Origin of the sequence: Pseudonocardia sp. TRM90224 (assembly GCF_021245725.1) — a bacterium.
Classification (GTDB): Bacteria; Actinomycetota; Actinomycetes; order Mycobacteriales; family Pseudonocardiaceae; genus Pseudonocardia.
Map to the genome: position 1 here is coordinate 1 of NZ_JAJGSX010000033.1, position 55,936 is coordinate 55,936.

Annotated in this window: 56 protein-coding genes (1 of these 56 cut by a window edge); 28 read left to right on the plus strand and 28 right to left on the minus strand. The window is 72.5% G+C overall.

Annotated elements, in window-relative coordinates; genetic code table 11:
- The coding region (locus tag LL648_RS32310; protein ID WP_232666587.1) for an HNH endonuclease signature motif containing protein at window positions 1-638 on the plus strand (638 nt) is incomplete at its 5' end.
- On the opposite strand, the gene LL648_RS32315 is transcribed toward LL648_RS32310, so the two are convergent.
- Both LL648_RS32315 and LL648_RS32320 read right to left on the minus strand, forming a co-directional pair.
- Window positions 610-1,497 carry a serine hydrolase gene (locus LL648_RS32315; RefSeq protein WP_232666588.1) on the minus strand — a complete coding sequence of 296 codons (888 nt, stop codon included), beginning with the start codon at window positions 1,495-1,497 and terminating at the stop codon, window positions 610-612. The genes LL648_RS32310 and LL648_RS32315 overlap by 29 nt on opposite strands.
- The gene (locus tag LL648_RS32320) at window positions 1,494-2,360 is read right to left on the minus strand and encodes a LysR family transcriptional regulator (RefSeq protein WP_232666589.1); all 867 of its coding nucleotides are present in this window, start codon (window positions 2,358-2,360) and stop codon (window positions 1,494-1,496) included. Before LL648_RS32320 ends, LL648_RS32315 begins: the two co-directional genes overlap by 4 nt.
- A 94-nt stretch (window positions 2,361-2,454) precedes the next feature.
- Here LL648_RS32320 and LL648_RS32325 point away from each other — a divergent pair, with 94 nt between their 5' ends.
- Complete coding sequence (locus LL648_RS32325; RefSeq protein WP_232666590.1) at window positions 2,455-3,273, plus strand: penicillin-binding transpeptidase domain-containing protein; 819 nt, start codon at window positions 2,455-2,457, stop codon at window positions 3,271-3,273.
- Between the two features lie 2 nt (window positions 3,274-3,275).
- Here the strand turns inward: LL648_RS32325 and LL648_RS32330 are convergent, their stop codons facing one another.
- The 5 genes from LL648_RS32330 to LL648_RS32350 form a co-directional block, all read right to left on the minus strand.
- On the minus strand, window positions 3,276-4,328 hold the full coding sequence (locus LL648_RS32330) for a hypothetical protein (RefSeq protein ID WP_232666591.1): 1,053 nt from the start codon (window positions 4,326-4,328) through the stop codon (window positions 3,276-3,278).
- Complete coding sequence (locus tag LL648_RS32335; protein ID WP_232666592.1) at window positions 4,325-6,520, minus strand: xanthine dehydrogenase family protein molybdopterin-binding subunit; 2,196 nt, start codon at window positions 6,518-6,520, stop codon at window positions 4,325-4,327. Before LL648_RS32335 ends, LL648_RS32330 begins: the two co-directional genes overlap by 4 nt.
- Window positions 6,517-7,521: an FAD binding domain-containing protein gene (locus LL648_RS32340; protein WP_232666593.1), complete on the minus strand. Its 1,005-nt coding sequence runs from the start codon at window positions 7,519-7,521 to the stop codon at window positions 6,517-6,519. The genes LL648_RS32335 and LL648_RS32340 overlap by 4 nt, the downstream gene beginning before the upstream one ends.
- Window positions 7,521-8,048 carry a (2Fe-2S)-binding protein gene (locus LL648_RS32345; RefSeq protein ID WP_232666594.1) on the minus strand — a complete coding sequence of 176 codons (528 nt, stop codon included), beginning with the start codon at window positions 8,046-8,048 and terminating at the stop codon, window positions 7,521-7,523. Before LL648_RS32345 ends, LL648_RS32340 begins: the two co-directional genes overlap by 1 nt.
- A 93-nt stretch (window positions 8,049-8,141) precedes the next feature.
- A complete protein-coding gene (locus LL648_RS32350) occupies window positions 8,142-9,332 on the minus strand; it encodes a cytochrome P450 (protein WP_232666595.1) in 1,191 nt (396 codons plus the stop codon).
- 65 nt (window positions 9,333-9,397) lie between these two features.
- Between LL648_RS32350 and LL648_RS32355 the strand changes: the two genes are divergently transcribed.
- Genes LL648_RS32355 through lexA form a run of 5 tightly spaced genes read left to right on the plus strand, consistent with a single transcriptional unit; the run spans window position 9,398 to window position 12,611 of the window.
- Entirely contained in the window at window positions 9,398-9,988 is a 591-nt protein-coding gene (locus tag LL648_RS32355; protein WP_232666596.1) for an acyl-CoA-like ligand-binding transcription factor, read from the plus strand.
- 36 nt (window positions 9,989-10,024) lie between these two features.
- The gene (locus tag LL648_RS32360; RefSeq protein ID WP_232666597.1) at window positions 10,025-11,008 is read left to right on the plus strand and encodes an AraC family transcriptional regulator; all 984 of its coding nucleotides are present in this window, start codon (window positions 10,025-10,027) and stop codon (window positions 11,006-11,008) included.
- 35 nt (window positions 11,009-11,043) lie between these two features.
- Window positions 11,044-11,439 carry a helix-turn-helix domain-containing protein gene (locus LL648_RS32365; protein ID WP_308190423.1) on the plus strand — a complete coding sequence of 132 codons (396 nt, stop codon included), beginning with the start codon at window positions 11,044-11,046 and terminating at the stop codon, window positions 11,437-11,439.
- A complete protein-coding gene (locus LL648_RS32370) occupies window positions 11,436-11,903 on the plus strand; it encodes a phosphatase domain-containing protein (protein ID WP_232666599.1) in 468 nt (155 codons plus the stop codon). Before LL648_RS32365 ends, LL648_RS32370 begins: the two co-directional genes overlap by 4 nt.
- A gap of 45 nt (window positions 11,904-11,948) precedes the next feature.
- A complete protein-coding gene (gene lexA, locus LL648_RS32375; RefSeq protein ID WP_232666600.1) occupies window positions 11,949-12,611 on the plus strand; it encodes a transcriptional repressor LexA in 663 nt (220 codons plus the stop codon).
- Here the strand turns inward: lexA and LL648_RS32380 are convergent.
- The gene (locus tag LL648_RS32380) at window positions 12,583-13,581 is read right to left on the minus strand and encodes a LysR family transcriptional regulator (RefSeq protein WP_232666601.1); all 999 of its coding nucleotides are present in this window, start codon (window positions 13,579-13,581) and stop codon (window positions 12,583-12,585) included. The genes lexA and LL648_RS32380 overlap by 29 nt on opposite strands.
- Before the next feature lie 151 nt (window positions 13,582-13,732).
- Here LL648_RS32380 and LL648_RS32385 point away from each other — a divergent pair, with 151 nt between their 5' ends.
- Genes LL648_RS32385 through serA form a run of 3 tightly spaced genes read left to right on the plus strand, consistent with a single transcriptional unit; the run spans window position 13,733 to window position 19,265 of the window.
- Window positions 13,733-16,576, plus strand: coding sequence for an AfsR/SARP family transcriptional regulator (locus tag LL648_RS32385; RefSeq protein ID WP_232666602.1), 2,844 nt, complete (start codon window positions 13,733-13,735; stop codon window positions 16,574-16,576).
- A 54-nt stretch (window positions 16,577-16,630) separates the two neighbouring features.
- Window positions 16,631-18,055, plus strand: coding sequence for a DUF2252 domain-containing protein (locus LL648_RS32390; RefSeq protein ID WP_232666603.1), 1,425 nt, complete (start codon window positions 16,631-16,633; stop codon window positions 18,053-18,055).
- A 10-nt stretch (window positions 18,056-18,065) separates the two neighbouring features.
- The gene (gene serA / locus LL648_RS32395) at window positions 18,066-19,265 is read left to right on the plus strand and encodes a phosphoglycerate dehydrogenase (protein ID WP_232666604.1); all 1,200 of its coding nucleotides are present in this window, start codon (window positions 18,066-18,068) and stop codon (window positions 19,263-19,265) included.
- 26 nt (window positions 19,266-19,291) lie between these two features.
- Here the strand turns inward: serA and LL648_RS32400 are convergent, their stop codons facing one another.
- Window positions 19,292-20,452, minus strand: coding sequence for an ROK family transcriptional regulator (locus LL648_RS32400; RefSeq protein ID WP_232666605.1), 1,161 nt, complete (start codon window positions 20,450-20,452; stop codon window positions 19,292-19,294).
- Between the two features lie 168 nt (window positions 20,453-20,620).
- On the opposite strand from LL648_RS32400, the gene LL648_RS32405 reads away from it, so the two are divergent.
- From LL648_RS32405 to LL648_RS32425, 5 genes are read left to right on the plus strand one after another with little or no spacing between them, the layout of a single operon-like run.
- Entirely contained in the window at window positions 20,621-21,943 is a 1,323-nt protein-coding gene (locus tag LL648_RS32405) for an extracellular solute-binding protein (RefSeq protein ID WP_232666606.1), read from the plus strand.
- Between the two features lie 3 nt (window positions 21,944-21,946).
- On the plus strand, window positions 21,947-22,960 hold the full coding sequence (locus LL648_RS32410) for a carbohydrate ABC transporter permease (protein ID WP_232666607.1): 1,014 nt from the start codon (window positions 21,947-21,949) through the stop codon (window positions 22,958-22,960).
- On the plus strand, window positions 22,957-23,799 hold the full coding sequence (locus tag LL648_RS32415; protein WP_232666608.1) for a carbohydrate ABC transporter permease: 843 nt from the start codon (window positions 22,957-22,959) through the stop codon (window positions 23,797-23,799). Before LL648_RS32410 ends, LL648_RS32415 begins: the two co-directional genes overlap by 4 nt.
- A 5-nt stretch (window positions 23,800-23,804) precedes the next feature.
- Window positions 23,805-25,277 (plus strand): glycoside hydrolase family 3 protein, encoded by a 1,473-nt coding sequence (locus tag LL648_RS32420; RefSeq protein ID WP_232666609.1) that lies wholly within the window; start codon window positions 23,805-23,807, stop codon window positions 25,275-25,277.
- A 17-nt stretch (window positions 25,278-25,294) separates the two neighbouring features.
- The gene (locus LL648_RS32425; RefSeq protein WP_232666610.1) at window positions 25,295-25,447 is read left to right on the plus strand and encodes a type II toxin-antitoxin system VapB family antitoxin; all 153 of its coding nucleotides are present in this window, start codon (window positions 25,295-25,297) and stop codon (window positions 25,445-25,447) included.
- A 121-nt stretch (window positions 25,448-25,568) separates the two neighbouring features.
- On the opposite strand, the gene LL648_RS32430 is transcribed toward LL648_RS32425, so the two are convergent.
- Window positions 25,569-26,942, minus strand: coding sequence for a GntP family permease (locus LL648_RS32430; protein WP_232666611.1), 1,374 nt, complete (start codon window positions 26,940-26,942; stop codon window positions 25,569-25,571).
- A gap of 169 nt (window positions 26,943-27,111) precedes the next feature.
- Between LL648_RS32430 and LL648_RS32435 the strand changes: the two genes are divergently transcribed.
- Both LL648_RS32435 and LL648_RS32440 read left to right on the plus strand, forming a co-directional pair.
- Window positions 27,112-27,993, plus strand: a complete 882-nt coding sequence (locus tag LL648_RS32435) for a LysR family transcriptional regulator (RefSeq protein WP_232666612.1) — start codon at window positions 27,112-27,114, stop codon at window positions 27,991-27,993.
- 72 nt (window positions 27,994-28,065) lie between these two features.
- A complete protein-coding gene (locus tag LL648_RS32440) occupies window positions 28,066-29,127 on the plus strand; it encodes a tartrate dehydrogenase (protein ID WP_232666613.1) in 1,062 nt (353 codons plus the stop codon).
- On the opposite strand, the gene LL648_RS32445 is transcribed toward LL648_RS32440, so the two are convergent.
- Both LL648_RS32445 and LL648_RS32450 read right to left on the minus strand, forming a co-directional pair.
- Window positions 29,114-29,743 carry a hypothetical protein gene (locus tag LL648_RS32445; protein ID WP_232666614.1) on the minus strand — a complete coding sequence of 210 codons (630 nt, stop codon included), beginning with the start codon at window positions 29,741-29,743 and terminating at the stop codon, window positions 29,114-29,116. The two genes, LL648_RS32440 and LL648_RS32445, sit on opposite strands and share 14 nt — an antisense overlap.
- Before the next feature lie 589 nt (window positions 29,744-30,332).
- A complete protein-coding gene (locus tag LL648_RS32450) occupies window positions 30,333-30,872 on the minus strand; it encodes a helix-turn-helix domain-containing protein (protein ID WP_232666615.1) in 540 nt (179 codons plus the stop codon).
- A gap of 52 nt (window positions 30,873-30,924) precedes the next feature.
- On the opposite strand from LL648_RS32450, the gene LL648_RS32455 reads away from it, so the two are divergent.
- The 7 genes from LL648_RS32455 to LL648_RS32485 all read left to right on the plus strand — a co-directional run bounded on the left by LL648_RS32455 (window position 30,925) and on the right by LL648_RS32485 (window position 40,031).
- Entirely contained in the window at window positions 30,925-32,085 is a 1,161-nt protein-coding gene (locus LL648_RS32455; protein WP_232666616.1) for a pyridoxal phosphate-dependent aminotransferase, read from the plus strand.
- Between the two features lie 119 nt (window positions 32,086-32,204).
- Entirely contained in the window at window positions 32,205-34,289 is a 2,085-nt protein-coding gene (locus tag LL648_RS32460; protein ID WP_232666617.1) for a PhoX family protein, read from the plus strand.
- A gap of 50 nt (window positions 34,290-34,339) precedes the next feature.
- Window positions 34,340-35,386, plus strand: coding sequence for an MBL fold metallo-hydrolase (locus LL648_RS32465; protein WP_232666618.1), 1,047 nt, complete (start codon window positions 34,340-34,342; stop codon window positions 35,384-35,386).
- Window positions 35,383-36,111 carry a hypothetical protein gene (locus LL648_RS32470; protein ID WP_232666619.1) on the plus strand — a complete coding sequence of 243 codons (729 nt, stop codon included), beginning with the start codon at window positions 35,383-35,385 and terminating at the stop codon, window positions 36,109-36,111. The genes LL648_RS32465 and LL648_RS32470 overlap by 4 nt, the downstream gene beginning before the upstream one ends.
- A 227-nt stretch (window positions 36,112-36,338) precedes the next feature.
- Window positions 36,339-37,754, plus strand: a complete 1,416-nt coding sequence (locus tag LL648_RS32475; RefSeq protein ID WP_232666620.1) for an aromatic ring-hydroxylating dioxygenase subunit alpha — start codon at window positions 36,339-36,341, stop codon at window positions 37,752-37,754.
- 8 nt (window positions 37,755-37,762) lie between these two features.
- Entirely contained in the window at window positions 37,763-39,199 is a 1,437-nt protein-coding gene (locus tag LL648_RS32480; RefSeq protein ID WP_232666621.1) for a glutamine synthetase family protein, read from the plus strand.
- 25 nt (window positions 39,200-39,224) lie between these two features.
- Window positions 39,225-40,031: an IclR family transcriptional regulator domain-containing protein gene (locus LL648_RS32485; protein ID WP_232666622.1), complete on the plus strand. Its 807-nt coding sequence runs from the start codon at window positions 39,225-39,227 to the stop codon at window positions 40,029-40,031.
- Between the two features lie 8 nt (window positions 40,032-40,039).
- On the opposite strand, the gene LL648_RS32490 is transcribed toward LL648_RS32485, so the two are convergent.
- A complete protein-coding gene (locus LL648_RS32490; protein WP_232666623.1) occupies window positions 40,040-41,074 on the minus strand; it encodes a zinc-dependent alcohol dehydrogenase in 1,035 nt (344 codons plus the stop codon).
- Window positions 41,071-41,673, minus strand: a complete 603-nt coding sequence (locus tag LL648_RS32495) for a TetR/AcrR family transcriptional regulator (RefSeq protein ID WP_232666624.1) — start codon at window positions 41,671-41,673, stop codon at window positions 41,071-41,073. Before LL648_RS32495 ends, LL648_RS32490 begins: the two co-directional genes overlap by 4 nt.
- Before the next feature lie 127 nt (window positions 41,674-41,800).
- On the opposite strand from LL648_RS32495, the gene LL648_RS32500 reads away from it, so the two are divergent.
- Complete coding sequence (locus LL648_RS32500; RefSeq protein WP_232666625.1) at window positions 41,801-42,892, plus strand: alpha/beta fold hydrolase; 1,092 nt, start codon at window positions 41,801-41,803, stop codon at window positions 42,890-42,892.
- A gap of 145 nt (window positions 42,893-43,037) precedes the next feature.
- The gene (locus tag LL648_RS32505) at window positions 43,038-43,418 is read left to right on the plus strand and encodes a DsrE family protein (protein ID WP_232666626.1); all 381 of its coding nucleotides are present in this window, start codon (window positions 43,038-43,040) and stop codon (window positions 43,416-43,418) included.
- Window positions 43,419-43,425: 7 nt separating this feature from the next.
- Here LL648_RS32505 and LL648_RS32510 read toward each other — a convergent pair whose 3' ends face one another.
- The 3 genes from LL648_RS32510 to LL648_RS32520 all read right to left on the minus strand — a co-directional run bounded on the left by LL648_RS32510 (window position 43,426) and on the right by LL648_RS32520 (window position 45,542).
- On the minus strand, window positions 43,426-44,451 hold the full coding sequence (locus LL648_RS32510; RefSeq protein WP_232666627.1) for a CU044_5270 family protein: 1,026 nt from the start codon (window positions 44,449-44,451) through the stop codon (window positions 43,426-43,428).
- A complete protein-coding gene (locus LL648_RS32515) occupies window positions 44,448-44,990 on the minus strand; it encodes an RNA polymerase sigma factor (protein ID WP_232666628.1) in 543 nt (180 codons plus the stop codon). Before LL648_RS32515 ends, LL648_RS32510 begins: the two co-directional genes overlap by 4 nt.
- Window positions 44,991-45,149: 159 nt before the next feature.
- A complete protein-coding gene (locus LL648_RS32520) occupies window positions 45,150-45,542 on the minus strand; it encodes a MerR family transcriptional regulator (RefSeq protein WP_232666629.1) in 393 nt (130 codons plus the stop codon).
- 58 nt (window positions 45,543-45,600) lie between these two features.
- Here LL648_RS32520 and LL648_RS32525 point away from each other — a divergent pair, with 58 nt between their 5' ends.
- Window positions 45,601-47,130: an MFS transporter gene (locus tag LL648_RS32525; RefSeq protein ID WP_232666630.1), complete on the plus strand. Its 1,530-nt coding sequence runs from the start codon at window positions 45,601-45,603 to the stop codon at window positions 47,128-47,130.
- Between the two features lie 99 nt (window positions 47,131-47,229).
- On the opposite strand, the gene LL648_RS32530 is transcribed toward LL648_RS32525, so the two are convergent.
- Window positions 47,230-47,763, minus strand: coding sequence for an NUDIX domain-containing protein (locus tag LL648_RS32530; protein WP_255686991.1), 534 nt, complete (start codon window positions 47,761-47,763; stop codon window positions 47,230-47,232).
- 77 nt (window positions 47,764-47,840) lie between these two features.
- Between LL648_RS32530 and LL648_RS32535 the strand changes: the two genes are divergently transcribed.
- The gene (locus LL648_RS32535) at window positions 47,841-48,515 is read left to right on the plus strand and encodes a response regulator transcription factor (protein ID WP_232666631.1); all 675 of its coding nucleotides are present in this window, start codon (window positions 47,841-47,843) and stop codon (window positions 48,513-48,515) included.
- Here LL648_RS32535 and LL648_RS32540 read toward each other — a convergent pair.
- The 10 genes in view from LL648_RS32540 to LL648_RS32585 are tightly spaced (at most 10 nt apart) and all read right to left on the minus strand, a layout consistent with a single transcriptional unit that may run on beyond the window.
- A complete protein-coding gene (locus LL648_RS32540) occupies window positions 48,481-48,879 on the minus strand; it encodes a holo-ACP synthase (RefSeq protein ID WP_232666632.1) in 399 nt (132 codons plus the stop codon). The two genes, LL648_RS32535 and LL648_RS32540, sit on opposite strands and share 35 nt — an antisense overlap.
- A gap of 10 nt (window positions 48,880-48,889) precedes the next feature.
- Entirely contained in the window at window positions 48,890-49,462 is a 573-nt protein-coding gene (locus tag LL648_RS32545; protein ID WP_232666633.1) for a GNAT family N-acetyltransferase, read from the minus strand.
- Complete coding sequence (locus LL648_RS32550; RefSeq protein ID WP_232666634.1) at window positions 49,459-49,914, minus strand: hypothetical protein; 456 nt, start codon at window positions 49,912-49,914, stop codon at window positions 49,459-49,461. The genes LL648_RS32545 and LL648_RS32550 overlap by 4 nt, the downstream gene beginning before the upstream one ends.
- On the minus strand, window positions 49,904-50,347 hold the full coding sequence (locus LL648_RS32555) for a hypothetical protein (protein WP_232666635.1): 444 nt from the start codon (window positions 50,345-50,347) through the stop codon (window positions 49,904-49,906). Before LL648_RS32555 ends, LL648_RS32550 begins: the two co-directional genes overlap by 11 nt.
- Entirely contained in the window at window positions 50,340-50,813 is a 474-nt protein-coding gene (locus LL648_RS32560) for a GNAT family N-acetyltransferase (RefSeq protein ID WP_232666636.1), read from the minus strand. The genes LL648_RS32555 and LL648_RS32560 overlap by 8 nt, the downstream gene beginning before the upstream one ends.
- On the minus strand, window positions 50,810-52,123 hold the full coding sequence (locus tag LL648_RS32565) for a hypothetical protein (protein ID WP_232666637.1): 1,314 nt from the start codon (window positions 52,121-52,123) through the stop codon (window positions 50,810-50,812). Before LL648_RS32565 ends, LL648_RS32560 begins: the two co-directional genes overlap by 4 nt.
- On the minus strand, window positions 52,120-53,253 hold the full coding sequence (locus LL648_RS32570; RefSeq protein WP_232666638.1) for an acyl-CoA dehydrogenase family protein: 1,134 nt from the start codon (window positions 53,251-53,253) through the stop codon (window positions 52,120-52,122). Before LL648_RS32570 ends, LL648_RS32565 begins: the two co-directional genes overlap by 4 nt.
- Before the next feature lie 10 nt (window positions 53,254-53,263).
- Entirely contained in the window at window positions 53,264-53,881 is a 618-nt protein-coding gene (locus LL648_RS32575; protein WP_232666639.1) for a hypothetical protein, read from the minus strand.
- A complete protein-coding gene (locus LL648_RS32580) occupies window positions 53,878-54,702 on the minus strand; it encodes a hypothetical protein (protein WP_232666640.1) in 825 nt (274 codons plus the stop codon). The genes LL648_RS32575 and LL648_RS32580 overlap by 4 nt, the downstream gene beginning before the upstream one ends.
- Window positions 54,703-54,707: 5 nt before the next feature.
- Window positions 54,708-55,936: the 3' portion of a phosphopantetheine-binding protein gene (locus LL648_RS32585; protein ID WP_232666641.1), read on the minus strand. 367 nt of this gene lie beyond the right edge of the window; the window shows 1,229 of its 1,596 coding nt (coding positions 368-1,596); its start codon lies off the right edge, out of view — the gene reads right to left on this strand; the stop codon is at window positions 54,708-54,710.

Sequence of the window (55,936 nt, forward strand, 5' to 3'; positions counted from 1 at the left end):
ACGCTGTCCTGTTCGCCACCATCGCCACCCTCATCGACGCGAAGTCCAAACCGGCCGGGGCGGATGATCAGCGCAGCAGCAAGCAGCGCCAGGCCGAAGCGTTGGCCGATGTCTGCGGATACGTCCTCGACCACGGTGATGTGCCGCAGTCCGGTGGGCACCGGCCGCACCTCAACGTGCACATCCCGCCTACCGAGCTGGAAACCCGAGTGCGGACCGCGATTCTCGACTTCGGCGGTGCTATCGCCACTAAGGACTTGCGGCAGCTTGCCTGCAACGCCGCCGTCATCCCGATCGTCATGAACAGCGAGAGTCAACCGTTGGACATCGGCCGCTCGACGCGGGTGATTCCTGACGGAATGCGACGAGCCGTCGCTGCCCGTGACCGAGGATGCGCACGGTGTGGGCGCCCGGCGAGCTGGTGCGACATCCACCACATCATCGAATGGCAGAACGGCGGACCAACCGAAATCAACAACCTCGTCATGCTATGCCGAATGCACCACCGCGAAATACATGCCACCGAATGGGTCGTCCGAATAGTGGAGGGGATGCCGGAGTTCGTCCCGCCCCGTTACGTCGATCCGGATCAAGTCCCGCGACGAAGACTCACAGCCGTCCGGAGCGCAGCGGCGTGACGGCCAGCCGGGCGGCGGTGCCGATCACGGCGTCGGCGCGGGGGAGCACCGGGTCGGCGCGGGCGGCGCGCGTGAACACCGCGACGGCGACGGGTCGCTCGCCCGCGAACGACACGACGCCGACCTCGTTGCGGATCGCGCCGATGGTGCCGGTCTTGCCCGCGACGGTCGCCTCCCGGTACGGGAAGCCGGCGCGCAGCCTGTGCGGCCAGACCTGCGCGCCCAGCAGCTCGCGGGCGAACGCGCACCCCGCCGGCGACGCGACGGTGTCCTGCCAGACGCCGGCGAGCAGCGCCGTCATGTCCCGCGCGGTGGTGGCGCTGGTCAGCGCGGGGTCGTACGCGGCGACGTCGGGCACGGCGTCGTCGCGGGCCAGCGCCGCGAACGCAGCGCGGACGTCGGGGGCGCCGACCTGGCCGCGCAGGTCGCGCAGGATGTCCTCGGTGCCGCCGACGACCCGGGTGCCGGTGAGGCCCAGCTCGGCGAGCAGGGCGTTCACCCGCTCCAGCCCCACGCGGCGCAGCAGGACGTCCGCCGCGGCGTTGTCGGAGACGGTGATCGTGAGCGCGGCGAGGTCGCGCCAGGAGAGCGTGACCGGATCGCGCAGCACCGAGAGGCCAGTCGGGCCGGGGGTGCGGCCCGCGACGGGCAACTCGACCGGCTCGGTCGGGTCGATCCCGCCCTCGTCGACGAGCCGGACGAACGCGACCAGCAGCGGCAGCTTGTAGACCGAGGCCATGACGACGGGCTCGTCGGCGTCGACGTCGACCTCACGGGACCCGCCGATCGCGACAGCATGCAACCAGCCGCGGACACCCGCCTCGGCGAACGCCGCACGCACTTCCTCGGCCGGGCTCACGACGCAGCCCCCGCCGGCAACTCCAACGCTGCGTACAGGGCGGCGACGAGCCGAGGGTCCGCCGGATCGCGCCACGCCACCCGCAACCGCAACGGCGGCGCGCCGGTGATGTCGAGCCGGACGACCCGCGGAGCGGCGAGCGTGGGATCGGCGGTGAAAGCCGCCGCACGACCAGCGGCGACGAGCGTCAACGCCGCGCGGTCGTCGGCAGCCTGGACCACCCGCACGGGCAGGCCGGCCGCCTCGCACGTGTCGACCACCAGATCGTGCGCGGCCGGGGCGTGCTCCCGCGGCGGCAGCGCCACGTCGAGCCCCATGAGCATGCGCAGGGTCGGCCGGGCGACCGCCGCGGCGGGGTGCGCCGCCGGGACGAGCACGGCCGTCGCCACCGTCGCGACCGGGCCCGCACCCAGCGCGGCGAGCACCGCGGGATGCCGCACCACGGCGACGTCGAGCCGGCCGTCGGCGAGCGCGTCGACGAGCCGTGTGGTCGGCGCCGTGGTGACCTCGACCGGGCCGCCCACATCGCCGGCCGCAACCGCCAAAGCTGCCGTCGTCGCCGCGCTGACCAGCGGCTCGACTCCCAGACGCAGGCCGGTGCCGGCATGCCCGCGCGCGGCGTCGCGCAATGCGGCGGCGTCGGCGAGCAGGCCGCGGGCGCGCGGGAGCAGGTCGGCGCCCGCCGGCGTGAGCCGCACGCCGCGCGAGTTGCGCAGCAGCAGCACGACGTCCAGCTCGTGTTCCAGCCTCTTGATGCCCTGGCTCAACGGCGGCTGCGCGATCCCGAGCCGTCCCGCCGCCCGGCCGAAGTGGCCCTCCTCGGCGACGGCGACGAAGAAATCCAGATGGCGCAGCAGGTCCACCGGCACCGTCCTCCCAGCAACGTTTCGCTTCAGGATATCGACGATTGCGATCATGATATTCGCGGTATCGATGCTGGTCTGATGTCCTGCCCGCGTGATTCCCACTTCCCGTTTCCGGCTCGCGGTCGCCGCGGCGCTCGTTGCGCTCGCGCTCACCGGCTGCGCCGCTCCCGCACCCGCCCCGTCGGTGCGCGACGACCTGCAGCAGGTCTTCGCCCGCGCCGGCGTCACCGGCACGTTCGTCCTGCGCGAACCCGACGGCGCGCTCACCCTCGTCGACGCCGCCCGCGCGGCCGCGCAGACGATCCCGTCGTCGACGTTCAAGCTTCCGCACACCGTGATCGCGCTGGAGACCGGCGCCGTGACCGGCGTCGACGAGGTCCTGCCCTACGGCGGCCAGGACCAGCCGTTCGACGCGTGGGAACGCGACATGAGCCTGCGTGAGGCGCTGCCGGCGTCGAACATCGCGATCTACCAGGAGGTCGCGCGGCGGGTCGGGGCCGAGCGGGAAAGCGAGTGGCTCGCCCGGCTCGGCTACGGCAACCAGCAGGTCGGGGACGTCCTGGAGCGGTTCTGGCTCGACGGGCCGCTGATGATCTCGCCGATCGAGCAGGCGGCGTGGGTGGCCCGCCTCGCCGCCCGCGAGCTGCCCGCGTCACGCGCGGCGCAGGACGCCACGGCCGAGCTGGCCCGGCTCGAATCGACGCCGGCCGGGACGCTCTACGGCAAGACCGGCTGGCGGTTCGACGCGTCGCCCGGCACGGGCTGGTGGGTCGGCTGGGTCGAGCGTCCCGACGGGCGGATCACCACGTTCGCGCTGTTCATGGACACCAACAACTCCGCGGAGGCCGCCAAGCGGGTGCCGATCGGTCGCGAGCTGCTCGCCGAGCTCGACGTGCTCCCCGCGGACTGACTTCAAGCAACGGGGCTCCGCCGCAACGGCCAGCGCCGCCACACCGCCACGTGCAGGACGACGCCGAGCGCGACGCCGTTCAGCGCGGCGTGCGCGATCCAGTCGACCGGCTCTGCGACGCCGAACACCAGCCCGCCGGCGATGGCGGCGAGCAGGCCGTAGAGCGCTGCGGACAGCACCCCGACGACCAGCACGGTGCCGGCCCGCGACGGCGGCCAGTGGTCGAACAGCATCGCCACCAGCAGCGCGGCGGCGATGATGCAGCCGGTGGCGGCGCTGATCACCGCCGGAGACCACCCCGCCGCCCGCAGCGCCAGCGTCATGAGCGTCGCCGGGACGAGCACGGCCGCGTTGCCCGCGGCCACCCGCACCCAGGTCCGGCGGATCTGGGCGAACGGCCAGCCGCGCAGCGCGACGAACAGCACCGCCTGCCACGCCCCGACGACGATCAACCACGCGCCCAGCTCCGGCGCCGGCACCAGCCCGGCGGCGACGAGCTGGTAGCAGAGCACGGCCGCGACCCAGGAGACCGCGAGCGCCGCGACGCCCGCCGCGATCCGGGGCAGCCTGCGCAGCGAGCCGCCTTCGGAGACCAGCGTGAGCTGCAGCATCGCGACGAACGCCGCGCCGGCGACCGGCATCGTCGCCGGGAACGTCGAATCCGGCACGAGCAGCCCGTCGAGCGATCCGACGACAACCTGCGCGACCACCGTGAACACCACGCCCGCCACCACCGCGACCGCGGTGTCGGTGAGCGCCGACCAACCGGGCCGCAGCGAGCTGCCCGGCCAGTCCTCCCACCAGAAGGCGATCACGCCGACCACCGGCAGCGCGCAGGTCGCGATCGGCCCGAGCAGCCGCAGCGACGCCTCCGCGCCGCCGGCACCGAACGCCACCAGTACGAACACCACCGCGACGACCCCGAGCCCGGCGAGGCCCAGCCACGGCTGGCCGGCGAGCCGGCGCTGCTCGTCGCTGTGCTGCGCCGCGGTGCGCAGGTGCGGCGGAGTGGTCAGTGCCGGCCGGGCAGGTCGGGCAGGGGCCGGCGCGCTCACCCGAGCAGGTCGTCGAGCCGGATGGGCAGGTGTCGGAACCGCTTCCCGGTCGCGTGGAAGATCGCGTTCCCGATGGCGCCCGCGACACCGACCATCGACACCTCGCCGAGGCCCTTGACCCCGATGTCGTTGAGCAGCGGGTCGGGCACATCGATGAAGTCGACGTCGATGTCGCCGATGTCGGCGTTCACCGGGATCGTGTACTCGGCGAGGTCGGCGTTGAGGAACCCGCCGTAGCGCGGGTCGACCTCGCTGGCCTCGCGCAGCGCCGCGCCGATGCCCCAGACCACGCCGCCGCGCAGCTGCGACGCCGCCGTGACGGGGCTCGCGACGCGCCCGCAATCGGCGACGCTCACCACCCGCGGCACCCGGATCCGGCCGATCACCGGCTCGATCCGGACCTCGACGAAGTGCGCGACGAAGCTGAACGCGGTGAACCCGGGGTAGACCGGTCCGCCCGCCGCCGGCAGGCCCCTGCGCAACCGGTCCAGGACGATCTCCGGCGGCTGGCCGGGCGCGGTGTAGGTCGCCTCGACCTCGACGTTCGCCTGCCCGGTCGCCGCGACCGCCGCGGCCACGTCGGCCGGCCCGTCGGCGGCCAGCCCGAGCGCCTTGCGCAGTTCGCCGAGCGCGGCGCCGACGGCGGGCAGCGCGCCCGCGGTGCCCCACGACCCCGCGGTGAGGTGCTGCGGGACGCTGCGCGTGTCGCCGACCACGACGGAGATGTCCGCGGCGGGCACCCCGAGGTCGAGTGCGACGGTGCGGGCGACCGCCGTGCGGATGCCCTGGCCCATCTCGTGCCCACCGACCTCGACGCGCAGCCCGCCGTCGCTGCTGGCGGTGATCCGCGCGACCGCGGGCACGGCGGCGCCCTTGTAGGCGCCGAGCGCAACTCCCCAGCCGATGCGGGTGCCGTCGGCGGCCCGCATCGAGCCGGGCTCATGGGTGCGCCGCTCCCACCCGAACCGCTCCGCGCCCCGGCGCAGGCACTCCGTGACGTGCCGCGACGAGAACGGCTGCCCGGTGATCGGGTCGGCGGTGGAGTCGTTGGCCAGCCGCATCGCGACGGGGTCGAGACCCAGCTGGTGGGCGAGGTCGTCCACCGTCGACTCGAACGCGAACGCCGCCGGGTGCTCGTAGGGGGCGCGCATGTAGCCGGGGGTCTGCACGTCGGTGCGGACGAGCCGCTGGTGGCCGCGGAAGTTGGGAATGCCGTACAGGCGGGCGGTGATCTCGGTGTACGAGCCGGGGTAGAGGTCGTGCCGCGAGGTCTGCTGGTCGACCTCGTGCACTGCGGCGCGCATGGTGCCGTCCCGGTCGGCGCCGATGACGACCCGGTGCCGGCTGGCCGGGCGGAAGCTGGCGTTGTGGAACACCTGCATCCGGGTGGAGACGAGCTTCACCGGCCGGCCCGTGCGGCGCGCGGCGATGGCGGCGAGCGCGGTGCCGGGTTGCAGCGAGTTCTTCTGCCCGAACCCGCCACCGACGTACGGCGAGATCACCTGGATCCGTTCGGCGTCGATGCCGAGCTGGGCGGCCAGCCCGTGGCGGATGGCGCCGGAGTTCTGCGAGCCCTCGTGGACGACGAGGTCGTCCCCCTCCCATTCCGCGACGCAGCCGATCAGCTCCATCGGGTTCTGGTGCTGCACGGGGAGGTCGTAGGTGCCTTCGACGCGCACGTCGCAGTCGGCGAGGGTGCCCTCGGCGTCGCCGGCGACGAGGTCGGCGAACATCGGCGGCAGCGTCGCGGCCTGCTCGACGACCTCGACGCCCTCGGCGTCGAGGTCGAGGCTCACCTGTTCGGTCTCGTACGTGGCGGTGACCAGCGCGGCGGCCTCGGTGGCCGCCACCGGGGTGTCCGCGACGACGATCGCGATGGGTTGGCCGCGGTAGGCGATCCGGTCGTCCATCAGCGGTTGGAGGCTCTGGAAGCCGTACCCGCCGCCCAGCAGGAAACCTGCGGAGGCCAGCTCGCCCTCGCCGGCGCGGGTGAGGACGAGGCGGACGCCCGGCACGGCCTCGGCGGCCGCGGTGTCGGTGCTGGTCACGCGGCCCTTCGCGATGGTGGCGACGGCGAGGGCGGCGTGCAGCAGGCCGGGCGGGACGCGGTCTGTGCCGTAGCGAACGGCGCCGGTGACCTTGTCGCGGGCGTCGACGCGTTCGGTGCGGAGGGTGGGAGGAATGGCGGTCACTGCGTCGCTCGCTCTCCTGCGATCCGCAGCGCGTCGACGACGGTGCGGATGCCCAGCTCGATCTTGTAGCCGTTGGACGTGCCGACAACGGCGTCGGCGAAGACGATCTCGCCCGCCCGACGGCTGGCGTCCGGGCTGAGCGGTTGCCCGACGAGGCTGCGTTCGGCCTCGGCCGCGCGCCACGGGACGGTGGCGACGCCGCCGAGCGCGAGCCGGGCGTCTGTGACGGTCCCGTCGGCGTCGAGCGCGACGGCGGCCGCGGCGGAGGTCAGCGCGAATGCGTAGGACTCGCGGTCGCGGATCTTGTGGTAGGTCGATCCGCGGCCGGTGCCGGTCGTGGGCACCCTGATCCGCAGGATCAGCTCGCCCGGGGCGAGGGTGTGCTCGCGTTCGGGGTGCTCGCCGGGTTCGACGTGCAGCTGGGCGAGCGGGACGGTGCGTTCGCCGGCCGGGCCGAGCACGTCGACGACGGCGTCGAACGCGATGAGCGCGATGGCCCAGTCGCCGGGGTAGGTGGCGATGCAGGCGTCGCTGATGCCGAGAACGGCGTGGCCGCGGTCCAGCCCTTCGCGGGCCGCGCAGCCGCTGCCGGGTTCGCGCTTGTTGCAAGCGAACGGCCGGCCGCCGCGGAAGTAGGCGCAGCGGGTGCGCTGCAGGAGGTTGCCGCCGACGGTCGCCATCGTGCGCAGCTGCTGCGATGCCGCCTTGGCGAGCGATTCGGCCAGCGCGGGGTAGTCGCGCAGGAGCACCGGGTCCTCCGCGACGTCGGCCATGCGGGCGCCGCCGCCGAACACGAGCTCGGCGGGTCCGCTGGTGTCGATCGTGGCCAGGCCGGCGATGCGGTGCACGTCGACGACCGCCGCGGGGGCCTCGACACCGAGCTTCATGAGGTCGTACAGGGTGGTGCCGCCGGCGAGGAACCGGGCGCCCGGCCCGGCAGCGGCGAGCGCGGCGACGGCCTCGGTGACGGTGCCCGGCTCGGTGTAGGTGAACGCGCGCATCAGCCGCTCACCTCCTCGGCAGTGCCCTGCGCGCTGCAGCCGCGGACGGCCGCGATGATGCCCTCGTAGGCGCCGCAGCGGCACAGGTTGCCGCTGAGGTACTCGCGGGCGCGGTCGTCGGTGTCGGCGTGGCCCTCCGCGATGCAGGCGAGCCCGGACATGATCTGGCCGGGCGTGCAGTAGCCGCACTGCAGCGCGTCGTTGTCGATGAACGCCTGCTGCAGCGGGTGCAGCTCGCGGTCGGGCCCGGCGACGCCCTCGATGGTCGTGACGGTGGTGCCGCGGACCTGCACGGCGGGGGTCAGGCAGGACACGACCCGGCGCCCGTCGATGTGGACGGTGCACGCGCCGCACTGGCCGTGGTCGCAGCCCTTCTTGGTGCCGGTCATGCCGAGGCGTTCGCGCAGGACGTCGAGCAGCGACTCGCGCGGGTCGAGGTCGAGCTCGACGAGCCGGTCGTTGACCTGGAACGCCGCGGGAACGGATCCTGCGACGGTGGTGGGAACGGCTTGGTTCGGGACTGCCATGGGAAGCACGCTATGGACGTCTGCGCACGTCCCGCATTCGTCAGGTTGCCATCGACATTCGCAGGATTGCGATCACGGTCCGCGTTCTGGCGATCACTGATCCCAGGTGACCGGCAGCTCCTCGACGCCGAGGACGGCAGACTGGAGCCGGAGCCGCACCTGCGCGGTCGGCACCGCGGGTTGCAGGCCGGGCAGCCGGTCGAGCAGCGCGCGGTAGGCGATCCGCAGCTCCATCCTGGCCAGCGCGTGGCCGAGGCACATGTGCAGGCCGTGGCCGAACGCGAGGTGGCGTTGTGCTCCTGGGCGGTCGAGCCGCAACTCGGCGGGGTCGGGGAACAGCGTGGGGTCGCGGTCGGCGGCCGGCAGCGAGACGGTGACCGTCTCCCCGGCCTCGATCAGCTGCCCGGCCAGCTCGACGTCGGCCAGCGCGGCCCGGAACGGCGCGCCGGCGTGCAGGATCGTCAGGTAGCGCAGCAGCTCCTCGACGGCGTTGTCGACCAGGCCGGGCTTCGCACGCAGGGTAGTGAGCTGCTCGGGGTGCTCGAACAGCGCGAGCATCCCGAGCCCGATCATGTTCGCGGTGGTCTCGTGCCCCGCGACGAGCAGGATCAACGCGATGTTCGTGAGCTCCTCGTCGTCGAGGTCACCGGCAGCGATCAAGCCGCCCAGCAGGTCGTCCTGCTGCCTGCCCCGGCGTCGGCTCTCCACGAGTTGCGCGAGGTAGCCGTACAGCGCGCCCATCGCCGCTGCCGCGTCGGCCGGTGGGGTGTCGAACCGTGCTGCCGCGCTCGTCTGCGTCTGGAAGAACGGGTGGTCCTCGTACGGGACGCCGAGCAGCTCGCAGATCACCAGCGACGGGACCGGGAACGCGAACGCGGAGACCAGGTCGACCGGCGGGCCGGCCGCGACGAGCGCGTCGATGTGGTCGTCGACGATCTCGGTGATCCGCGGGCGCAGCCGTTCGGTCCGCCGGACGGTGAACTCACCCGCGAGCAGGCGGCGGTACCGGGCGTGCTGCGCGCCGTCCATGTTGACGAACCAGCCCGGTCGGGCGCCCAGCGGCGTGTCGCCGACCCGGTTGGCCCGCACCGGCGCGTGACGCAGCTCCTGCCGCGACGAGAACCGGGCGTCGGACAGGACGATCTTCGCCGCTGCGTGGTCGGTGACGAGCCAGCCGAGGTGGCCGTCCGGGTAGGTCATCCGCGCGACGGGTGGGAGTCGCATCAGCTCGGCCGGCGGGTCGAACCGGGTGGTGCGCTCGATGGGGAGTTCCGAAAGAGTCATGATTATGAGAGTAGACTCCGATTTGCTAGTCCGCCATCAGTTTCGCGGTGCGTCAGACTCTGCACATGACCGAGCGGCCGGCACCGGGACTGCGCGAGCGCAAGAAGGCGCGCACCAGGAAGCTGATCCAGAGCGAGGCGCTGCGCCTCTTCCGTGAACAGGGCTTCGCCGCGACGACGATGGAGCAGGTCGCGGCCGCGGCCGAGGTCGCGACGAGCACGGTCTTCCGGTACTTCCCGACCAAGGAGGACCTGGTCCTGATGGACCATCTCCCGGCGTTCGTCGACGCGCTCACCTCGGCGCCGGCGGAGCTCGGGCCGGTGCAGGCGGTCCGGCTGGCGTTGCGGGCGACGGTCGCCGGGCAGGATCCGGCCGAGCGGGCCGAGGGGCTCGAACGCGAGCGGATGATGCTGACGGTGCCCGAGCTGTGGGCGTCGAGCCTCGACAACGTCACCGGGGTGGTCGCCACGATGCGGGGCATCCTCGCTGCGCGGGCGGGGCGAGAACCCGACGATCCCGACGTCCGCAACATCACCGGCGCCGTGCTCGGGGTGCTGCTGGCCGTCTGGTTCGACGCGGTGCGCCGTCCCGAGGTCGACCTGGCCACCGAGGCCGACCGGGCGCTGTCGCAGCTGGAAGGGCTTCGTCTCGAGTAGGCGCGGTACCCACCCTGGCGCGGCGGAGGAGGTTCGATGGTCGGTGCGACGCTGCTGTTCGCCAGCAACGACATGGAGGAGGTGCGGACCTTCCTCGGGCAGCGGGTCGAACCCGACTCGCTGAAGTTCGACGCCAAGGGTGCCGGTGGCTACCGGCTGTCCCTGATCGGCGGCAGCCCGGCGCGGCGGGTCGACGAGGGCCTCTCGCTCTTCCGGATCGACGTCGAGCCGGAGATCCGCACCGAGGTGGTGAGCCTCCCCGACGCCTACACCGTCAGCATCGGGCTGTCCGGTCGGCAGGAGACCGCCCTGGACAACCTGGTCGTCCCGACCGCGCACTGCGTCGCGTCGCCGGGGCAGGAGCTGCGCGCCACGCTCGACGGCGCCTCGAAGTGGATGCTCCGGCTGGGACGGGCGACGGTCGAGCGGGCGATGCAGGCCAGGCTGGGCGACCGCGCGGGCGGTGAGGTGCGGTTCGAGCCGACGTTGCGGGCCGACGACCGCGCGGTTGGCGACTGGATGCGGATGCTCGGCGGGTACGCCGAGTTCTCGCGATCCGACCTGCTCAGTCGCTCGCCGCTGGCTGCCGGTCTCGCCGAGCAGATGCTGGTGCACGGCCTGCTCGACGCTCAGGGGCACTCGTTCTCGGCGGCGCTCGCCGAGGACCGCGGCCCGGCCGACGGGCCCGCGCTGCGTGCGGCGCTCGCCTTCTGCGACGCGCAGGCCCCGAACCCGATCACGGTCGCGGACATCGCCGCCGCGGCCCGCCTCGGCGTCCGGTCGCTGCAGCGGGTGTTCCAGGACGAGCTGGGTTTGACGCCGATGGAGTACCTGCGGCGCGTGCGCATGGAGCGGGCGCGCGCCGAGCTGCTGCGCATCCGTGCGGGCGACACGGCGGGGACGGTCACCGAGGTTGCGCTCGCGTGGGGGTTCGTGCACCTCGGCCGGTTCAGCAGCGCCTATCGGGCTCGGTACGGCGAGGCGCCGTCAGAGACCATTCGCGGCGCAAGAAAGCACTGACACGCCTCTATCTGTATGTTTGATAGGGTCGTTTGGTGACAGATTGGTACTCCGTCGACCAGGTGGCCGACCAGTTGGGCCTGAACGTCCGCACGGTGCGGACGTACGTGCGCGAGGGGCGGCTCGACGCCGTCCGGATCGGCAAGCAGTACCGGATCGCGCGCGCCGACCTCGAGGCGTTGACCGGCCGCCCCGCCGAGCCCGAGCGGCCACCGCACGTCGAGGTGACGAGCATCCTCGACCTCGAGGGCATCGATGCCGCCACCGCCGAGCGGGTCACGGCGCTGGTCACCGGGCTGCCGGCGAAGGGGCCGCGGGTCGAGGTCGTGCACGATCCGGCGCGGGAGCGGCTGAAGGTGCTTGTCATCGGCGATCTCGTGGCGACCGCCGAGCTGCTGCGGTTCGTCGGCTCGATGGTGGGTGTCGCATGAACGAGCCGCTGACCGGCGCTGTCGCGCTTCCCGACGGCACGCTCGTGCGCGGCCGAGGCCGGCGCGAGCCGTTCCCGACCGGTCCGCTCCCGGAGTTCGGGCTCTACCTCGGACACCCGCCCGGCCGTGAGGGCTTGCTGCGCCGCAGCGCATCCTGGACGCCCGACTGGCCGGCCACCTGGCTCGACTGGCCCGACTTCCGCACCCCGCGCGACGACGCCACCGCGGCTGCCGCGATCGTCGACGCCTACCAGCGCGCCCGCCGCGGCGAGCGGGTCGAGGTCGCCTGCACCGGCGGCACCGGCCGCACCGGCACCGTCGTCGCGTGCATGGCGGTGCTGGCCGGGCACCCCGCAGCCGACGCGCTCGCGTGGACCCGCGCCCACTACCGCAAGCGGGCCGTCGAGACGCCGGGACAGAAACGCTGGATCGGCTGGTTCGCGGAACACATCGCCCCGAAATGACTGCTGCTGTGATCAGCAAAGGGCGGCTGGCTCTACCATCCGCGGGTGCACGTCGCCGATGACCTCGACCTCTTCGACCAGCTCGACACCTCCGCGCTGCCCGAGCGCCAGCAGCGGATCCTGCTCGCGATCAGGGACTGGGTGGTCCGGCACGGGTACCCGCCGAGCACGCGCGAGATCGGCGACACCGTCGGGCTGCGGTCGGCGTCGTCGGTCTCGAAGCACCTGGCGAGCCTGGAGGAGAAGGGCTTCCTGCGGCGCGGGACGACCATGTCGCGCCCGATCGACGTGCGGATCTTCCTGCAGGAGCCGCAGGCCAGGGCGGCCTCCGACGACTCCGTGCCCGTCCCGGTGGTCGGCGACATCGCCGCCGGCACGCCGATCCTGGCCGAGGAGTACGCCGACGAGGTGCTGACGCTGCCCCGTGAGCTGGCCGGGCGCGGCACCGTCTTCGCGTTGCGCGTCCGCGGCGATTCCATGATCGACGCCGCGATCTGCGACGGCGACACCGTGGTCGTGCGCCAGCAGAGCGAGGCGCACTCCGGTCAGATCGTCGCCGCGATGATCGACGGCGAGGCGACGGTCAAGGTGTTCCGCCGTCGCGGCGGCCACGTCCTGCTGGAGCCGCGCAACCCCGCCTACGACGTGATCGACGGCGACGAGGCCGTTGTGCTCGGCGTCATCGTCTCGGTGCTGCGCAGCGTCTGAGCCGGCGGACGTCGGAGCCGGCCGGAACGTCCAGTGGCGCAGCCGTGCCCAGCGAGACGGCCAGCTCGACGAACGTCCGGAGCGCGTCGCTCCCGGCTGCGGCGCGCCAGACCGGCACGACGGCGGCGGGCACCATGTCGACCACGGGGACGGCGACCAGGCCCGGACAGGGCACCCGGTCCAGCACCGACAGCACCGTGAGGTGCAGGCCGTGCCCGGCGAGCACGAGCGGGTAGACGTCGCCGATGCCGACGTCCGGTCGGCCGATCATGGTCGCCAGGTCCTCGCCGGTGTAGGTCAGCGGTCGGCGGGTCGAGCTCAGGTGCGGCGCCCACAGCTCGCGCAGCGCGGGGGCGGACCGCAGGCCGGGGTCGAGCAGCGGGTGGTTGCACAGGTCGTCCAGCACGAGTGCGGTGCGCCCGCTCAGTGGATGATCGGCCGGTACGAGCACGGCTCTGCGGTCGGTTGCCAGCGCAGGCCCGACGACCCGGCCCGGCGTGCGGGGGTAGCCGGTGGGGCACCACATCAGCGCGACGTCCGTCGAGTCGTCGAGCACGAGCGAGTCGAACGGTTCGGCCGTCCGCATCCCGACCGAGGCGAAGGTGACGGTGTCGGCGGGCCGGCTCGACGTGTAGGCGCTCGCGAGCCGCGCGACCAGGTCGAGCCCGATGCACGGCGTGTAGCCGACGCGCAGGCGCCGGCCGGCCCGGCGGGCGAGGTCCTTGCTGGTCCGCAGCGTGGTCTCGACCTCGTCCAGGATGCGGACGGCGCCCGTGCGGAAGTGCTGCCCCAGCGCCGTGAGCCGCACCGCCCGGCTGGATCGCTCGAACAGCGCCCCGCCGATCTCCCGCTCCAGCTCCTTGATCAGCTGGCTGACCCGGCCCTGGGTGACCCGCAGTCGCTCGGCGGTCCGCCCGAAGTGCAGCTCGTCGGCAAGTACGAGGAAAACCTCGACCTCCCGAACGTCCACGTCCCACCCTCCGTCGGCAAGCCCGAAATCGGCTTCCGACCAGCCTGTACGATCTTCGTTGCAGGATCTTTGAAGCCGTGCCGCGCGCGGGTGGGGATCCTTGAAGGAACCTGGAACGCGCTGGTCGGTGCCGTGCGGGGGTTGAGACGCGATGACGGTCCGATTCGGTCTGCTCGGCCCGGTCGTGGCGCACCGCGACGGGCGGGAGATCGATCTGGGTTCGCCGCGCCAGCGGTGCGTCCTCGCGGTCCTGCTCGTCGACGCCGGCCGGGTGGTGCCGCTCGACCAGCTCGTCGACCGGGTCTGGGGCGAGCACCAGCCGCTGCGCGCGGTCGGCACGCTGCACACCTACCTCTCGCGCCTGCGCGTCGCGCTGGCCGGGGACGACTGCCGCATCACGCGTCGACACGGCGGCTACGCGCTGGACGTCGCTCCTGACGCCGTCGACGTGAGCAGGTTCCGCGACCTCGTCGCGGCGGCTCGCGGACAAGCCGACGAACGGGCGGCCGCGTTGCTGGGCGAGGCGCTCGCCCTGTGGCGCGGCGAACCCTTCACCAGTCTCGACAGCCCGTGGCTGGCCGGCGCCCGCGACGTGCTCGCCGCCGAGCTCTGCGCAGCGCACCTCGATCACAACGACGCCCGGCTCCGGCTCGGGCACCACACCGAGCTGCTGCCGGAGCTGTCCCGACTGGCCGAGCTGCATCCGCTGGAGGAGCGGCTCGCCGCCCAGCTGATGCTCGCGCAGTACCGCAGCGGGCAGCAGGCCGGCGCGCTCGCGACCTTCACGCGGCTGCGGGGTCGGCTCGCGGACGAGCTGGGCATCGACCCGGGGGCTGCGTTGCAGGAGCTGCACCAGCAGGTGCTGGCGGCCGCTCCCGCGCTCGATCGCGGCTCGTCGGAGCCGTTCACAACCGGCGGGTCCGGCGGGTCGGGTGGGTCGGGTGCCGTGCCGCGCCAGCTCCCGGCGCCACCGCCGTTCTTCGTCGGCCGGACCCGCGAGCTCGCCGAGCTGGGACGCGTCGCCGACCAGCGGGAAACCGGGTCGATCAGCATCGCGGCGATCACCGGGACCGGCGGGATGGGCAAGACCTGGTTGGCGATCCGCTGGGCGCACGACAACCTGCACCGGTTTCCCGACGGGCAGCTCTACGTCAACCTGCGCGGGTTCGACCCGGCCGGCCGTCCGGTGGCGCCCGAGTCGGCGGTGCGCGGGTTCCTCGTCGCGTTGGGCGTCGAGCCCGCGGCGATCCCGGTCGACGTCGACGCGCAGACCGCGCTGTACCGCAGCCTGCTGGCCGGGCGGCGGATGCTGCTCGTGCTCGACAACGCTGCCGAGACCGCGCAGGTCACGCCCCTGCTACCGGGCAGCGCGAGCTGCACGGTGCTGGTCACCAGCCGCCACCGGCTGACCGGGCTGATCATGGCGAGCGGGGCGCAGCCCCTCGTGCTCGACGTGCTGGGCACCGGCGAGGCGCGCGACCTGCTCACGACCCGGCTCGGCGCGCAGCGCGTCGAGGCGCACCAGGAGTCGGTGGCCGCGTTGCTGCGGCAGTGCTCAGGGCTCCCGCTCGCGCTGGGCATCATCGCCGCCCGGGCCGCGGCGAACCCCGACCTCGCGCTATCCGCGCTGGCCGACGAGCTGCGCAGCGCAGCTGTCGGAATGGCCGCCGGAATGGACGCAGCCAGGGACGCGCTCGACGTGTTCGACGCCGGTGAGGCGACGGCCGACCTGCGGGCGGTGTTCTCCTGGTCGTACGACCGGCTCGGCGCCGACGAGGCCCGGATGTTCCGCAGCCTCGGCTCGCACCCCGGCACCGACGTCTCGCCGGCTGCCGCGGCGAGCCTCGCGGGGGTGCCGCTCGACGTGGCCAGGGCGTTGTTGCGCAACCTCGCCGCGGTGCACCTGCTCACCCAGTACGGGCCGCAGCGGTTCGGGTTCCACGACCTCGTCCGCGCCTACGCGACGCACCGCTCGTCGGTGTCGGACACCGCGACCGAACGGACCGCGGCCGTGCACCGCGTGCTCGACCACTACCTGCAGACGTCGTTCCGCGCCGCGCTGCTCTTCTTCCCGCAGCGCACCCGGATCGAACTGCCGCCGTCGGTCGCGGGCGTGATACCGACCAGGCTGGGCGACCTCCAGGACGCGTTGGCGTGGTTCGACGCCGAGCACGCCGCGATCGTCGTGGTGGCGGCTCGGGCCGCCGAGCACGGCTTCGACGTCCATGCATGGCAGCTGGCCTGGACGCTCGCGGACTACCTCGACCGCACCGGCCGCTGGGACGAGCAGGTCGTCGTGCAGCGGACCGCGCTGGACTCCGCTCAGCGACTGGGGGACCTGCGCGGGCAGGTGAACGCCCACCGCGGCATGGCGAGGGCCAGCGCGCGGACGCTCGCCTACGACCAGGCGTATGCGCATCTCGCTGCGACGTTGGATCTGTTGAAGCAGCTGGGGGACCTCGCAGGGCAATCGCACACGCACCTCAACTTCACCGAGAGCATGCTCCGCGACGGCCGGGCGGCGGAGGCGCTCGACCACGCCGAGCAGGCGCTCGAGCTGGGCGAGCGCGCCGGCAACCGGATGGAACAGGCGACCGCGCGCAGCGCGATCGGCTGGTGCCACGCGGTGCTCGGCGACTACGAACCGGCGCTGGTCGAGTGCGGCCGGGCCGTGGAGATGCACGGCGAGCTGGGTTCGCGGCTCAACGAGGCCGACACCTGGGACAGCATCGGCTACGTGCGCCAGCACCTCGGCGACCACGGCGAGGCCGTCAGCTGCTACGAGCGTGCGCTCGTCGTCTACCGGGAGTTCGACGACCGCACCAAGCAAGGGGAGACGCTCACCCACCTCGGCGACGCGCACCACGCCGCCGGCAACACCGCCGAGGCGCGCTGCGCGTGGGAGGCGGCGCTGGCGATGCTGGAGCGGTTCGACACGCGGCAGGCCGAAGGACTGCGCACCCGGCTGCGGGCGGGCTCGGGACCCGGCCGCTGACACCCGGCCGCTGACCCGGGGCTGCTGACACGGGGCGCGCGTACGATCCCGCGCATGAGCGGCCCGACCCGGTCATCGTCCGGTCACGTCGTGCTCGCCGACGCCGACGGTGCCGCGTACTCCTCGTTGCGGCGGCGCCCGGTGCCTCGCGCGGAGCGCTACGCGCTGGGGCGTGGGCTGCGGCACAAGGTGCCGCGCAAGTCGCTGGGGGAGTGGCAGGCGCCTGTGGGGCGACCCGACCCGGTGCAGCAGATCATGGAGTCGCACGAGGGCAGGGTGGGGCGGCTCGTGCCCATCCGGGTCGGCCGGATGGTCGCCTCGCCGTACGGGTTCCTGCGCGGCACCGCCGTGGTGATGGCCGAGGATGTCGCCCACCTGCCGGCCACCGGCATCACGCCCGTCGTCTGCGGCGACGCGCACCTGGGCAACTTCGGCTTCTACGCCTCACCCGAGCGCGACCTGGTGATCGACCTGAACGACTTCGACGAGGCGCACCCCGGCGGCTGGGAATGGGACTTGCGACGGCTGGTCGCCAGCATCTGGGTGGCCGGGCGGCACAACGGCGCCGACGAGGAGCAGTGCGCCGCCGCGGTCATGTCGTGCGTCGCGGCCTACCGCGAGGAGGTGCGGCTGCTCGCCGACCAGCCGCTGATGTTCCGCTCCTACCAGCGCATCGACGTCGACCGGTTGCAGGAGGAGAGCAGCAAGCCGCTGCAGCACGAGGTGGCACGGGCGGCGCGGCGGGCCCGCCACCGCACCAGCGACCGCGCGCTGCCGCGGTTCACCGAGCAGGTCGAGGAGCGCCGGCGGATCGTCGAGGAGCCGCCGCTCATCACGCGGCTGCCCGACCACGAGGCCGAGCTCGTCGCGGCCGCGCTCGACGACTACCTGCAGACGCTCTCGTCGCACTGGCGCCGGGTGCTGGGCGGCTACACGCTCGTCGACGTCGCGCACAAGGTGGTCGGCGTGGGCAGCGTCGGCCTGCGCGCGTACGTCGCGCTGCTGGAGGGCTCGACGCCGGACGACGTGGTGTTCCTGCAGCTCAAGCAGGCGCGCCGGTCGGTGCTGGCCCGCTACGTGCACGGCGAGTCGGCGTGGCACGACCACCAGGGCCAGCGGGTGGTGGAGTACCAGCAGGCGCTGCAGACCGTCAGCGACCCGCTGCTGGGCTGGACCACGGTGGACGATCGCCAGTACTACGTGCGCCAGTTCCGGAACATGAAGGGCACCATCGCGCTCGACGGCATCGACGCCGCCGCGCTCGTCGACTACGCGGGGGTCGTGGGGCACCTGCTGGCCAAGGGGCACGCCCGGACCAGCGGCGCGTCGATGATCGCCGGGTACCTCGGCTCGTCGCCGAAGGTGGAGGAGGCGTTGAGCCGTTTCGCCCGCGCCTACGCCGACCAGACGGAGGCCGACCACGCCGCCCTTCAGCGTGCAGTCGACCGCGGGTTGCTGCCCGTCGAACGTGGAGTGTGAGGATGGAGCCGTGAAGGCACTACTGCTGGAGAACATCCACCCGGTCGCCGCCGACGCGCTGCGCAGCGCCGGCTTCGAGGTCGACGTGCGTTCGAAGTCGTTGACCGAGCAGGAGCTCGTCGAGCAGCTGCCCGGCGTCACGCTGCTCGGGATCCGGTCGAACACGACGATCACCCCGAGAGTGCTCGACGCCGGCAAGGACCTGCTCGCCGTGGGGTGCTTCTGCATCGGGACGAACCAGGTCGAGCTCGTCGAGGCGGCGAACCGCGGGATCGCGGTCTTCAACGCGCCCTTCTCCAACACCCGCAGCGTCGTCGAGCTGGTGCTGGGCGAGATCATCGCGCTGGCCCGGCGGCTCACCGAGAAGACGCAGCGGATGCACGAAGGCATCTGGGACAAGTCGGCGAAGGGCAGCCACGAGGTCCGCCGCCGCACGCTGGGCATCGTCGGCTACGGCAACATCGGCACCCAGCTGTCCAACGTCGCGGAGGCCGTCGGGTTGCGGGTGATCTTCTTCGACACGGCTGATCGGCTGGCGCACGGCAACGCCAGACGGGTCGGATCGCTGAACGACCTGCTGGCCCAGTCGGACGTGGTGAGCCTGCACGTCGACGGCCGGCCGGGCAACGCCGGCCTCTTCGGCCCCGAGCAGTTCGCCGCGATGAAGCCGCGCTCGATCTTCATCAACGCCTCGCGGGGGATGGTCGTCGACGAGGCCGCTCTGAGGGAGCACATCCTCTCGGGGCACCTCGCCGGCGCCGCGATCGACGTGTTCCCCGCCGAGCCGAAGGCGCAGGGCGACGAGTTCAACTCCCCGCTGCGCGGCCTCGACAACGTGATCCTCACCCCGCACGTCGGCGGCTCGACCCAGGAGGCGCAGGAGGAGATCGGGCACTTCGTCTCCACCAAGTTCCTCAGCTTCGTCTCGGGCGGCAGCACCGCCCTGTCGGTGAACCTGCCCGAGGTCGCGCCGCAGCAGCCGCCCGGCCGGTTCCGGATGGGCTACCTGCACACGAACGCGCCCGGGGTGCTGGCCGGCATCAACCTCCTGCTCGCCGAGGCGAAGGCCAACGTGGTCGGCCAGGCGCTCTCGACGAGGGGCGAGCAGGGATACGTCCTGATCGACACCGACGTCGTGCTGCCCGAGGCCACCCTCGCCGCCCTGCGCCAGTCGCCGCACACCATTTGGCTGCGGTCCTGGCAGCTCTGAGCCCGGCAGGCTCTCGTCGACCGGGCTCAGACGGTGTCGGAGAAGACCTCGTCGCGGGCCCGGTCGAGCGCGGCGACGAGCGCGCCGCGCAGGACGGGGTTGCCGGCCATGCTGGTCGCCACCACGTGTGGGGCGTTCGGGCACATGCCGGCCGCGGCGGTCTCGACCATGCCCGCGAGGTGCGCGCCGCCCGCACCGCCGACGTCGCCGCTGAGGACGACGAGTCCGGGGTCGATCACGACCGAGACGGCGGCCACGCCGAGGGCGAGCCGGTGCGCGACCTCGTGCAGGTAGGTGTCGTGCCCGCCCGCGACGGCGGCGCGGATCTGGTCGGCGACGGTGTCGCCGGGCACGTCGTGCTCCGCGGCCAGCTTCGCCATCGCCTCCGGGCCGACCAGCCGCTGGTAGGAGCCGGACTGCGGGTGCCCGACGTCGGTCGGGAGCGGCTCGCCGGGCACCGGTAGCCAGCCGATCTCGCCGGCGCCGCCCAGGGCGCCGCGGTGCAGCCGGCCGCCGAGCATGACGCCGAGACCCTGCCCGACGCTCGTCCAGAGCACCACGAAGTCGTCGTGCCCGACGGCCGCGCCGTAGCGGTGCTCCGCCAGTGCGACGAGGTTGACGTCGTTCTCGATGGTGACCGAGCCGCCCAGCCGCTCCCGCAGGCTGGCCAGCACGCCGACGTGCCACGCCGCAAGGTCGTAGGAGAAGCGCATGTCGCCGGTGCGAGGGTCGACCATGCCGCGGGTGCCGATCACGAGCGTCCGCAGCCGGGACATCTCGATCTGTGCCGCGGCGCATGCCGCGTGCACGGCGTCGTGCACGGCGCCGATCGGGTCGTCGCCGTCGAGCGGGCCCGCGACGTCCTCGACGACGACCGTGCCGGTGATGTCGGCGATGCCGACGGTGACCCGCTCCGGCAGCACTTCGAGCCCTGCGACGTAGGCGGAGGACGGCACGACGTCGTACAGCGCGGCGTTCGGCCCGCGGCTGCCGCCGCGCTCACCGATCACCTCGACCAGCCCACGCTCTTCGAGGCGCGTGAACAGCTGGGCGGCGGTCACCCGCGAGAGCCCGGTGCGATCGCCCAGCTCAGCACGGGTCATCGGCCCGTCGGCGAGCAGGAGTTCGAGCGCCGCGCGGTCGTTGAGCCTGCGCAGCAGCCGCGGGGTGCCGGGGGGTCGGCTCACGGATCCTGCCTCCTCTCGTCACGAAAGCCTAACGGCCCATTTCTTTAAAGAAAGTTTGTTGTTAGTTTAGCGCCGCCGAGCCGCCCGGTGTGTACCCCTGGCCGGCACAGCTGAGCACGAACCGCTGAGCACGCACCGACCCCGCGTCGTTCCGGGAGGGGAGCACGAATGAGGATCTGGAAGCTGGCGGCCGCGGCCGCGGCGCTGACACTGAGCTTGGCTGCGTGTGGTTCGGGCGGAGGTGCGGCTCCGCCACCGCCGGCGGGCGGCGGTACCGGCCCCACGTCGTTCGCGGGCCAGACGATCACGGTGTGGCGCCTCGGCGACCCGGCCGCGGTCAACGAGAAGTACATGACCGACCTGAACGCGAAGTTCAAGGAACAGACCGGCGCCGACGTCAAGGTCGAATGGATCGCCTGGCCGGACGCGCAGGCCAAGTGGACGGCCGCGATCACCGCGGGCTCCGGCCCGGACGTCACCGAGATCGGCAACGACCAGGTCGCCGCGTGGGTCGGCCAGGGCGCGCTCGCCGACATCACCGACATGGTCGGGTCGGCCCCCGAGCTCAAGCAGATCCCCGAGAACCTCTGGGGCTACGAGACGATCGAGAACAAGGTCTACGCGGTGCCGTGGGGTGGCGGCACGCGTGCGGTGCTCTACCGCAAGGACTGGTTCCAGGAGCTCAACATCCAGGTCCCCAAGACCTGGGACGAGCTGGTCACCGCTGCCAAGACGATCATCGCGGCGAAGGGCAGCGATGTCGACGGCTTCGCGTTCAACGGCGGCGCCGACTCGAACATGTCGCTCTCGCCGTTCGTGTGGGGTGCCGGCGGCGACTTCGCCGTCAACAACGGTGGCAAGTGGACCGGCAAGCTCACCGAGCCGGGCTTCAAGGAGGGCTTCCAGTTCTACACCGACCTGGTCGCCAAGCACGGCGTCTCGCGCAGGTCGGCGCTGACGCAGAACGCCGAGGAGATCAGCACCCGCTTCCAGAACAACCTGGTCGGGATGTACGTGACCGGCGCGTGGGACCTCGACGGCATCAAGGAACGCAGCAACGGCAAGATCGGCGACGCGCAGATCGGCTTCTTCTCGATCCCGAACAAGGACGGCAACGGCGTTGCGCCCGCGTTCCAGGGCGGCAACGACATCGCCGTGTGGGGTGACTCGCAGAAGAAGGAGGTCGCGCAGGCCTACGTGCAGCTGGCCGCGGGCAAGGAGTTCGGCACCCGCTACGCCAAGGACAACGGGCTGCTGCCGAACTACCCGGACGCGCTCGCCGCCTACGCCAGCGACCCGGTGAACGCGGCCTTCGCGCAGACGTTCTCCGTGGCCAAGGGCTTCCCGGCCGACCCGCAGTGGGCCGAGGCGAACGAGACGAAGGCGGTGCTGCAGAACGCCGAGCGTGCGGTGATCGAGGGCAAGAAGACCGTCGACCAGGCGCTCGCCGACGCGAACGCCGAGCTCGAGACGATCCTGAACAGCCAGTAGCACATGGCACAGAAGACGACGGTTGTCCGGGCCGGCGCCCCGAGGCCCGGCCCGGACGACATCCCACCACCCGCGCGGCGGGCCGGGCGAGGGCTTTCCCCCAAGGCCATCCCGTACGCGCTGATCGTCCCCGGCCTGCTGGTCATCGCGGTGCTGACCTTCTACCCGCTGTACCAGGTCGTCACGATGGCCTTCCAGAAGGTCGGGCTGGCGCAGGTGCGGCCGGTGAACCCGCAGCCCGCGGAGTTCGTCGGCTGGGACAACTTCCAGCAGATCTTCGAGAACCCGCTGTTCTGGTCGACGCTGCGCAACACCGTGGTGTTCGCGGCGGCGGCGGTGGCGTTGACGCTCGTGCTCGGCACGCTGGTCGGCATCCTGCTGAACCAGCTCGGCAAGGTGATGTCGACGCTCGTCGTGATCGGGCTGATGCTGGCGTGGGGCATGCCGCGCACCGCAGTGGCCGCGGTGTGGAAGTGGATGTTCGACCCCGACGCCGGCGTCGTGAACGCGACGTTGAACGCGTTGCCCGACTGGCTCACCGGCACACTGCTCGGCCGCGCGGACTGGACGGGCTACCCCTGGTTCAACGACGTGCTGCCGATCTACATCGTGCTCACCGCGATGGTCGTGTGGCAGTCGGTGCCGTTCATCGCGGTGTCGGTGCTCGCCGGGCTCAAGAGCGTGCCGGGCGACCTGCACGAGGCGGCCCGGCTCGACGGCGCGGGCGCGTGGTCGATCTTCTGGCGGATCACGTTCCCGCTGCTGCGGCCGATCTTCACGGTGCTGCTGGTGCTCTCGGTGATCTGGGACTTCAAGGTCTTCGACCAGCTCTACATCCTGATCCGGACGCTCAACCGGGACGCGGCGAACCTGTCGATCTACGCCTACGCCGAGGCGTTCAGCGCTCCGCCGCGCATGGGCACCGGTGCGGCGATCGCCATCGTGCTCACCGTGATCCTGCTGGTCATCACGGTGTTCTACGTCCGCCAGATCGTGAAGCAGGAGGAGCTCCGGTGAGGCAGCGGCCGATCGCCAAGGTGGGGTTCAACGCGCTCGGGCTCGTCGTGTTCGCGCTCTCGGTCTTCCCCGTTTACTGGATGGTGACGACGGGGTTCAAGCCGAGCGAGGAGATCTTCACGACCGACTTCATCCCGTTCCCGATCAACCCGACGTTCGAGCACCTCGACCGGGTGTTCAACCAGGGTGTTGCCGGCAACTCGATCTGGGTCTACATGGGCAACAGCCTGATCGTGGCCCTCGGCGCCGTCGTCTTCAGCGGGTTCTTCGCGCTGCTCGGCGCGACGGCGATCGCGCGGTACCGCTTCCGGGGCCGGTCGGCCTACCTGATCCTGCTGCTGGTGATCCAGATGATCCCCGGCGAAGCCATGATCATCCCGCTCTACGTGATGCTGATCCGGCTGGGGCTGACCGACCAGCTCTTCGGACTGATCCTCGTGAACGCCGGGTCCGCGCTCCCGTTCGGGATCTGGATGCTGCGGACGTTCGTCGCGGCCGTCCCGGTGGAGCTGGAGGAAGCGGCGTGGCTCGACGGCGCCAGCCGGTGGACGGCCTACTGGCGGGTGGTCTTCCCGCTCGTGGCCCCCGGCCTGGTCGCGACCAGCATCTTCTCGTTCATCACCGCGTGGAACGAGTTCGTCTTCGCGCTGACGCTGATCCGCACGCAGAGCAACTACACGATGCCGGTGGCGCTGAACTTCTTCATCAGCCAACGCGGCGCCGACGTCGGCGCGATCATGTCGGCCGCAACCCTGATGACCATCCCGGTGGTCGTGTTCTTCCTCATCGTCCAACGCAGGCTCGTCGCCGGGCTGACGGCCGGCGCGGTAAGGGGATAGCAAGCATGGTCGGCAACGGCGACACCGGGGACAGCGCCAACGGGGACAGGGGGTTGCGGCGGCTCGCGGCGGGCACGCTGCTGGCGTCCTTCCACGGCATGACGGCACCGGACTGGGTGCGCCACGAGCTGGCGGCCGGGCTGGGTGGCGTCACCCTGTTCGGGTTCAACGTCTCCTCGCCCACGCAGCTGCTCGACCTCACGTCGGCGATGAAGGCGGCGGGGGAGCCGGTGGTGTCGCTCGACGAGGAGGGCGGCGACGTCACGCGGCTCGCGTATCACGTCGGCAGCCCCTGCCCCGGCAACGCCGCGCTCGGGGCCGTCGACGACGTCGAGCTGACCGCGCAGGTGTACCGGGCGATCGGCGCCGAGCTCGCCGCGTGCGGCGTGAACCTCGACATGGCGCCCGACGCCGACATCAACGTCGCCGACGACAACCCGGTGGTGGGCACGCGGTCGTTCGGCAAGGACACCGGGCTGGTGGCGCGGCACACGGCGGCCGCGGTGCGCGGGCTGGAATCCGTCGGGGTCGCGGCGTGCGTCAAGCACTTCCCGGGGCACGGCGCGACCACGGTCGACTCGCACCTGGCGCTGCCCGTCGTCGACGTGAGCGTCGACGAGCTGCGAGCCCGTGAGCTGGTGCCGTTCATCGCGGCCATCGAGGCGGGCACCAAGTCGATCATGACGGCGCACGTGGCGGTGCCGTCGCTGACGGGGTCGGAGCCGGCCACGCTCTCCGACGCCGCGCTCACGACGCTGCTGCGCCGTGAGCTGGGCTACGACGGTGTGGTGGTCACCGACGCGCTCGACATGCACGCGATCATCGGCGGGGTCGGCCTGATCGGCGGCGCCGTGCGGTCGATCGCGGCGGGCGCCGACCTGCTGTGCCTCGGGCCGGCGCCGGACCAGCACGACATCACCCGGATCATCGACGGGATCATCGCCGCCGTCCGTGACGGCGACCTGCCCGGCGAACGCCTGGAGGAGGCTGCCGACCGGGTGGCCCGGTTGCATGCGTGGTTCCGTGCGTCGGCCGGCTCGGGTGCGGTCGGCGCGCGCGAGGTGATCGGGCTGGACGCCGCCCGCCGGGCCGTGCGCCTCACCGGCACCGTCACACCGCTCGTCGACCCCTTCGTCGTCGAGGTCGACACCCCGCCGAACATCGCCGCGGGCGAGGTCCCGTGGGGCGTGGCGCCGTGGCTCCCGACGGCCGAGGTGCTGCGGGTCCGCGCCGCCGAGGCCGACACCGCCGACCTGCTGGCCCGGGCGGCCGGGCGCTCCCTCGTCGTCGTGCTCAAGGACGCGCACCGCCACGCCGACAGCCGGGAGCTGGTCTCGACGCTGGTCGCAGCCCGCCCCGACACCACCGTGATCGAGATGGGCATCCCGGCCTGGCGCCCCGACGGCGTCGCCCACATCGCGACCTACGGCGCGGCGCGGGTCAACGCCCGTGCGGCTGCGGAGCTGCTGACGGCCTGAGCAGCGATACTCGGCCCATGACGTTCGATGGCAGTCCCGAGGACGCGGACCACCCCGATCTGGCAGATCAGGTCGGACGGTTCCAGCGCGAGGCGGCGGTGCTCCCGACGCTGGACGAGCGGCCGGCTGAGGAGATCCTCGGCTACGACGAGCACGGTCTGCCGGGCTGACCGTCGCCCCTGCATCGGCGAAGCCCCCAACTTCCCCATCGTTTTGCCAACTTGCACACCCCAAAGCTCGTGCAGATTGGCAAAACGGTGGGGAAGTTCCAGGTGCGTGGTGGCGCGGACCTCAGAGCGCGGCGCCGAGCACGAGGATCAGGGGCAGCGAGACGACCGACGCGAGCGACATCGCGACGGTGTGGGTCTTGAACGTGCCGCGGGTGCTCAGGCCGAGCAGCGACTGGAACATCCAGAAGAAGTTGCTGCTGACGTGCGGGAGGAAGAGCGCCCCCGAGCCCGCGGCCAGCGCGACCAGCACGATCGGGACGCCGAGGCCGCCCGCGATGGGGGCGAGGATGCCGGCGGCGGTGATCGCGGCGACGGAGATCGAGCCGAGCGCGACGTGCAGCACCGCCGCGATCAGCCAGACCAGCAGCAACGGCGGCAGGAACGCGGAGGAGAACGCCACGGAGAGCACGTCGGCGAGCCCCGATCCTTCGATGACCGCGCCGAGCGAGCCGCTGATGCCGGAGAGGATGAGGATCGGCCCGCACGACGTCAGCGCCACCCCGATCGCCGCGCGGATCTCGCTGCCGCTGCGGACCCGGCTCGCGAGGACGTACGCCCACCCCGCGCCGATGAAGATCGCGATCACGGGGTCGGTGAGGAACCCGACCACGGCACCGTCCCAGCCGAGTCCGCCCGCCAGCGCCCCGAGCGCGATCAGCGCGAGCGCGAGGAGCACGGGGGAGATGGCCAGCGCGAGCGGCAGGTTTGCCGTGCCTTCCCGCAGCTGCGGATCGTCCGGTTCGTCGACGGGCAGCGCCGACTCGGGCAGCGCCGACTCGGGCAGCGCCGACTCGTCGAGCTCGGGGTCCCAGCGCACCAGCCGGGGCAGCGCGAGCTGGAACAGCACCATGGTGATCACGGCGGTCGGCACCCCGACGAGCAGGCCGAACAGGAACATCTGACCCAGTGGCACGCCGAGCAGCCCGGCCAGCGCGACGGCAGCCACCCCGGGCGCGACGAAGACCAGCCCCACCTCGATCCCCGCGGTGAGCGCGCCGCCCATGAGCGCGATCCCGCGCACGCCGAGCCGCGGGCCGAGCCGCCGGGCGAGCGGCGCGGACAGCACCAGCAGCACGTCCGAGTAGATCGACGTGAACAGCGAGCTCAGCGCCACCGCGATGACGTACGGGACGCTGCGCTCCCCGAAGACGCGCAGCACGGCCTCGACGAGCCGCTGCATGGTGTCGGTGACGGTCAGCAGCGCCCCGAGCACGACCCCGAACGTGATCAGGACGCCGATGTCGCCCAGCACGTCCGCGAACCCCGCGGTGACGGCCTCGGGGGTGCCGGCGAAGCCCACATCGGTGGTGACGCCGAGCACCAGCGTGCCGATCATGAGGGCGAAGACGGGTGGCGCCTTCGCCCAGGTGATCAGCACGACGACGCCCGCGATCACGACCGCGGTGGTCAGCAGCAACAGCAGTTGGTGGGACACCGTCGTCTCCTTCTGTCATCGGACGGCCTGTCGTCGGACGACCTCTGGCCTCACGAGCGCGGTCCATTTGCCACCCCGCGCCCGGCCCGTGTCCAAGACCGAAATACGCGGCCCGTGATAGGAAGGGCCTATCAGTACTGCTCCGAACTGCTCCGACGCCGGAGGTGGCATGGACATCAGGCAGATGCAGTACTTCCTCGCGGTGATCGACGCGGGCAGCGTCCACCGCGCGGCTGCGCAGCTGTTCGTCGCGCAGCCGTCGGTCTCCCAGTCGCTGCGCAGGCTGGAGCGCGAGCTGGGCTGCGAGCTCTTCCACCGGGTCGGGCGCAAGCTCGTGCTCAGCGCCGCCGGCCGCGCCCTGGTCGAGCCCGCCCGCGAGCTGGTGCGGTCGCTGGAGGTCGCCCGCGCGACCGTCGAGGCCGTCGACGGGCTGCGCGGCGGTCGCCTGCACGTCGCGTCGATGCCGTCGCAGGCCGTCAGCCCGCTGTCCGGGCTGATCAGCCGGTTCCTGGAGCGCTACCCCGATGTCGAGGTCCGGGTGAGCACGGCTCCCCGGCCCGACGACGTGTGCGACGCGCTGCGGGCCGGCACGGCCGAGCTGGGGCTCGTCGCGGTGCCGAACGGGCCGCTGCGCGAGCCCGGGTTCCGGGTGGAGCCGGTGGAAACGCAGTCGTTCGTCGTCGTCGCTCGCAGCGCCGCGGATCTCCCGCAAGGGGACGGACCGGTCCGGCCGGAAGACCTCGCGGGTCTGCGGCTCGTCGTCGGCCAGCGCGGCACCGGCATGCGGCGGGTCGCCGACGCGGTGCTCGCGACGAACGGGACGAGCCGCATCGCCGTCGAGATCGAGCACCGCGAGGCGTTGTTGCCGCTGGTGCTCGCGGGGGCGGGGGTCGCGGTCGTCGCCGACTCCTGGGCCCCGCTGGCCCGCTCGGCCGGCCTGGTCGTGCGCCCGCTGGCGACGGAGGAGGTGCTGCACGTGTCGCTCGTCGGCCCGGCATCACGGGCGAGCCCCGCGGCCGAAGCGTTCCTCCGGGTGGCGGGCGAGCGCTGATAGCTTCTTCCTATCGCCCGGTCGACGAGCCTGTCTTGGACAGGTGGCGATGGGCCGTCTTGACTGGCGGGCATGACCACGACCCACCGCATTGCCCTCATCCCCGGCGACGGCATCGGCACCGAGGTCCTGCCCGCCGCCTGCGCGGTGCTGGACGTCGTCGGTGCTCGGCACGACATCGTGTTCACCTACGACGAGCTCGACTGGTCGTGCGAGCGGTACGTCGCGGAGGGCGCGATGATGCCGGCCGACGGGCTCGACCGGATCCGCCACCACGACGCGATCCTGCTCGGCGCGGTGGGCTGGACGGGCGTGCCCGACCACGTGTCGCTGTGGGGGTTGCTGATCCCGATCCGGCGCCAGTTCCGCCAGTACGTCAACCTCCGCCCGATCCGGATCCTCGACGGCGTTCCCGGCCCGCTCGCCGGGGCGCCCGAGGTGGACCTGGTGGTGGTCAGGGAGAACGTCGAGGGCGAGTACTCCGAGATCGGCGGCCGGCTCAACCGGGGGTTCCCGGACGAGATGGCCGTGCAGGAGTCGGTGTTCACCCGCGCGGGCGTCGACCGGGTCCTCGACTACGCGTTCACGCTCGCCGGGGAGCGGCGCGGCGAGCTGGTCTCGGCGACGAAGTCGAACGGGATCATCCACACGATGCCGTTCTGGGACGAACGGGTGGCCGCGCGCGCCGCACACCACCCGGCCGTCGCCTGGCGCCAGGAGCACATCGACGCGCTGGCGGCCAAGCTCGTGCTCGACCCCGGCCGGTTCGACGTCATCGTCGCGTCCAACCTGTTCGGCGACATCCTCAGCGACCTCGCGGCGGCCGTCGCGGGCTCGATCGGGGTCGCGCCCGCGGCGAACCTCAACCCCGAACGCGAGTTCCCTTCGATGTTCGAGCCGGTGCACGGCTCCGCCCCGGACATCGCGGGCAAGGGCATCGCCAACCCCGTCGGCATGCTCTGGTCGGCGGCGATGATGCTCGAGCACCTCGGCCACGCCGAGGCTGCGGCCGAGGTCGTCGACGCTTTCTCGCAGGTGCTGGCCGGCACGCCCGTGCGCACCCGGGACCTCGGCGGCAGCGCGACGACGAAGGAGTTCACCGACGAGGTGATCGGGCGCGTCACCCGGCGATGACGTGGGTCTCCCGGTGCCGGCTCGCCGTGAACGCGCGGGGCCGCGGTGGCAGGCGCAGCGCCCGCCACCAGGGGAACGGCGTGCCGCCCGCGGCTCGCCTGCGGACGAACCCGCGCTCGGCCGAGCCGTCGGTCGCGGCGTACTCGCGCGCGTCGACTCTGTAGAGCTCGGCGACGGCGGCCGCCGCGGCGGGGCCGCGCACGTCGCGGGTGCGCGGGTCGACGCCGTCCCAGTGCTCGTCGATCTCCCGCTCGACCGCGCTGGTGTCGGAGTGGTCGACCCCGAGCAACGTCGTGCGCTGCACGGTGCGGCTGCCGCCCGCGGTCGCGGCCAGCACCGTCCACCGGACGCCGATCTCGGCCCAGTCCGTTGCGATCGCCACGTGGCCGTGCCCGAACTCCGCGAGCAGGATCGCCAGCGGCACCGCGGTGCCGGCCAGGGTGTCCCCGCCGACGACGAGCCGAGCCGATCCGCCCGGTCCGGTTGTGGTGTAGGCGTCGATCGTGGCGGCGTCCAGCACCATGTCGGCCTTCGCCGACCGGAACGCCGCGTAGACGACACGCAGGTCGGTGCCGGCGGGCGCATCGAGGCAGAAGGCCTCACGCAGGGTGCTCATCGTCCTCCTCCAGCCGATGTGTGGGTGTCGACTGGAGAAAGCGTGCATAGGGTGTCACCGCGAGGGCTAGCCGCCATGCGTCAGGATCGTTGTCGCTTCATGTACCCCGCCACGGTCGCAGCTCGCCCCGGCCACGGGCCTGCGCGCGGCTCGCGTGGGTCGATCCGACGCCGTGGGCCGGTCGTCGTCGTGTCGCGGAACGGATAGCGCCGGAAGGCGACGTCTCCGCGGCCGCGACCGATCTTGACACCGCCCCCTCGCCGGACCACGCTACACGGAGTGATCAGACGCCTTGTCTGATCGTTAGGGGGTTTTTGTGTTCGGATTCATGGAAAAGGTCGCCGACGGCATTCTCGGCCGGATGGTGCCGCGTGCGGCCGCCGATGCTCGAGTGCTGCGCGACGAGATCTACTGCTACTGCAAGCGGAATCCCGCGGACAACACGCCGGTCGAATGGCGCCGGCCGTGCCCGGCGTGTTCCTGCCACCCGACGTCGAGGATGTGTTAGGAGGAGGGCAGGAAAGCCACTTTCCTGCCCTGTGAGGGCCGGAAAGTGGCTTTCCTGCCCTCGCGTGCGGAAGGTACGGACCTAATCCGGGTGGATCATGACCAGCACGGCGCGCCCGCCGTCCGGCCCGCCCTCATAGAAGTGCGGGACGGCCGCGTCGAAGCGCATCGAATCGCCCGCGGCCAGTTCGACGGCGGTATCGGCCGGCCCGGTCGTGACGGAGCCGTCGACGACGACGATGCACTCCTGCGTCCGGTCGAGGTGGGCGGCCGACCGCTGCTGCGTGTGGTCGACGCTCATGTCGTAGACCTCGATCGTCCCCGCGACCCGGATGCGGTGCAGCAGGCGCGCGTGGACGGCGTCGCCGTCGACCCGCGGCCCGTCGGCGGCCCGCACGACCTCGACGGTCGGCCCGACCGGTTCGAGCAACGCCCCCAGTGGTACTCGCAAGGCCGTGGCCAGCGCGTAGAGCGTGCTCAGCGTCGGGTTGCCGGTGCCGAGCTCGATGCCGTGCAGGGTCGTCTTGCTGATCCCGCCGGCCTCGGCGAGGTCGGCGAGCGATCGGCCGGCGGCGGTCCGGAGCCGGTTGACGTTGCGGCCGACCAGTTGCGCATGCCCCATGCGTACCAGCATAGTGAGATTGCGTACCACTATGCTGAAGGAGCTCGGAACTGTGACCGTCACACGCTTGCGCGGCATCCCCGGCATCGGCGTCGACGTCGTCGGTGACGCCGCCGACGCGGCGGGCGATCCCGAGACGCTCCGGATGGAGAACCTCGACACCGACCTGCGCCCGCCGCAGGTCGCGCTCGACATGACCCGCGCCCAGATCGACGAGGACGCCGCCAACAGCTACCTGCCGTTCCAGGGCAGCCGCGCCCTGCGGGCGGCCGCCGCGGCGCACGTCGGCCGGATCGCGGGCCGGTCGTACGACCCCGACACCGAGTGCGTCAGCGTCGCCGGCGGGCTCAACGGCGTGCTCAACACGCTCCTCGCGACTGTCGAACCGGGCCAGGAGGTGGTGCTGTGCGACCCGATCTACGCCGGGCTGGTCAACCGTGTGCTGCTGGCCGGTGGGGTCCCGCGCCACGTCCCGTGCGCGGCCACGCCGGCCGGCTGGGCCGTCGATCCGGATCTGCTCGCCGCCGCGGTCGGCCCGAACACCGCGGCGGTGCTGATGATGAGCCCGGTCATGCCGAGCGGTCTCGTGCTCGGCGCCGAGCACTGGACGGCGCTGGCCGGGGCGCTCGAACGGCACGACGCCTGGCTCCTCTACGACGCCGCGATGGAACGGATCCGCTTCGACGGCGTGGCACCCGACCACCCTGCTGCTCACGCCGGCCTCGCCGATCGGACCATCACCATCGGCTCCGCGTCGAAGGAGCTGCGCATGATCGGCTGGCGGGTCGGCTGGGTGGTCGGGCCGGCGCCGATCCTGGCCGACGTCCGGCTCGTCGGCCTCACGAACGTCGTCTGCCAGGTCGGGATCGCGCAGGCCGCGGTCGCCGCCGCGCTCGACGCCCCGGATGCGGCCGACGACGTCGCCCGCGCCATCGCGGTCTGGCAGCAGCGGCGCGACCGCGTGCTGGACCAGCTGCGCGGCTACCCGGTGATCCGCCCGGACGGCGGCTGGTCGGTGCTGGTCGACACCCGCCCGCTCGGCCTCCCGCCGGCCGCGGCGTGCGCGCGGCTGCTCGACCGCGGCAAGGTCGCGGCGACGCCGATGTCGGGCTGGGGCCCGAGCGGTGATCACCATTTCCGCCTCGTCTACGCGAACGAGCCGGTGGAACGGCTCGACGGGCTCGGCGACCGGTTCCGCGCAGCGTTCGGCTGATCGGCCGCACTCCAGCCGGCAAAGGGTTGTCCTTTCGTTCACCGGCGCGTCAACGAGCGGCTCCCGCTCGCCCATAGCGTTCTGGCGACTCTCGAACTGATCGCCACCACGGAGCCACGATGCCTTCGAACGACCACCCGTCGCGCCGCCTGCTGCGGGCGCTCCCGCTCCTGTCCCACCCGGGCGGGCGCTCCGCGATGACCTGCCGGTACCGGTGCGGCAGCGCGTGCGCGCACCCGGCGCCGAACACGAGCGACAACCCCTACCTCGGCGACATCGTGAGCGCCGCTGTCTCACGGCGCTCGATCCTGCGCGCGGCCGCCGTCGTCGGGCTGGTCGGGGCGACCGGTGGGGCGCTCGCGGCCTGCACGCCGGCGCCGCCCGCACCTGCCGGACCGGCGCCCGGTGGGCCCGCACCCGTTCCGCCGGAGGCGGCGCCCGGCCTGCGCTTCACGCCGGTCGCCCCGAACACCGCCGACGCCGTGACCGTCGCCGACGGCTACCAGCACGAGGTCGTGGTGCGCTGGGGCGAGCCGATCGTCAAGGGCGGCCCGGCGTTCGACGCGGGCGCCCAATCGGGCGCGGCGCAGGCGCTGCAGTTCGGCTACAACTGCGACTACCTCGCGATGCAGGACCTCAACCCCAACCAGCTGATCATGGTGTCCAACCACGAGTACACCGACGAGGTGCTCATGTTCGCCGCTTACGACAAGGCGAACCCGACCAAGGAGCAGTTCGAGATCGCGCTCGCCGCGCACGGGCTCTCCGTCGTCGTCTTCGACAAGAACGGCGCATCGGTCAAGGTGGCAGCAGGGCACGACCTCAACCGCCGGATCACCGGTGCGACGGCGTTCCAGATCACCGGCCCCGCGGCCGGCTCCGACTTCCTGAAGACCGCTGCCGACCCGACCGGCACGACCGTGTTCGGCACGCTGAACAACTGCGGTGGCGGTGTCACGCCCTGGGGCACGGTGCTGTCGGGCGAGGAGAACTTCAACCAGTACTTCGGCAACGCCGACGGCATCACCGAACCGGCGGCCGCCGCACGGCTGAAGCGCTACGGCTTCGCCGCGGGCGCGAGCGAGCGCAAGTGGGAGCGCTTCGACGCCCGCTTCGACGTCGCGAAGGACCCCAACGAGGTCAACCGGTTCGGCTGGGTCGTCGAGCTCGACCCGCGCGACCCCACCTTCGTCCCGCGCAAGCGCACCGCGCTCGGCCGGTTCAAGCACGAGGCGGCCGAGCCGCGGCTGACCCCGGACGGGCGCGTCGCGCTCTACATGGGCGACGACGAGCGCTTCGACTACCTCTACAAGTTCGTCTCGACCGACGCGTACCGCCAGGGCGACGCACCGGACGTCCGCGAGCACAACCTCGGCCTGCTCGACAACGGCACCCTCTACGTCGCCGCGTTCACCGGCAACAGTCCCGCCGCCGAGATCGACGGCTCCGGCAAGGTGCCCGCGGACGGCAACTTCGACGGTTCCGGCAAGTGGATCCCGCTGGCGCGGGGCGCCGAGTCGATCGTCCCCGGGATGACGGCCGCCGAGGTCTACGTCTTCACGCGCGAGGCCGCCGACAAGGTCGGCGCCACGAAGATGGACCGCCCCGAGGACGTCGAGCCGCACCCGAAGTCGGGGGTCGTCTACGTCGCGCTCACCAACAACTCCGACCGCGGCGCCGACGGCAAGGCCGGTGTCGACGAGGCGAACCCGCGCAAGGGCAACAAGCACGGCCAGGTGCTGGAACTGACCGATGACCGCAACGACTCCTCGGCCGAGACGTTCACGTGGCGGCTGTTCCTCGTCTGCGGCGACCCCGCCGACGCCAGCACGTACTTCGCCGGCTTCCCCAAGGACCAGGTCAGCCCCATCTCGTGCCCCGACAACCTCGCGTTCGACGAGCACGGCAACCTGTGGATCGCCACCGACGGCAACGCGCTGAAGTCCAACGACGGCCTGTTCGGCGTCGCGGTCGAGGGGCCGCAGCGCGGGCAGGTGAAGCAGTTCCTCACCGTCCCGTCGGGCGCGGAGACGTGCGGCCCGATCGTGCAGAAGGACCGGGTGTTCGTCGCCGTGCAGCACCCGGGGGAGAAGGACGGCGCCACTGTCGAGAAGCCGGCGTCGACCTGGCCCGACGGCCCCGGTCACCTCGTCCGCCCGTCGGTGATCGTCGCGCACAGGGCCGGCGCGGCGATCGGCGCCTGACCCCGCATCGCCAGCTCGGCGAGGCGAGGTTCGGCGCTACGGTGTGCCGCATGTGTGGCACCGACGCGGGTGATGTCGCTGTTTCCGCTCCGCGGCCCGCGCCGGGCCCCGCCGTCGATCCGATCGCCCTGGAGCCGGTCGACGAGGTGCTGATCACGACGCTCGTCGACAACGTCTACGACGCGTTGCTGCCGAACGACGAGCGGACCGTGCGCGCGGAGATCGCGGGCGCGTCGACGATCGCGCCGCAGTTCGAGGAGGGGCGCACCAAGGTCGGTATGGTCGCGGAGCACGGGTTCGCGGCGCTCGTCACGGTGCGCAGGGGCGACTCGACCACAACGCTGCTCTTCGACACCGGGCTCTCGCCCGACGCGATGCTCACCAACGCCGACCGGCTCGGCCTCGACCTGGCCGCGCTGCAGGGTGTGGTGCTCAGCCACGGCCACTTCGACCACGCCGGCGGGCTGGCCGGGCTGGCGGAACGGGTCGGGCCGCGGCGGATGCCGATGGTCGTGCACCCGCTCGCGTGGACGCGCCGCCGGTTCGCCGTCCCCGGGCAGGATCCCGAGATGCTGCCGACGCTGAGCAAGCGCGCGCTGGTGGGCGAGGGCTTCGAGGTGCTCGAACGGCGTGTGCCGTCGCTGCTGGTCGACGGGTGCGTGCTGGTGACGGGTGAGGTGGACCGCACCACCGACTTCGAGCGCGGCATGCCGCCGCCGCACCAGGAGTGGGTCGATGGCGAGTGGCGGCACGACCCGCTGGTGCTCGACGACCAGGCGCTCGTCGTGCACGTGCGCGGCCGCGGGCTCGTCGTCCTGACCGGCTGCGGGCACGCGGGCGTGGTGAACATCGTGCGGCACGCGCAGCGGCTGACCGGTGTCGACGAGCTGCACGCGCTGCTGGGCGGTCTGCACCTGAGCGGGCCGGCGTTCGAGCCGGTGATCGGGCCGACCGTCACGGCGCTGTCCGCGTTTGCGCCCGCTCTCGTCGTCCCCGGCCACTGCACGGGGTGGCGGGCGCAGCACGCGCTGGCCCGCGAGCTGCCCGACGCGTGGGTGCAGAGCAGCAGCGGGACCACGCACCGGCTCACCGCATGATCGACTGGTCCGGGCTCCGTCACGCCTACGGGACGGCGCAGGACGTTCCGGCGTTGCTCCAACGGCTCGAACCGGATCCGGAGGCCGAGGTCTGGGAGGAGCTGTGGTCGCGGCTCTGCCACCAGGGCGACGTGTACTCCGCGAGCTTCGCGTCGCTGCCCGCGTTGACGTCGGCGATCGCGGGGTGGCCCCCGGCCGACCGCATCCTCGGCCTCAACCTGGCGGCGGCCATCGTCGCCGGAGCGGACAGGGACGGCAGCGACGCCCGCCAGCGCTACGCCGCGGAGATCGCGAACCTCGCCTACCTCACCGCCGAGAGCCGGCGAGCCGCGGACCCGGCCGATCCGGCGGCGTACATCTACCTCCTGCAGGCCACCCTGGCCTTCGACGGGGTGCCGGTCTGGGGGCTCGAGCTGGACAAGCTCGCCGATGGCGAGTACGAGGCACCGTGTCCGACGTGCGGCACCGAGAACTACATCGTGATCGGGGAGGACGGCCGCTTCACCACCGTCGAGGAGTACGTGACCGACCCCGCCGCCGTCCGCATACCGCTGCGGCCCGCCGTCCTGGACGGTCTCGCCGAACGGCTCTGGAACACCGCGCGCGGCGACGGGCAGCAGGACGTCGCCGACCGTCTGAGACACCTGTTCGGCCACGGCACCTGCGGGCAGTGCGCGGCGCAGTTCGCCGTCGCGGAAGCGATCGCGACGGCGGCAGCGGGCTGAAGGCCGAATCTCCCCACCGTTTTGTGCACCTGCGCGGCCGCAGAGCGCGCAAGTGCACAAAACGGTGGGGAAGTTCGACGGGGTGTCGCGCCGCCGCCCCAGTGGGCTTCCGTTCGCCGCCGGACGAGCTCCTTGCCGACTGACATCGCCGGGCCTTAGGCTGTCCGCATCCGGACAACTTGTTCGTTAATCGAACACCACGGCAGAGCGGCCGAGGAGACTCCGTCATGCGCGCAGAGGACAACCGGAAGATCACCGAGACCGGACCAGGCACACCCGCGGGCGACTGGATGCGCCTCTACTGGCAGCCCGCGGCACTGACCGAGGAGCTGGAGACGGAACGGCCGGTCGTCCCGGTCCGCCTGCTCGGTGAGGACCTCGTGCTGTTCCGCAACGACGCCGGCGAGCTGGGCCTGATCGACCGGCGCTGCGCGCACCGCGGCGCCGACCTCGCGCTCGGCCGGCTGGAGGACGGCGGCCTGCGCTGCTACTTCCACGGCTGGCTGTTCGGGACGGCCGGCAACTGCCTCGACACCCCGGCGGAGCCGGAGGACAGCCAGCTGCGCGCGAAGGTGCGCATCCGCTCGTACCCCGTGGTCGAGCGCAACGGGATCGTGTGGGCCTACCTCGGCGATGGTGAGCCGCCCGAACTGCCCGCGCTCGACTGCTTCACCGCGCCCGACGCCTACACGTTCGCCTTCAAGGGCTATCTCGACTGCAACTGGCTGCAGGCGCTGGAGGTCGGCATCGACCCCGCGCACGCCTCGTACCTGCATCGGTTCGAGGAGGACGACAACACCGGCGACAGCTACGGCAAGCAGTTCCGCGGCGCGTCGCTGGGCACCGACCTGCCGATGACGAAGATCCTGCGCGAGTACGGCCGCCCGGAGATCCTCAACGCCCGCACCGAGTACGGGCAGCGCATCGTCGCGCTGCGCAAGCTCGACAAGGACGGCCTCGACGGGTCGTCGACGCACGTCCGGATCACCCACCAGGTGTTCCCGCACGGGATCACGATCCCCATGAGCGCCACGATCGCGATCACGCAGTGGCACGTCCCGATCGACGACTTCTCCTGCTACTGGTACGCGATGTTCACCAGCCTCGACGCTCCGGTCGACCGCGCGACGATGCGCGCGCAGCGGCTCGACGGCATCACGCTGCCCGACTACAAGCCCGTGCGGAACCGCGCCAACAACTACCTCTTCGACTTCCACGAGCAGCGCACCCAGACCTACACGGGCCTCGGGAAGGACATCAACGTCCACGACCAGATGGCCGTCGAGGGCCAGGGCCGCATCTACGACCGCAGCCGCGAACGGCTCAGCCGCTCCGACCGCGCGATCATCACCTTCCGGCGGATGGCGTTGAAGGCGATCGACACCGTCGCGGCCGGCGGGCACCCCGACACGCTCCTCATGGACACCGCCGACGTCGAGAGCCGCGGCCCGATCCCGCTCGACGGCATCGGGCCGACGGGGGAGTGGGAGACGTACTGGGCCGAGTCGATCGCCGACCTGCGAAAGGCCAGCCCATGGGCGTCCGACCTGCGGGCCGCGCTCGCCACCGGGCCGGCCGGGGTGCCCGGCTCGCCCGTCGAGCCCGACCGCTCGCAGCTGCCCGACGCCTACGGCCGGGATTGAGCGGCGTCGTGGGCTTCATCGAGAAGTTCGGGCTCTGGACCGAGGAGCAGCAGGCGGCCGGCCGCGACGTGCTCGCCCGGGTCGAGCGGGATGACGTGCACTCGGTGCGCCTGTCGTTCGTCGACCAGCACGGGTTGCTGCGTGGCAAGACCGTCCCGGCGACGGCGCTGCCGGCAGCCTTCGCGAACGGGATCAAGTGCGTCTCGACGCTCGTCCTGAAGGACACCTCGGGGCTGACCGCGTTCCCGGCGTTCAACGCCGACGGCGGGGTCGGGATGGCCGAGCTGGCCGGCGCGTCCGATCTGGTCATGGTCCCCGATCCGACGACGTTCCACCCCGTGCCGTGGGTGGAGGGCACCGCGCGGGTCGTGTGCGACCTGCGCTTCCAGAACGGTGAGCAGGTGCCGTTCTGCAGCCGTGGGGTGCTGCGCACCGCGCTCGAGCGGGCCACCGCGGCCGGATTCGACTACCTGACCGGCCTCGAGATCGAGTTCCACCTCTACCGCAGGGCCGGCCATGCCCCGAACGCCGACGGGATCGGCCTCGGCACCTTCCCGACCCCGGTCGAGCCGATCAACTACGGCAACCAGCTGCTCGCCGAGGACCGCGGCGACGAGGTGGAGCCCGCGATGTCGCGGTTCCGCGACGTGCTGGGGCGGATGGGCATCGAGCTGCGCAGCATCGAGGTCGAGTACGGCGCCAACCAGCTCGAAGTGACGCTCGACCCCACCGTCGGGCTGCGCTCGGCCGACGCGATGGTCCTGCTGCGCAGCACGATCAAGCAGGTCGCGCGGCGCAGCGGCTACCACGCGACGTTCATGTGCCGGCCGCAGGTGCCCGAAAGCAGGTCGAGCGGGTGGCACCTGCACCAGACGCTGCTCGACGGCGCCACGGGACGCAACCTGTTCGTGCCCTCCGACGGCGACGGCCCGATCTCGCCGACCGGCGCGCGGTTCGTCGCCGGTCAGCTGGCGCACGCCGCAGCGGCATGTGTCTTCGCCAACCCGACGATCAACGGTTACAAGCGGTTCCAGCCGTACTCGATGGCGCCCGACCGGATCGCGTGGGCCCGCGACAACCGCGGCGCGATGATCCGGCTGGTCGGGTCGGCCGTCGACGGCTCGACGCACATCGAGAACCGGGTGGGGGAGTCGGCGGCGAACCCGTACCTCTACATGGCCTCGCAGCTGCATTCCGGACTGGAGGGCATCGAGCGCGGGCTGGACCCCGGCCCGTCCGCCGACGATCCGTACACCGCTGAGGCGGGCAGGCTGCCGGCGAACCTCGCCGAGGCCGTCGCCGCGCTCGAAGCGGACGCCGGGATGGCCCGGGCGTTGGGTGCCCGGTTCGTGCACTACTACGCGGCGCTCAAGCGGGCCGAGATCGCCCGGTTCGAGCAGGCCGTGACCGACTGGGAGCAGCGCGAGTACTTCGATCTGTTCTGAGACGCGGGGAAGGCAGGGGAAGCAGGTGGCGAAGCTGAACGAGCGGGACGAGGCCCGCCGCGCGAGCAGGGAGCTGGACGGGGACAGCCGCGGCGACTACTCCGAGGCACTGGAACGCGGCCTGCTCGTGCTCACCGCGTTCGAGCGGGCGGAGGAGCGGATGACCCAGTCGCAGCTCGCGCGCAAGCTCGACCTGCCGCGGGCGACCGTGCGCAGGGCGCTGCTGACGCTTGTCCACCTCGGCTACGTCGTCACCGAGGAGCGCGCCTACCGCCTTGCGCCCAAGGTCCTGACCCTGGCCTCGGCGTACCTGTCGACGAACCCGGTGAGCCACGTCCTCCAGCCGTTGTGCGACGAGGTATCGGCCGGGTTCGGGGCATCGTGCACGGTGGCGGTGCTGGACGGCGCGACCGCGATGATGATCGTGCGGGCGGTGCCGCGCCAACCGCTCGCGATCGGGCAGGGGGTCGGCTTCACCGTGCCGGCGACCCGGTCGGCGCTGGGGCAGGTGCTGCTGGCCGGGCTCGGCGAGGACGAGCTGCGTGCGCACCTCGCCGATCACTGTGCCGAGCACTGTTCGGGCGACCCCGATGGCGCCGCGATCAGGGAGGTATTGGCGGAGGTCGGGAAGCAGGGCTTCGCCTACGTCGCGAACGCGGTGGAGGCTGGCTTCCACTCGATCGCCGTGCCCCTGCTGCGCTGGGACGGGACACCGGTCGCCGCGCTCAACGTCGGCTCCAGCGTCGAGCACCTGACCAGGGCGGACATGCTGGAGAAGGTGCTGCCGGCGCTGCTCGACCGGGCGCGGGCGGTGCGGCCGCAGCTGGTGTGACAGGGAGCTCAGCGGCGCATGATCAGCTTGGTGAACGGCTCCGCCAGCGCGGCCGGTGCGTCCTCGAAGGACGTGATGGTGGCGATCACGGTCGGGTCGAACGCGCCGCCCGCGACCAGCGCGAGCGGCTCGTCCAGCAGCGAGCGGGTGTGCACCCAGCCGGTCCGGAACGTCACGACGTTCATGTACATCGCGTAGACGGGCAGCGCCACGGGCGCCCCGCGGTGCACGGCGCCGCTGGTGCAGGTGCAGGTGCCGCCCGGGCCGGTGGAGCGCAGCGCGAGGGCCAGCCCGTCCGCAGTGCCGCTGGCATCCACGGTGACATCGAACGCCCCGACGTCGAGCGTGTCCGGCTCGATCGCGACGGTCCGCAGGCCCAGCTCCGCGGCCTGCCAGAGGGTTGGACCGGCCGGCCGCGGAGCCGCGACCAGTACGTCCGACGCGCCCAGCGCGCGGGCGTAGAGCGCGGCGTAGAGCCCGATGCTGCTGCTCGCGGCGGCGGCGCCGACGAGCACGGTGCCACCGGGGCATTCCCGCAGCGGCGGCCCGACGGCGCGCCACGCGTCGACCAGGTTGTCGCCGATGCCGGAGACCCGGATCGGGTCGACATCCTCGGGCACCGGCACGAGCATGTGATCGGCGAACGGGACCTCGACGAGGTCGGCGAGGAACCCGCCCCACCTGCCGACGTGCGGCCCCCACCCGTAGCAGGAGCCGGGCGGGACGGTCGTGCAGAAGGTGTCCTGGCCGCGGCGGCAGCGCCCGCAGCTGCCGCAGGAGATCTGCCACGGCATGATCACATGATCGCCCGGGCGCACGCGCGTGACACCGTCGGCGACCTCCGCGACGACCCCGACGCCCTCGTGCCCCATCGGGGTGCCGGCACGGAATCGGATGCGGCCCGACATCGCGACGGCGTCCATGTCGCAGGTGGACACGACGAGCGGGGTCACGAGGGCGGCGGCGGCGCTGCCGAGGGTCGGGGCGGGCACGTCGTCGCGCCACCGGGTCGCGCCACGCCCCTCGAACGTCAGCTGCTTCACCGCGCGGCCCCCGCCACCAGGCCGTCGAGCACCGCGTCGACCCCCAGCCGGTAGCGGGCGTCGACGGACGCGCGCGAGGCGCCGGCGATCCCGGCCAGCTCGGACATGACGAACCCGCGGTGCGCCGCGACGATGACGTGCGCCGCCTCGACCGGGTCGAGCGGGTTGCCCAGCCCGTCCAGCCAGGCGCGCACGGCGGCGACGGTCATCCGGTAGACATCGGCGCCGACGCGCAGGTCCGACGCGTCAGGGGAGAACTCGGCGAACGGCCGCGAGTACATCACCTCGAACAGCAGCGGTCGCTCGACCGCGAACCGCCGCGCGGCGTCCAGCAGTGCCACCAGCGCGCCTCGTGGGTCGTCCTGCGCCGGGACCTCGGCGAGCCGGGACCGCAGCGCGGCGAACCCTTCGAGGTAGATCGCGCGGACCAGGCCGGCCTTGTCGCCGAAGAACTCGTACAGCGCCGCCGTCGAGGCTCCGGCGTCCGTTGCGACCCGCCGCGCGCTGATCGCCGCCGGCCCCTCGCGCTCCAGCGTCTCGACGGCCGAGCGCAGAACGGCCGCGCGCACGGCGTCGGTCCGCACCTTCGGTCTGCCCATGGGTCGACCCTCCCAGTTTCGGAGAGATGTTTCAATACATGTCTACGAAATATTCGCTCCCTGCTGCGTTGCGCTGCCCCGGTGACATCTGCCCAGCTCAGGCCGTCGGAGCGCTAGAGTCTGCGGCATGACGCGGCCCGTGCACCCGCCCGCCGCGCCGCCACAGGACGTCCGCTTCTGCCGCAGCGCCGACGGAACCCGCTTGGCGTATGCCATCCACGGTTCCGGCCCGCCGATCCTCGTGGCGTCGTGCTGGCTCAGCCACCTCGAATACGACTGGCAGAGCCCGGTGTGGCGGCACTTCCTGCTCGATCTCGGCCGGTTCGCCACCGTCGTCCGCTACGACGAGCGCGGCTACGGGATGTCGGACTGGGACGTCGAGGACTTCTCGCTTCCCTCCCGGATCGCCGACCTGGAGGCGGTGGCCGATGCCGCGGGCCTCACGCGGTTCGCGCTCATGGGCATGTCGCAGGGCGGGCCGGTGGCCATCACCTACGCCGCCCGGCACCCGCAGCGACTCACCCGGCTCGTGCTGTATGGCACCTACTCCGTCGCGATGCGGGACGCCACGCCGGACGCGCGGGAGCTAGAGGACACCTTCACACAGATGATCAAAGTGGGCTGGGCGCGGCCGGACAGCACGTTCCGGCGGGTGTTCACCAACCTCATGATCCCCGGCGCGACCGAGCGGCAGGCCGGCTGGTTGGACGAGCTGCAGGCCCGCGCGACGTCCACCGAGAACGCCGTCAACGCCCGCACCGAGCGGATGCGCGCGGACGCGCGGGAGCTCCTGCCCGAGATCGCCACGCCGACTCTCGTGCTGCACGCCCGCGGCGACCGGATGGTCGACTTCGCCGAGGGCAGGGAGCTCGCGAAGAGCATCTCCCGCTCGCGGCTGGTGTCGCTGGACAGCGACAACCACATCACCCTCGCCGACGAGCCGGCGTGGCCGGTGGTCGTCGACGAGGTGGCCGCGTTCGTCCGGCAGGACGGCATGGGTGCGCCGGCGACGTCGGCCGCGCTGCGGTCGCTGACCGACCGCGAGCTCGACGTGCTGCGTCTGGTCAGCCAGGGCTACGACAACGAACGGGTGGCGTCGACGCTCGCGCTGAGCACGCGCACCGTCGAGCGGCACCTGACAGCGCTCTACGCGAAGCTGGGACTCTCCGGCCGCTCCGCGCGGGCCGCCGCCGTCGCGCACCTGCTCACCCCGCGCTGAACCGGTGGCTGCGTGCCAGCCGCCACCGACCACCGTCGGATGGCCCGCAGACCTGGCGGCTGACGCGGATCCGGAACCGGCGTCCGGTTCATAGCCTCGTCCGTACGAGCCGAGCCATGAGGTGCGGCGGAACGGAGGAGGCATCATGAGCAACAAGGCAGTGAGCAGCAAGGCAGTGATCAACCTGGCGACCGGTCTGGAAGACCCGGAGCGGGTCACCGTGGCGTTCCTGACGGCCGTCGCGGCGGCGGAGCAGGGCCGGCCGACGATGATGTTCCTGACGAAGGAGGCCGCCCGGCTCGCCGTCCCGGGCGTCGCGATCGGTACCGCGTGCGACGGCTGCCCGCCGCTGGTCGAGCTGGTCGACCGCTACGAGCGAGCCGGCGGCCGCTACCTGGTGTGCCCCATCTGCGTGCAGGCGAAGAAGCTGGACTCGGGCACGTTCATCGCCGGTGCCGAGGCGGGTGGCACGGTCCCGCTGTGGAACTGGATCGGCGACGAGGCCGCCACGGCGTTCAGCTTCTGAGCCGGTGTCACGGCCGCTCGGTGGGCGAGTCGACCCGGCCGGAGCCGAGTATCAGCTGGGACCACGCCACCGCCGGAGGGGGCCCGACGAGCAGCACGTCCGACTGCGCTTCGAGGACGATGATCTCGCTGCCGAGGATCCATCCGGTCGCCGGATCGATGATCAGGACGTGCCGGGCCGGACCTCCGGAGTACTCCTCCGGGATGCTGATGGCGACCCCCGGCCGGCCGGTCCCGTCGGTGACGGGCCCGTCGACGGTGATGCCGGGCTTCGTGGCGAGCATGCGCAGCGCAGCGGCCTGCACCTGCGGCTGGACGACGCTGTAGACGGCGATCTGCTCCACCATCTGGAACCAGTTCGGTTCCATCGCAGGCGCGAACTCGCTCCGGTTGCGCTGCTCACGATCCCTGATGAAGGTCTCCAGCGCCGCGGGATCGGCCGGATACTCGGCTCTCGGCAACTCGCTGGCATGCCGTTCCTCGATCGAACTGCCACGTGGCTGCCGACGCTCGGTGCGGCCGGTGCCGTCTGCCGCGGTCCACGTCTCGGTCTCGGACGTGGACAGCTCCTCCCCCCGGCCGCCCTCGAAGAACCCCGAGCCGAGGCTGCGGACATGCAGGTAGTCGTACCGCGCTTCGCGGAGCGGGGGATGGGCTGCCGCGCAGTCGGCGAGCGTGTTCAGCAGCGTTGCCGCGTCGGGTGCGTGGGTCGTGCCGCACGCCGGCGACGGGCTGACGGCGGGCGGTTCCGGGTCGGCGGGCGCCGACAGCGACTGAACACCGACCACGGCACCGATCGCGACGGCAGCGGCGACGGCGACGGCGAGCAACGCCGGCGCGAGGCGTCGCCGCGGGCCGACGACGGGGCGAATGCTCGCGCGGTGCTCGTGGAGGCCGTGCTCGTGGGGCCGGTGCGGCTCGGCGAGAATTGCGTCGAGCCGGCGCTGCCGCACCGCGGCCGGCACCACCCGCTCGAGCTCACCCGCGGACGGGAACTCCTGCGCGGCCATCCGGTCGGCGGACGTCCTGGTCATCGAACCTCCTGCACGGCGGGCAGCGGACCGGTGTTGTCGATCTCGTCGAAGCGGGCGAGCGCGGCGCGCAGGCGCCTTCGGGCCCGGTGCAGCCTGACGGCGAACGCGGTGGTGGAGCAACCCGCGACCCGCGCGGCGTCGGAGGCCGCCAGACCGTCCCAGAGGCTCAGCATGAGCGCCTCGCGATCGAGGTCGGAGAGCGACGCGAGCGCCTGCAGCACGGCGGCCCGCTCGGCGACGGATTCGGAGAGATCAGCGGCGGCGTGCGGGGTGCCGATCCGGTCCAGCTCCAACAAGATCACGTCGGCACGCCGCTTCCCGCGGCGGTACTGCTGGTTGATCGCGTTGCGCGCGACCACCAGCAGCCAGGGCAGCGGGTCGTCCGGCAGATCGGGGAAGGTTCGCCACGCGATCAGGAACGTCTCGTCGACGGCCTCGCTCGCCACCTCGGCCGGCGCCCTGCGCAGCGCGTAAGCGAGCACGCGGTCGTAGTGGTCGCGGTAGAGCTGTGTGAAGCGCTCGGAACCGGCATCCGGCACAGATCCCCCTCGTGTCGTCACCGAAGAAGATGCCGCGAACCCCCGGATCCTTACAGCCGGCCCCGACCTGCAGGCGGCTGGCGACCGTCGACAACGACGTTTTGGCTGTTGTGAGCGCTAACAAACAGCCAGAACGTCGTTGTCGACGTCATGGCGCGGTCAGCCGGCGGCCGCGAGCTCGTCGGCGGCGCGGCGGGCTTCCGGCGGTGCCGTGGCGATGATCCCTTCCAGCGACCGGCGGGCCGTCTCCAGCTCGGCGATGCAGGCGGTGAGGCGGGCGTGCTCGCGGTCGAGGTCGAGGAGCAGCTCGGGGCAGTCGGCGATGAGCTTCGGGCCCTCCGCAGTCATGCACGGCAGCAGCTCGCCGATCGTGGTGGTGGAGAGGCCGGCCGCGAGCAGGTTGCGGATGTGCGCGACGGTCGTGACGTCCGACTCGCGGTACTCCCGGTACCCGCTGGACCGCCGCAGCGGCCGCAGCAGCTCCTGCTCCTCGTAGTAGCGCAGCAGGCGCTGGCTGACCCCGGTGCGCCGCTCCAGTTCCCCGATCTTCATGTGATCCCCGATTCGCCGCTTGACTCTCACATTGATGTGAGACTCTAGCTTGCCTGTTATGTCTGAAGTTTCAGCGCGCGCGTGGTGGGGGCTTGCCGTTCTGGCGCTGCCGACCGCGCTGCTGTCCATGGACGCAACCGTCCTCTACCTAGCCGTCCCGCACCTCGCCGCCGACCTGCAGCCCAGCAGCACCGAGCTGCTCTGGATCACCGACAGCTACGGGTTCCTCATCGCGGCGTTCCTCGTGCCGATGGGCACGCTCGGCGACCGCATCGGCCGTCGCAAGCTCCTGATGATCGGTGCCGCCGCGTTCGCCGTGATCTCGGTGCTCGCCGCGTTCGCCCCGAGCGCCGAGCTGCTGATCGCCGCCAGGGCACTGCTCGGCGTCGCCGGCGCCACGCTCATGCCCTCGACGCTCGCACTGATCACGACCTTGTTCCCCGACGACCGGCGGCGCGGGGTGGCCATCGGCATCTGGGCCGCGGCGCTCTCGGGCGGCGCTGCGCTCGGGCCCGTGGTGGGCGGCCTGCTGCTCGGGTCGTTCGCGTGGGGCTCGGTCTTCCTCATCGCCGTGCCCATCATGGCGTTGTTGCTGGTCACGGGCCCGTTCCTGCTGCCGGAGCACCGCGACGGCGGGGTGGGGCGGATCGACGTGCCGAGCATCGTGCTGTCGTTGGCCGCCGTGCTGGGAGTTGTCTACGGTCTCAAGCAGGCCGCCGACGGAGACCTCGGCCTGGTCACGGTCGGGGCCGCGGTGCTGGGTGCTGCAGCCGCGGTTGTGTTCGTGCGCCGGCAGCGGCGGCTGGCCGACCCGCTCGTCGACCTGCGGCTGTTCGCCGACCGCTCCTTCACCGTCGCGCTCGGTGTGATGCTCGTGGCGATGGGGACGACCGTCGGCGTCTACTTCTTCGTGACCCTGCACCTGCAGCAGGTGCTCGGCCTCTCGCCCGTGCAGGCGGGGTTGTGGCTGGTGCCCTCGGCCGCGGTGATGATCGTCTCGTCGACGCTGGCGCCGACGCTCGCCGCCCGGTTCGGGGCGGCCGCGGTGGTGGCGGGTTCGCTCGCGGTGGCGGCGGTCGGGTTCGCGCTGCTGGCCTTCGTCGACGCGGGCAGCAGCGTGCTGCTGCCCGTCGCGAGCCTGGTCGTCGTGTACTTGGGCGGCGGTCCGGTGATGACGCTGGCGACGGACCTCGTCGTCGGTGCGGCGCCACCGGAACGGGCCGGCTCGGCCTCCGCGCTCTCCGAGACGGGCGGCGAGCTCGGCCTCGCGCTCGGGGTGGCGCTGCTGGGCAGCGTCGGGATCGCGGTCTACCGCGTCACGATGGCGGCGACGCTGCCGGCGGGCCTCGCGCCGGACGTCGCGACGGCCGCCGGCGACACGGTCGACGGCGCCACCGCGGCCGCGGCCGGCCTGCCTGCGCAGCAGGCCGCCGACCTGCTCGCCGCAGCCCGCGAGGCGTTCGCCGGCGGGGTGAGCGTGGTCGGCACGATCGCGGCCGTGCTGACGGCCGCACTCGCCGTCCTCGTCGCGGTGGTGCTGCGCAGGCGCTCGGCGCCGGCTGAGCCGGGGGCACACGCGGCCGCGTGACACCGGAGGCGCGTGGCGTCGGGAGAGGGCAGGAAAGCCACTTTCAGGCCCTGTGGGGGCAGGAAAGTGGCTTCCTGCCCTCCCGCCGGAGGGGGCGGGCTACCGCCGGCCCAGGGTCAGGAGGAGGTAGGCGGCGAGGGTCGGGCCGTCGGTGATCGTTCCGTCGCGCAGCATCCGTTCCAGCTCGCCGCGGGGGAACCAGCGCTGCCGCATGTCCTGCTCGGTGGCCTCGCGGTTCGGGGTGCCGGGGGTGAGGTCGGTCGCCAGGAACACGTGGACGCCCTGGCCGGTCGTGCCGTTCGCGCAGTGCAGGTGGCCGAGCCGCTCCAGCCGTCCCGCGGTGAAGCCGGTCTCCTCGGCCAGCTCGACGGCAGCGGTCTGCTCGGGGGTGCCGTGCGTGCCGTGCGGCAGCGAGCCGGACGGGAACTCCCACGAGCGCCGGCCGATCGGGTGGCGGTACTGCTCGACGAGGTGGAACCCGTCGTTCTCCTCGGGGACGACGAGCGCGAAGTCGGCCTTGTCGACCACCGAGTACTCGCTGCGGGTGCCGTCGGCGTGCTCGATCTCGTCGACCCGCACCGAGATCCAGCGGTTCTGGAAGACCTTGGTCGAGGACAGCGTCGTGATGCTCATCCCCGCAGTCTGGCGCCCGTGCCACCGGGAATCCCCGATGAAACCCCCGTGAAATGACCTGCCGGCACGGTGAGGCCATGGTCGGCGACGGGGGGACGATGCGGGTTCTGGTCATCGACGAGCAGCCGGTGACCCGGGAGGGCGCAGGCAGCTGGCTGCGCCGGGAAGGGGTCGCGGGCGAGATCGCCGACACCGGCGATCTCGACACCGCCGCGGCGCTGGTCGAGCTGCGCCGCCCGCACGTCGTGCTGCTCGGCGACGCGCGCGCGATCGACTTCATCCGGTGGACCGCGCGGCGCCGGCCCGAGACCCGCATCGTCGTCTGGAGCGCGGCCCCGCTCGCGCAGGTCGCGCAGGCGGTACGGGCCGGCGCGCACGGGTACGTCAGCAAGTCGGCGACGTCGACGGCACTCGCCGGTGCCGTCACCGGCGTGACCAAGGGGCTGGTGCTCCCCGACGAGCTCCGCGCGTTGATCACCGCCGGGTTGCGGGACGGCCGGGATTTCGGCCGGGGTCTCGCCCGGCTCACCGCACGCGAGCGTGAGGTGCTGCACTGCCTCGGCAACGCGTACGACAACAAGGAGATCGCCTCCGAGCTCGGTATCGCGGTGCGCACCGTCAACCGCCACCTCGAAGGCATCCGTGAGAAGACCGGCGTCCGGCGCCGCTCGCAGCTGATGCAGCTCGCGCGTTCGGCCGAGCCCGTGCCCGCGGACGTCATGCGGACGGGTCTCGTGCGCACTGGCCGATAGCGACCGCGAACACCTGACCGTGCTTGTGGGTGATCGACACCGAGATACCGGTGAGGCCGAGCTCCTCGGCAGCGGTTGATGCCGCACCGTCGAGCACGACGTGCGGGGCCCCCGATCCGAGCCGGCCGACGTGGATCTCGCGCGGCGGCACCCCGGCGAGCATGCCCGTGCCGAGCACCTTCAACACCGCTTCCTTCGCGGCGAACCGCCCGGTGAGGAACTCCGCCGCGCGCGTGCCGTCCATGCCGTCCGCCCGCCGCAGCTCGTCGGTGCTGTAGACGTACCGGCGGAACCACGCTCGGCGCAGCAGCCGCTCCAGCTCGCCGACCCGCATGAGGTCGGTCCCGACCAGCAACCCGGTCACGGCGCCCCTGTCACAATGGCCCGGCCACCCGTTCGCGCACGCGCGCGAACTGCTCGGCACGGGCGCGCTGGGCCGCCTCGAAGTCGGGCTTGCGCTCCACCCACCAGCAGCACGTCCGGCGCGTGCCGAGGCTGTTGCAGTGGTCCGGCGACACGGCCTGCACGAGCGCTTCGAGCCGGTCGGGCGCCAGCATCATCCGGTTGCCGAGGTACACCTCGTGCACGACCGAGCGCATGTTCAGGGTGTCGTAGAGGTACTCGTACGTGGCGATCACGGCCAGCAGGCCGGCCCGCATCCGGAAGTTGCGGTGGTGCATGCTCAGCACCTCGCACGAGCGTGCGATGTGGTCGATGTGGCGGATCCAGACATACCCGACGGTGGTCCCCGACCCGGTCCTCAGCCGGAACATCCGCTCGTCGCACCACCCCGTCCGCAGCCGCCCGAGCACCTCACGCTCGATCTCGTCGCGGGGGACGACGCCACCGCGGTGGTTGATGTTGTGCTGCACCTCCGCGTCCGTGTACAGGTCGACCCAGTCGGGCACGTCCGACTCCCGCATCAGCTCGAAGACCAGCTGCTTCACGCCGTCTGCCCCCACCACAGCCGCTGGTCGTGGTAGTCGCCGTCCTGGAAGCGGCAGCCGTGCAGCACACCGATCGGCCGCAGCCCGGCCGGTTCGAGGTGCGCGGCCCGGCCGTCCCGGTTGGGCTCGATCCGCACCACCGAGTGCAGGTCGAGGTGCGTGCGGCAGAGCCGGATCGCGGCGCCCAGCAGGGCGGTGTACTCCGCGGCGGACGCGCCGGGCACCGCGATGTCGATCTCGGCCTGGTGCGGGTTGAGCTCGTTCGGGACCACGCCGAACAGCCCGTCGCCCGCGGTGAACAGGCGCGCGCGGACGTACCGGAACCAGTCCTCGATCATCGCGACGGGGTCGGTGCGGGTGTCCCGGCCGAGGAACGCCATCCGGTGGTCGGTCAGCAGCTCCAGCCGTCGGCGCAGCTGCGCGGTGGTGCAGGGAACGATCTCAGGTGTCATCGAGGCCGGCTCTCCAGATCGTGGCGGGCACGGCATTGCCGTCGCGCCACACGTGCTCGGGGATCGTGACCTCGGCGACGAAGCCCAGCGCGGCCGCCGCGGTTTGCTGCTCGTCGCCGGTCGGGAGCACGCCGATCACCTGCCGCAGCCGCAGCCGCTCCCCGGCCACCACGAGCGCCGCGGCCAGCAGGTCGACGACCGGTGCGTCGAGGGTTGCGACGCTCAGCCGGGCCGTCCGGTGCACGTGGTCGATGCGGTCCAGCACCGCGACCCCGGCGTCCGGCACGACGAGCACGCGGCACCAGTGCCCGTCCGGCTCCGGTGGTGGCGGCGCAAAAGGCCCAGCGCCGCCGGTGGCCATCAGCAGCGGGCCCTGCCATGCCGTGGCCAGCAGGCCGGCGTCACGTGTGCGGTATCCGCGCAGCTCAGGCACCTGCGGCCACCTTCGCGTACAGGCGCAGGTCGTGCCAGGCGCCGCCGACGGCGACGAGGACGGGCAGCGCGCCCTCCAGCTCGAAGCCCGCGGCCTCGGCGAGCGCGACCCCACGCCGGTCGCCGCCGTAGACGGTGTGGGTCACCCGGTGCACCGGTCGGCGCCCGGCGAGCGTGCACAGCACCGATCCGACGGTCCCGGCCGCGGCGTCCGCCGGGACCCGCCGGGCGAACCGGGCGTGCAGGACGCGGTGGCCGGCGTAGCCGTGGTCCTGCGCGAGCGGCAGCCAGATCAGCCCCACCGGGCGGCCGCCGCTGCGGCACAGAACGGCGTCCGGGGCGAGCAGCGCGCGGATCTCGGGCTCGGAGAGCAGGTCGGGCACGGGGGTGCGGAAATAGAAGTCGGGTTCCTCGAACAGCTCGACGGCCGCCGTGGGATCCGATCCGATGAACGCGGTGGAGATCATGCCGGCCGCCGCCCGACGAGCCAGGTCGCGCAGCCGAGCACCAGCACGAACCCCGGTAGCTGCGCCCACGCGACGATCGCGGTGAGCGCTCCGGCGTGCAGCGGAGCCGGCTGCGCCGCGCCGACCAGCAACAGCGCCCCGAAGAACCCCGCGTTCACCAGCAGCGCCGCGGTGGCGTCCCCGCTCTGCTCCAGGTACGTGAGCACGGCGAGCGTCGTCCCCAGCAGCAGGTACGGCGGGCCGAGCACGGCGAGGTAGCCGACGGCTGCCGCGTGGACGTCCGGCGCGTCGACGAGCGCACCGACGACGAGGTCCCGCGCGCCGAGCAGCGCACCGGCGACGACCAGGTACGTCGGCAGCGCGACCCGCAGGGCCAACCCGAGCGCGGCCGTGCGGGGCACGTCACCGGCCAGCGTGGTGGTGATCGCCGTCGCGGAGCCGATCGCGATGGCCGGGAGCAGCACGAGGGCCTGCAGCGTCTGCACGACCCCGAAGGCGGCGACGTCGACCGGGCCCGCCTCGCGCAGCAGCCAGAGGTATCCGAGCGCGGTGCCGGAGAGCACCAGGTAGGACGCGCCGATGGGCAGCGCCACCTGCCGCAGGACCTGCCACGTCGGTTCGGACAGCGCCGGGCGGGCCGGGCGGACCCCGGCGCGGCCGACGACACCCCACGCGAGCACGCCGCAGCAGAGCCCGACCGCAGCCGTGCCCACCGGCACGCTCAGCTCCGTGAGCCCCGAGACGGCGTGCACGCCGTACACGGTCGCGACGACCAGCAGCGTCTCCCCGACGGCGAGCACGCCGGAGACGTGCGTGCGGCCGAGCCCGCGCAGCACCCCACCGGCCAGCGCGGGCAGCAGCAGGGCGCACTGCGCCGCCACCATCGCGACGAGGAACACGACGGCGTCGGCCCGCTGCGGCTGCGGTACCCCGAGCGCCGCGGCCAGCGGCTGACCGAACGCCCACATCCCGCTCGCGACCAGCACGAACCCGCCGGCGCCCAGCACCGTCATCGCGACGACCGGCCCACCGATGGTGCCCCGCCCGTCGCGACTGCCGCCCCGCGCGGCCGCCGAGGACGCCGTGACCTGGACGGCGACGACGAGCCCCTCGCCGATCGCGAGGCTCAGCATCCCGAACGGTGTGTACAGCGAGCGCAGGTAGAGCGCGGGCCCGCCGAGGTGGCCGAGGAAACCCAGCACCGCGGCCTGCTGGGCCACGTGCGCCGCGCTGCCGAGCACGAGGCCGCCGGCGGTGGAGACCGTCCGCCAGGTGAGCGAGGGGGTACCCGCCCGCGTTCCGGCCGTCATCGGGCGACCCCACGCAGGACTCCCTGGAAGACCTGCAAGCGGTGCAGGTCGCCGACGCCGTCCATGATCTCGAACGCCCGCACGTCGCGGTACGCCTTCGCCAGCCACGGGTCTTCGAGCAGCGTCGTGGGCCCGAGCAGCTCGACCGCGAGCAGCGTCGCCTCCTCGGCCAGCCGGCTCGCACCGAGCTTGCCGGCCGCGATGTCGTGCTGCGGCGGGCTGCCTGCGTCGACGGCGCTCGCGGCGGCACGTACCCGATCACGGGTGTAGCGGATCCGTGCGCGCAGCGTGTCGAGCTGCGCCTGTCCGGCCGCCGGGAGCCAACCACGGGCATCGCGGACGTGGTCGAGCACGGCGTCGGCGACCCCGATCGCCCGTGCCGCCAGCAGCGGCCGGTAGAAGTGCAGCGCCTCGCGGGCGCCGAGCAGGCCGCGCCTGCTGGGCCTGCGAGTGCGGCCCAGGATCATGTCGGGACCCACGAGGAGCCCGTCGAACGTGAGCTGCGCGATGCGCGCACCGGTCAGCCCGATGGTGGGCAGCAGATCGGCCGTGAGCCCCGGCGCGGTCGCGTCGACGAGGACCGCCTCGATCCCGAACGGCCCGGGCGCCCGGCGCGCGAACACTACGCCGACCTGCGCGTGCGCACCGTTGCCGATGTAGCGCTTCGTCCCGTGCAGGGTGAAGTGGCCCGGGTCGGCGGCCGGCAGGAGCGTCGTCTCCAGCTCGGCGGCGGCCGAACCCTTGCCGTGCTCGGTGAGCGCGAAGAAGGTCCACGTCGGCCCTGTGAACCGCTGGGTGAAGCGCCGGTAGAACGCCTGTTGCTGCGCGGCGTCGCCGAGGCCGTCGAGCACGACGCCGGACAGGCTCGGGCCCGGCGCGACGAGCACCAGGCCGGGGTCGCCGTACGACAGCCGCTCGGTGACGACCGTCTGGACCAGGCACGACCCGCCCACGACGGCCTTGCCGTCGATGCGGTAGGGCTGCTCGGTGTGCGCCGGCGGGATCATCGTCGCCTGGTGCAGCCGCAGCGCGGGGAGGTCGAGGTGGGCGGCGACCGTGTCGGGGTCGGCGTCGAGCACGAGGTCGGGGCCGCGCAGTTCGGCCGCGACGTCGATGGCGTGCTTCTCCACTGTTTCGAGGTCAACCATCGCGGTGCCCGGAGAGGTAGAGCGTCCCGACCAGCTCGGCCGTCACCAGCACACCGCCGGGCCCGTCGCGCAGGAAGCCGGCGCCACCGAAGAGCCGCAACAGCACCCGGCCGCCCCTGACCAGGCGGTGGAACGCCGTGGCGAGCACAATGGCGTCCGCCTCGGGCTGTGCCGCGATCCCCGCGGTCTCGTTGGCGAGCATCACGGCGTCCGCAACCGCGACCTGGACGAGCTGGCGCGCCAGCAGCGGCCGGCCCTCCGCGGTCCGCCCGGCGAGGTCGTCGACGGCGTGGCGGGCCACCGCGCCCACCGCGTCGGCGTGCGCTACGAGCAGGCGTCGACCGAACTCCGGGCTCGGCTGCTCGGGCCCGGCCGCGGGCAGCCGAACACACGCGACGCCGGTCGACTCGGCCACGAGCTGGCGGATCGGGACCGCGATCCACCTGGAGCATGCCGCCAGCCGGCGGTGTGACGCGTAGGCGTACCCGCCCGGCCCGGTGACGAGCCCACCCGCAGCGCCGCCCTCGACGCAAGCCTCGTGCGCGGTGTCGAGCGCCAACCGGTAGCGCTCGCGGATGCGCTCGACGGACGAGCCCAACGCGGTCGTCATGCGCCCGACCAGCGGATCCGGACCGCGTGGGCGGTCGACGTCCGCGGGTCGACGTCGCAGAGCAGCACCCGCTCGAACTGCCGCGACCAGCGCTCCCGGTGCTCGGCGAGCGCCAGCCAGACGCTCGTGCAGTACGTCCCCGGCGGGCAGTGGTGCACGTGTTCGGCGGGCACGTCCGGTACCCATGGCCCCGCGACGACCAGCGTGCGCTCGTCCGCGGTGCGCCGGACCAGCGCGTCGAGCGTGGCCGGCGTGCCGGCCCAGGGCAGCCCGATGCCGTCGGCGTCGACCGCCGCGGGTTCCAGCACGACGGCGGCCGCGGAGTCGGTGAGCGGCGTGTCGTGGACGAGCGGGTGGTGGTAGGGCAACGTCGTCTGCTCCAGCACGAGGAGCAGCGCGGGGCCGGTGCCGCCGGCGGCACCGGCAGCATGGTGCGCAGCGGCGATCCGAAGCGCCGTGTAGGGCGCCGCCAGACCCTGCTCGGAGATCGCCATGCTCACCGCACGGTCGCCGAGCAGGTGGTTGACGTGCGACGCGACGCAGGTCAGCGGGTGCACGTCCGGCACGGCGTACGCGACGAGCACCATCCCCACCCCGCGGAAGCCCACCCCGTCGACCGTCAGCCCGTCGAGGTCGGGCAGCACCCGCTCGGCCAGCTCCGGGTACCCGACGTTGGCCCCGGTCGAGAGCTGCCGCTCGTCCACCCGCTGCCCGTACAGCCCGAGCAGGTCGTCGAAGTAGCCGACCAGCTCGGCGTCGAACGGCGACGGGTTGCGGTGCGTCGCGCGAACCCCGCGCGCGGCGACGAGTGCGAGTGCCATGGGAGCTAGGCCGACGTGCTTCCTGCAGTGCTTCCTGCGGTGCTTCCTGCGGTGCTTCCTGCGGTGCTGTCTGCCGCCTGCGCCCGGACGTACTCGGCGAGCGACCCGACCGTGTCGAAGTCCTCCGGCCGCAGGGCCTCCGGGTCGACCTCGATGCCGAGCCCCTCCTCCAGTGCCATCAGCAGCTCCAGCACCGACGTCGAATCGAGGTGCAGCTCGTCGAACAGGCGGGTCTGCTCGGTGATCGGCGGCAGCTCCCGCTGCAGCACCTCGTCGAGCGCCACGGCAATGGCCTTTATCGTGTGGTCGGCGATGGTGTGGTCGGCCGTCATGTCGTGCTCCTTCGTGCGGGTGATCAGGATCTGCCTGTCGAGCAGGTCGGACGGGATGTCGCCGCGCCGGACGAGGTGCGCGGTGCCGTCGCGGACCAGGACCTCGGCCGGGTGGCCGTGGCTCAGGAAGCCGACGGGGGAGGCGCTGGGGCCGTACGCGCCGGACCGCTCGACGCCCAGCAGGTCACCGGGCCGCACCTCGGGCAACGGCACGGCCTTGCCGATGACGTCGTTCGGTGTGCACAGCGGCCCGGTGATCGTGTACGGCGCCACCGCGGGCTCGTCGAGCGCGGTGAGGTGGCGGATCGGGAAGTTGCGCTTCACGAAGCTGCCGATCCCGACGGCGGCCATGTGGTGGTTGGTCCCGCCGTCGGCGACGGCGAACCGCTCGCCGCGTGAGGTCTTCACATCGCGTACCCGCACGACGTACGTGCCGGCGCGGGCGACGAGGTAGCGGCCCAGTTCCATGATCAGCCGGGTGTCCGGGTGGCCCGTCGCGAACTCGGCGACAACCTCGTTCAGGCCGGGCACCAGCTCGTCGAGCTCGATGTCCTGCTCCTTGGCGAAGTACGCGACGCCGAGCCCGCCGCCGATGTCGACGGTGTCCAGCTCGATCCCGCAGTCCTGGCGCAGCCGGGCGGCCATGGCGAGGATCTCGGCGGTGTTGCGCACGACGTCGGCCGCCTTGAGGATGCGCGTGCCCATGTAGGCGTGCAGGCCGCGGACCTGGATGCCCGGCAACCCGGTGGCCTCTGCGACGACCGCCGGGATGTCCTCCTCGTCGATGCCGAACTGGCGCGGCTTCCCACCCATCGACAGACCCGAGCCGGTCGAGGTGAAGGCGGGGTTGACCCGCAGCAGGACATCCACGCTCTCGGCGCCTGCGAGCCCGGCGAGCCGCC

Bases quoted from the DNA above. Each gene is read 5' to 3' on its own strand.
- LL648_RS32340 (WP_232666593.1), bottom strand. From the start codon at position 7,521: ATGCGCGCGTTCACCTACACCGAGCCGGGCACCGTCACCGAGGCCGTC.
- LL648_RS32345 (WP_232666594.1), bottom strand. From the start codon at position 8,048: ATGGCAGTCCCGAACCAAGCCGTTCCCACCACCGTCGCAGGATCCGTT.
- LL648_RS32350 (WP_232666595.1), bottom strand. From the start codon at position 9,332: ATGACTCTTTCGGAACTCCCCATCGAGCGCACCACCCGGTTCGACCCG.
- LL648_RS32355 (WP_232666596.1), top strand. From the start codon at position 9,398: ATGACCGAGCGGCCGGCACCGGGACTGCGCGAGCGCAAGAAGGCGCGC.
- LL648_RS32360 (WP_232666597.1), top strand. From the start codon at position 10,025: ATGGTCGGTGCGACGCTGCTGTTCGCCAGCAACGACATGGAGGAGGTG.
- LL648_RS32370 (WP_232666599.1), top strand. From the start codon at position 11,436: ATGAACGAGCCGCTGACCGGCGCTGTCGCGCTTCCCGACGGCACGCTC.
- LL648_RS32385 (WP_232666602.1), top strand. From the start codon at position 13,733: ATGACGGTCCGATTCGGTCTGCTCGGCCCGGTCGTGGCGCACCGCGAC.
- LL648_RS32390 (WP_232666603.1), top strand. From the start codon at position 16,631: ATGAGCGGCCCGACCCGGTCATCGTCCGGTCACGTCGTGCTCGCCGAC.
- LL648_RS32405 (WP_232666606.1), top strand. From the start codon at position 20,621: ATGAGGATCTGGAAGCTGGCGGCCGCGGCCGCGGCGCTGACACTGAGC.
- LL648_RS32410 (WP_232666607.1), top strand. From the start codon at position 21,947: ATGGCACAGAAGACGACGGTTGTCCGGGCCGGCGCCCCGAGGCCCGGC.
- LL648_RS32420 (WP_232666609.1), top strand. From the start codon at position 23,805: ATGGTCGGCAACGGCGACACCGGGGACAGCGCCAACGGGGACAGGGGG.
- LL648_RS32425 (WP_232666610.1), top strand. From the start codon at position 25,295: ATGACGTTCGATGGCAGTCCCGAGGACGCGGACCACCCCGATCTGGCA.
- LL648_RS32435 (WP_232666612.1), top strand. From the start codon at position 27,112: ATGGACATCAGGCAGATGCAGTACTTCCTCGCGGTGATCGACGCGGGC.
- LL648_RS32440 (WP_232666613.1), top strand. From the start codon at position 28,066: ATGACCACGACCCACCGCATTGCCCTCATCCCCGGCGACGGCATCGGC.
- LL648_RS32445 (WP_232666614.1), bottom strand. From the start codon at position 29,743: ATGAGCACCCTGCGTGAGGCCTTCTGCCTCGATGCGCCCGCCGGCACC.
- LL648_RS32450 (WP_232666615.1), bottom strand. From the start codon at position 30,872: ATGGGGCATGCGCAACTGGTCGGCCGCAACGTCAACCGGCTCCGGACC.
- LL648_RS32460 (WP_232666617.1), top strand. From the start codon at position 32,205: ATGCCTTCGAACGACCACCCGTCGCGCCGCCTGCTGCGGGCGCTCCCG.
- LL648_RS32465 (WP_232666618.1), top strand. From the start codon at position 34,340: ATGTGTGGCACCGACGCGGGTGATGTCGCTGTTTCCGCTCCGCGGCCC.
- LL648_RS32470 (WP_232666619.1), top strand. From the start codon at position 35,383: ATGATCGACTGGTCCGGGCTCCGTCACGCCTACGGGACGGCGCAGGAC.
- LL648_RS32475 (WP_232666620.1), top strand. From the start codon at position 36,339: ATGCGCGCAGAGGACAACCGGAAGATCACCGAGACCGGACCAGGCACA.
- LL648_RS32495 (WP_232666624.1), bottom strand. From the start codon at position 41,673: ATGGGCAGACCGAAGGTGCGGACCGACGCCGTGCGCGCGGCCGTTCTG.
- LL648_RS32500 (WP_232666625.1), top strand. From the start codon at position 41,801: ATGACGCGGCCCGTGCACCCGCCCGCCGCGCCGCCACAGGACGTCCGC.
- LL648_RS32505 (WP_232666626.1), top strand. From the start codon at position 43,038: ATGAGCAACAAGGCAGTGAGCAGCAAGGCAGTGATCAACCTGGCGACC.
- LL648_RS32510 (WP_232666627.1), bottom strand. From the start codon at position 44,451: ATGACCAGGACGTCCGCCGACCGGATGGCCGCGCAGGAGTTCCCGTCC.
- LL648_RS32520 (WP_232666629.1), bottom strand. From the start codon at position 45,542: ATGAAGATCGGGGAACTGGAGCGGCGCACCGGGGTCAGCCAGCGCCTG.
- LL648_RS32525 (WP_232666630.1), top strand. From the start codon at position 45,601: ATGTCTGAAGTTTCAGCGCGCGCGTGGTGGGGGCTTGCCGTTCTGGCG.
- LL648_RS32530 (WP_255686991.1), bottom strand. From the start codon at position 47,763: ATGAGCATCACGACGCTGTCCTCGACCAAGGTCTTCCAGAACCGCTGG.
- LL648_RS32535 (WP_232666631.1), top strand. From the start codon at position 47,841: ATGGTCGGCGACGGGGGGACGATGCGGGTTCTGGTCATCGACGAGCAG.
- LL648_RS32550 (WP_232666634.1), bottom strand. From the start codon at position 49,914: ATGACACCTGAGATCGTTCCCTGCACCACCGCGCAGCTGCGCCGACGG.
- LL648_RS32560 (WP_232666636.1), bottom strand. From the start codon at position 50,813: ATGATCTCCACCGCGTTCATCGGATCGGATCCCACGGCGGCCGTCGAG.
- LL648_RS32565 (WP_232666637.1), bottom strand. From the start codon at position 52,123: ATGACGGCCGGAACGCGGGCGGGTACCCCCTCGCTCACCTGGCGGACG.
- LL648_RS32575 (WP_232666639.1), bottom strand. From the start codon at position 53,881: ATGACGACCGCGTTGGGCTCGTCCGTCGAGCGCATCCGCGAGCGCTAC.
- LL648_RS32580 (WP_232666640.1), bottom strand. From the start codon at position 54,702: ATGGCACTCGCACTCGTCGCCGCGCGCGGGGTTCGCGCGACGCACCGC.